The 54,853-nt window shown below is 71.6% G+C and carries 52 protein-coding genes (1 of these 52 cut by a window edge); 22 read left to right on the top strand and 30 right to left on the bottom strand.

Annotated features, from left to right (window positions below; translation table 11 throughout):
- The coding region (locus ACLV7J_RS08120; RefSeq protein WP_411868598.1) for a RelA/SpoT family protein at nt 1-2,243 on the bottom strand (2,243 nt) is incomplete at its 3' end.
- Nucleotides 2,244-2,341: 98 nt separating this feature from the next.
- On the opposite strand from ACLV7J_RS08120, the gene ACLV7J_RS08125 reads away from it, so the two are divergent.
- The gene (locus ACLV7J_RS08125; protein ID WP_411868599.1) at nt 2,342-3,985 is read left to right on the top strand and encodes an ABC transporter ATP-binding protein; all 1,644 of its coding nucleotides are present in this window, start codon (nt 2,342-2,344) and stop codon (nt 3,983-3,985) included.
- Nucleotides 3,986-3,992: 7 nt separating this feature from the next.
- The gene (locus ACLV7J_RS08130; RefSeq protein WP_411868600.1) at nt 3,993-5,321 is read left to right on the top strand and encodes a chloride channel protein; all 1,329 of its coding nucleotides are present in this window, start codon (nt 3,993-3,995) and stop codon (nt 5,319-5,321) included.
- Nucleotides 5,322-5,364: 43 nt separating this feature from the next.
- Here the strand turns inward: ACLV7J_RS08130 and ACLV7J_RS08135 are convergent, their stop codons facing one another.
- The 3 genes from ACLV7J_RS08135 to ACLV7J_RS08145 are packed head-to-tail and all read right to left on the bottom strand — an operon-like array spanning nt 5,365 to nt 7,828.
- Nucleotides 5,365-6,327, bottom strand: a complete 963-nt coding sequence (locus tag ACLV7J_RS08135; protein ID WP_411868601.1) for an RluA family pseudouridine synthase — start codon at nt 6,325-6,327, stop codon at nt 5,365-5,367.
- Nucleotides 6,324-7,451, bottom strand: a complete 1,128-nt coding sequence (gene ylqF, locus ACLV7J_RS08140; protein ID WP_411868602.1) for a ribosome biogenesis GTPase YlqF — start codon at nt 7,449-7,451, stop codon at nt 6,324-6,326. The genes ACLV7J_RS08135 and ylqF overlap by 4 nt, the downstream gene beginning before the upstream one ends.
- Nucleotides 7,451-7,828, bottom strand: coding sequence for a universal stress protein (locus ACLV7J_RS08145; protein ID WP_255127579.1), 378 nt, complete (start codon nt 7,826-7,828; stop codon nt 7,451-7,453). Before ACLV7J_RS08145 ends, ylqF begins: the two co-directional genes overlap by 1 nt.
- Before the next feature lie 152 nt (nt 7,829-7,980).
- Between ACLV7J_RS08145 and ACLV7J_RS08150 the strand changes: the two genes are divergently transcribed.
- Nucleotides 7,981-9,186, top strand: a complete 1,206-nt coding sequence (locus ACLV7J_RS08150; protein WP_411868603.1) for a phosphoglycerate kinase — start codon at nt 7,981-7,983, stop codon at nt 9,184-9,186.
- A 135-nt stretch (nt 9,187-9,321) separates the two neighbouring features.
- Here ACLV7J_RS08150 and ACLV7J_RS08155 read toward each other — a convergent pair whose 3' ends face one another.
- From ACLV7J_RS08155 to ACLV7J_RS08170, 4 genes are all read right to left on the bottom strand, one after another.
- A complete protein-coding gene (locus tag ACLV7J_RS08155) occupies nt 9,322-9,774 on the bottom strand; it encodes a hypothetical protein (protein ID WP_411868604.1) in 453 nt (150 codons plus the stop codon).
- Nucleotides 9,775-9,830: 56 nt separating this feature from the next.
- Complete coding sequence (locus ACLV7J_RS08160; RefSeq protein ID WP_411868605.1) at nt 9,831-10,481, bottom strand: hypothetical protein; 651 nt, start codon at nt 10,479-10,481, stop codon at nt 9,831-9,833.
- A gap of 117 nt (nt 10,482-10,598) precedes the next feature.
- Nucleotides 10,599-11,954, bottom strand: a complete 1,356-nt coding sequence (locus ACLV7J_RS08165; protein WP_411868606.1) for a sensor histidine kinase — start codon at nt 11,952-11,954, stop codon at nt 10,599-10,601.
- On the bottom strand, nt 11,932-12,660 hold the full coding sequence (locus ACLV7J_RS08170; RefSeq protein WP_411868607.1) for a response regulator: 729 nt from the start codon (nt 12,658-12,660) through the stop codon (nt 11,932-11,934). Before ACLV7J_RS08170 ends, ACLV7J_RS08165 begins: the two co-directional genes overlap by 23 nt.
- Before the next feature lie 139 nt (nt 12,661-12,799).
- On the opposite strand from ACLV7J_RS08170, the gene ACLV7J_RS08175 reads away from it, so the two are divergent.
- The gene (locus ACLV7J_RS08175) at nt 12,800-13,351 is read left to right on the top strand and encodes an EF-hand domain-containing protein (protein ID WP_411868608.1); all 552 of its coding nucleotides are present in this window, start codon (nt 12,800-12,802) and stop codon (nt 13,349-13,351) included.
- 112 nt (nt 13,352-13,463) lie between these two features.
- Complete coding sequence (locus tag ACLV7J_RS08180) at nt 13,464-14,465, top strand: NAD(P)-dependent oxidoreductase (RefSeq protein WP_411868609.1); 1,002 nt, start codon at nt 13,464-13,466, stop codon at nt 14,463-14,465.
- Here the strand turns inward: ACLV7J_RS08180 and ACLV7J_RS08185 are convergent.
- Nucleotides 14,455-15,201: a hypothetical protein gene (locus ACLV7J_RS08185; RefSeq protein WP_411868610.1), complete on the bottom strand. Its 747-nt coding sequence runs from the start codon at nt 15,199-15,201 to the stop codon at nt 14,455-14,457. The genes ACLV7J_RS08180 and ACLV7J_RS08185 overlap by 11 nt on opposite strands.
- A 71-nt stretch (nt 15,202-15,272) precedes the next feature.
- Between ACLV7J_RS08185 and ACLV7J_RS08190 the strand changes: the two genes are divergently transcribed.
- The gene (locus ACLV7J_RS08190) at nt 15,273-16,361 is read left to right on the top strand and encodes a UDP-N-acetylglucosamine--N-acetylmuramyl-(pentapeptide) pyrophosphoryl-undecaprenol N-acetylglucosamine transferase (protein WP_411868611.1); all 1,089 of its coding nucleotides are present in this window, start codon (nt 15,273-15,275) and stop codon (nt 16,359-16,361) included.
- Here the strand turns inward: ACLV7J_RS08190 and ACLV7J_RS08195 are convergent.
- Nucleotides 16,339-17,517, bottom strand: a complete 1,179-nt coding sequence (locus tag ACLV7J_RS08195; protein ID WP_411868612.1) for an aminotransferase class I/II-fold pyridoxal phosphate-dependent enzyme — start codon at nt 17,515-17,517, stop codon at nt 16,339-16,341. The genes ACLV7J_RS08190 and ACLV7J_RS08195 overlap by 23 nt on opposite strands.
- Nucleotides 17,518-17,574: 57 nt before the next feature.
- Between ACLV7J_RS08195 and ACLV7J_RS08200 the strand changes: the two genes are divergently transcribed.
- Genes ACLV7J_RS08200 through ACLV7J_RS08215 form a run of 4 tightly spaced genes read left to right on the top strand, consistent with a single transcriptional unit; the run spans nt 17,575 to nt 22,181 of the window.
- The gene (locus ACLV7J_RS08200) at nt 17,575-18,486 is read left to right on the top strand and encodes an AAA family ATPase (protein ID WP_411868613.1); all 912 of its coding nucleotides are present in this window, start codon (nt 17,575-17,577) and stop codon (nt 18,484-18,486) included.
- Nucleotides 18,473-19,522: a hypothetical protein gene (locus ACLV7J_RS08205; protein WP_411868614.1), complete on the top strand. Its 1,050-nt coding sequence runs from the start codon at nt 18,473-18,475 to the stop codon at nt 19,520-19,522. Before ACLV7J_RS08200 ends, ACLV7J_RS08205 begins: the two co-directional genes overlap by 14 nt.
- On the top strand, nt 19,522-21,375 hold the full coding sequence (locus ACLV7J_RS08210; protein ID WP_411868615.1) for a transglutaminaseTgpA domain-containing protein: 1,854 nt from the start codon (nt 19,522-19,524) through the stop codon (nt 21,373-21,375). Before ACLV7J_RS08205 ends, ACLV7J_RS08210 begins: the two co-directional genes overlap by 1 nt.
- An 8-nt stretch (nt 21,376-21,383) precedes the next feature.
- Nucleotides 21,384-22,181: a pentapeptide repeat-containing protein gene (locus ACLV7J_RS08215; RefSeq protein WP_411868616.1), complete on the top strand. Its 798-nt coding sequence runs from the start codon at nt 21,384-21,386 to the stop codon at nt 22,179-22,181.
- Nucleotides 22,182-22,249: 68 nt separating this feature from the next.
- Here the strand turns inward: ACLV7J_RS08215 and ACLV7J_RS08220 are convergent, their stop codons facing one another.
- The 6 genes from ACLV7J_RS08220 to ACLV7J_RS08245 form a co-directional block, all read right to left on the bottom strand.
- Nucleotides 22,250-24,763, bottom strand: coding sequence for a type II secretion system protein GspD (locus ACLV7J_RS08220; protein ID WP_411868617.1), 2,514 nt, complete (start codon nt 24,761-24,763; stop codon nt 22,250-22,252).
- A 299-nt stretch (nt 24,764-25,062) separates the two neighbouring features.
- Nucleotides 25,063-25,821 (bottom strand): hypothetical protein, encoded by a 759-nt coding sequence (locus tag ACLV7J_RS08225; protein WP_411868618.1) that lies wholly within the window; start codon nt 25,819-25,821, stop codon nt 25,063-25,065.
- Nucleotides 25,818-26,549 carry a PilN domain-containing protein gene (locus ACLV7J_RS08230; protein ID WP_411868619.1) on the bottom strand — a complete coding sequence of 244 codons (732 nt, stop codon included), beginning with the start codon at nt 26,547-26,549 and terminating at the stop codon, nt 25,818-25,820. The genes ACLV7J_RS08225 and ACLV7J_RS08230 overlap by 4 nt, the downstream gene beginning before the upstream one ends.
- Nucleotides 26,546-27,535 carry a hypothetical protein gene (locus tag ACLV7J_RS08235; RefSeq protein WP_411868620.1) on the bottom strand — a complete coding sequence of 330 codons (990 nt, stop codon included), beginning with the start codon at nt 27,533-27,535 and terminating at the stop codon, nt 26,546-26,548. Before ACLV7J_RS08235 ends, ACLV7J_RS08230 begins: the two co-directional genes overlap by 4 nt.
- A 45-nt stretch (nt 27,536-27,580) precedes the next feature.
- Nucleotides 27,581-28,738: a quinone-dependent dihydroorotate dehydrogenase gene (locus ACLV7J_RS08240; protein WP_411868621.1), complete on the bottom strand. Its 1,158-nt coding sequence runs from the start codon at nt 28,736-28,738 to the stop codon at nt 27,581-27,583.
- A complete protein-coding gene (locus tag ACLV7J_RS08245) occupies nt 28,731-29,603 on the bottom strand; it encodes a ribonuclease H (RefSeq protein ID WP_411868622.1) in 873 nt (290 codons plus the stop codon). Before ACLV7J_RS08245 ends, ACLV7J_RS08240 begins: the two co-directional genes overlap by 8 nt.
- Before the next feature lie 62 nt (nt 29,604-29,665).
- On the opposite strand from ACLV7J_RS08245, the gene ACLV7J_RS08250 reads away from it, so the two are divergent.
- On the top strand, nt 29,666-30,403 hold the full coding sequence (locus ACLV7J_RS08250) for a DUF3747 domain-containing protein (RefSeq protein WP_411868623.1): 738 nt from the start codon (nt 29,666-29,668) through the stop codon (nt 30,401-30,403).
- A 426-nt stretch (nt 30,404-30,829) separates the two neighbouring features.
- Here the strand turns inward: ACLV7J_RS08250 and rplL are convergent, their stop codons facing one another.
- The 8 genes from rplL to gloA all read right to left on the bottom strand — a co-directional run bounded on the left by rplL (nt 30,830) and on the right by gloA (nt 37,973).
- The gene (gene rplL / locus ACLV7J_RS08255) at nt 30,830-31,213 is read right to left on the bottom strand and encodes a 50S ribosomal protein L7/L12 (RefSeq protein WP_411868624.1); all 384 of its coding nucleotides are present in this window, start codon (nt 31,211-31,213) and stop codon (nt 30,830-30,832) included.
- 74 nt (nt 31,214-31,287) lie between these two features.
- Nucleotides 31,288-31,821, bottom strand: coding sequence for a 50S ribosomal protein L10 (gene rplJ, locus ACLV7J_RS08260; protein WP_411868625.1), 534 nt, complete (start codon nt 31,819-31,821; stop codon nt 31,288-31,290).
- A 316-nt stretch (nt 31,822-32,137) separates the two neighbouring features.
- A complete protein-coding gene (gene rplA / locus ACLV7J_RS08265; protein WP_411868626.1) occupies nt 32,138-32,845 on the bottom strand; it encodes a 50S ribosomal protein L1 in 708 nt (235 codons plus the stop codon).
- Between the two features lie 103 nt (nt 32,846-32,948).
- A complete protein-coding gene (rplK, locus tag ACLV7J_RS08270) occupies nt 32,949-33,374 on the bottom strand; it encodes a 50S ribosomal protein L11 (RefSeq protein WP_094588982.1) in 426 nt (141 codons plus the stop codon).
- Between the two features lie 135 nt (nt 33,375-33,509).
- On the bottom strand, nt 33,510-34,184 hold the full coding sequence (gene nusG, locus ACLV7J_RS08275) for a transcription termination/antitermination protein NusG (RefSeq protein WP_411868627.1): 675 nt from the start codon (nt 34,182-34,184) through the stop codon (nt 33,510-33,512).
- 61 nt (nt 34,185-34,245) lie between these two features.
- The gene (gene secE / locus ACLV7J_RS08280; protein ID WP_411868628.1) at nt 34,246-34,515 is read right to left on the bottom strand and encodes a preprotein translocase subunit SecE; all 270 of its coding nucleotides are present in this window, start codon (nt 34,513-34,515) and stop codon (nt 34,246-34,248) included.
- Between the two features lie 157 nt (nt 34,516-34,672).
- Nucleotides 34,673-37,582, bottom strand: coding sequence for an AAA family ATPase (locus tag ACLV7J_RS08285; protein WP_411868629.1), 2,910 nt, complete (start codon nt 37,580-37,582; stop codon nt 34,673-34,675).
- The gene (gene gloA / locus ACLV7J_RS08290; RefSeq protein ID WP_411868630.1) at nt 37,572-37,973 is read right to left on the bottom strand and encodes a lactoylglutathione lyase; all 402 of its coding nucleotides are present in this window, start codon (nt 37,971-37,973) and stop codon (nt 37,572-37,574) included. Before gloA ends, ACLV7J_RS08285 begins: the two co-directional genes overlap by 11 nt.
- A 167-nt stretch (nt 37,974-38,140) precedes the next feature.
- Here gloA and eno point away from each other — a divergent pair, with 167 nt between their 5' ends.
- The 3 genes from eno to ACLV7J_RS08305 all read left to right on the top strand — a co-directional run bounded on the left by eno (nt 38,141) and on the right by ACLV7J_RS08305 (nt 41,218).
- Complete coding sequence (eno, locus tag ACLV7J_RS08295) at nt 38,141-39,439, top strand: phosphopyruvate hydratase (protein ID WP_411868631.1); 1,299 nt, start codon at nt 38,141-38,143, stop codon at nt 39,437-39,439.
- A gap of 121 nt (nt 39,440-39,560) precedes the next feature.
- A complete protein-coding gene (locus ACLV7J_RS08300) occupies nt 39,561-41,057 on the top strand; it encodes a GGDEF domain-containing protein (protein WP_411868632.1) in 1,497 nt (498 codons plus the stop codon).
- Entirely contained in the window at nt 41,054-41,218 is a 165-nt protein-coding gene (locus ACLV7J_RS08305) for a hypothetical protein (RefSeq protein ID WP_411868633.1), read from the top strand. Before ACLV7J_RS08300 ends, ACLV7J_RS08305 begins: the two co-directional genes overlap by 4 nt.
- 235 nt (nt 41,219-41,453) lie before the next feature.
- Here the strand turns inward: ACLV7J_RS08305 and ACLV7J_RS08310 are convergent, their stop codons facing one another.
- Nucleotides 41,454-41,753, bottom strand: coding sequence for a PilZ domain-containing protein (locus tag ACLV7J_RS08310; RefSeq protein WP_411868634.1), 300 nt, complete (start codon nt 41,751-41,753; stop codon nt 41,454-41,456).
- 218 nt (nt 41,754-41,971) lie between these two features.
- Here ACLV7J_RS08310 and ACLV7J_RS08315 point away from each other — a divergent pair, with 218 nt between their 5' ends.
- Genes ACLV7J_RS08315 through ACLV7J_RS08325 form a run of 3 tightly spaced genes read left to right on the top strand, consistent with a single transcriptional unit; the run spans nt 41,972 to nt 43,994 of the window.
- Complete coding sequence (locus ACLV7J_RS08315; protein ID WP_411868635.1) at nt 41,972-42,298, top strand: STAS domain-containing protein; 327 nt, start codon at nt 41,972-41,974, stop codon at nt 42,296-42,298.
- An 8-nt stretch (nt 42,299-42,306) separates the two neighbouring features.
- Complete coding sequence (locus tag ACLV7J_RS08320) at nt 42,307-42,771, top strand: ATP-binding protein (RefSeq protein WP_411868636.1); 465 nt, start codon at nt 42,307-42,309, stop codon at nt 42,769-42,771.
- Nucleotides 42,768-43,994, top strand: a complete 1,227-nt coding sequence (locus tag ACLV7J_RS08325; RefSeq protein ID WP_411868637.1) for a PP2C family protein-serine/threonine phosphatase — start codon at nt 42,768-42,770, stop codon at nt 43,992-43,994. The genes ACLV7J_RS08320 and ACLV7J_RS08325 overlap by 4 nt, the downstream gene beginning before the upstream one ends.
- Nucleotides 43,995-44,026: 32 nt before the next feature.
- Here the strand turns inward: ACLV7J_RS08325 and ACLV7J_RS08330 are convergent, their stop codons facing one another.
- The 3 genes from ACLV7J_RS08330 to ACLV7J_RS08340 are packed head-to-tail and all read right to left on the bottom strand — an operon-like array spanning nt 44,027 to nt 46,660.
- A complete protein-coding gene (locus ACLV7J_RS08330) occupies nt 44,027-45,766 on the bottom strand; it encodes an ABC1 kinase family protein (RefSeq protein WP_411868638.1) in 1,740 nt (579 codons plus the stop codon).
- A complete protein-coding gene (locus ACLV7J_RS08335; protein WP_411868639.1) occupies nt 45,766-46,131 on the bottom strand; it encodes a hypothetical protein in 366 nt (121 codons plus the stop codon). Before ACLV7J_RS08335 ends, ACLV7J_RS08330 begins: the two co-directional genes overlap by 1 nt.
- Before the next feature lie 34 nt (nt 46,132-46,165).
- Nucleotides 46,166-46,660, bottom strand: coding sequence for a hypothetical protein (locus tag ACLV7J_RS08340; protein WP_411868640.1), 495 nt, complete (start codon nt 46,658-46,660; stop codon nt 46,166-46,168).
- Between the two features lie 104 nt (nt 46,661-46,764).
- Here ACLV7J_RS08340 and ACLV7J_RS08345 point away from each other — a divergent pair, with 104 nt between their 5' ends.
- Nucleotides 46,765-47,514, top strand: coding sequence for a hypothetical protein (locus ACLV7J_RS08345; protein WP_411868641.1), 750 nt, complete (start codon nt 46,765-46,767; stop codon nt 47,512-47,514).
- Between the two features lie 435 nt (nt 47,515-47,949).
- Entirely contained in the window at nt 47,950-48,177 is a 228-nt protein-coding gene (locus tag ACLV7J_RS08350) for a hypothetical protein (RefSeq protein ID WP_411868642.1), read from the top strand.
- 64 nt (nt 48,178-48,241) lie between these two features.
- On the opposite strand, the gene argJ is transcribed toward ACLV7J_RS08350, so the two are convergent.
- Both argJ and ACLV7J_RS08360 read right to left on the bottom strand, forming a co-directional pair.
- Nucleotides 48,242-49,486 (bottom strand): bifunctional glutamate N-acetyltransferase/amino-acid acetyltransferase ArgJ, encoded by a 1,245-nt coding sequence (gene argJ / locus ACLV7J_RS08355; RefSeq protein ID WP_411868643.1) that lies wholly within the window; start codon nt 49,484-49,486, stop codon nt 48,242-48,244.
- A 20-nt stretch (nt 49,487-49,506) separates the two neighbouring features.
- Nucleotides 49,507-52,344, bottom strand: coding sequence for a cyclic nucleotide-binding domain-containing protein (locus tag ACLV7J_RS08360; protein WP_411868644.1), 2,838 nt, complete (start codon nt 52,342-52,344; stop codon nt 49,507-49,509).
- A 218-nt stretch (nt 52,345-52,562) separates the two neighbouring features.
- On the opposite strand from ACLV7J_RS08360, the gene ACLV7J_RS08365 reads away from it, so the two are divergent.
- The 3 genes in view from ACLV7J_RS08365 to coaE are tightly spaced (at most 10 nt apart) and all read left to right on the top strand, a layout consistent with a single transcriptional unit that may run on beyond the window.
- The gene (locus tag ACLV7J_RS08365) at nt 52,563-53,720 is read left to right on the top strand and encodes an SPFH domain-containing protein (RefSeq protein WP_411868645.1); all 1,158 of its coding nucleotides are present in this window, start codon (nt 52,563-52,565) and stop codon (nt 53,718-53,720) included.
- Nucleotides 53,721-53,730: 10 nt separating this feature from the next.
- Complete coding sequence (locus ACLV7J_RS08370; RefSeq protein ID WP_411868646.1) at nt 53,731-54,402, top strand: zf-TFIIB domain-containing protein; 672 nt, start codon at nt 53,731-53,733, stop codon at nt 54,400-54,402.
- Nucleotides 54,399-54,853 carry the 5' portion of a dephospho-CoA kinase gene (coaE, locus tag ACLV7J_RS08375; protein ID WP_411868647.1) on the top strand. The gene runs 232 nt beyond the window's last position, so only the first 455 of its 687 coding nucleotides appear in the window; the start codon lies at nt 54,399-54,401; the stop codon falls past the right edge of the window. Before ACLV7J_RS08370 ends, coaE begins: the two co-directional genes overlap by 4 nt.

The following is a 54,853-nucleotide window of genomic DNA, read 5'->3' on the forward strand; positions in this document are numbered from 1 at the left end:
TTCCAGCGCACCGGCAGCCGCCGCTCCACCGGCACCTGGGCCACATTGGCGCAGTCCTGGCGGTGGATCGTGATGCCGTGGTTGCCCAGGGCCACGCTGCCCACGATCGCCTCGCCCGGCAGCGGACTGCAGCAGCCCCCCAGGCGGTATTCCAGCCCCTCCAGCCCCAGGATCGGGCTGGCGCTGCCGGCCTCCGCGTGGTGATGGGGCAGCGGCGGGGCGGCCTGGTCGGCCTGGGCCGTGACGCTGCGGGCCAGCTCCTCGTTGCTGAGCACCGGGGCCGCGGCCTGGGTGCTGAGCCGGATCTCCTCCCGCAGGCGGTTCACCGCCTGCTGCAGCGTCACGCCGCCGAAGCCGATGGCGGCCAGCAGATCCTCGGTGCCCACCAGGTTGCAGCGGCGCGCCACCTTGGCGATCGCCTCGCCGCGCAGCAGGGCATCGAAGCCATCGCGGCCCAGCTCCCGCTCCAGCATCTCGGTGCCGCGCAGGATGTTCTCCTCACGGTGGCTCTTCTTGTACCACTGGCGGATGCGATTGCGCGCCGTGGGGGTGGCCACGAAGTTGAGCCAGTCGAGGCTCGGATGGGCGTTCTTGGCCGTGACGATCTGCACGAAGTCGCCGTTCTGCAGCGGCGTCGGCAGGGGACAGAGGCGATCGTTGATGCGCACCCCCTGGCAGTGGTTGCCGATCTCCGAGTGGATGCGGTAGGCGAAGTCCACGGCCGTGGAGCCCTTGCGCAGCCCCACCACATCGCCGCTGGGGGTGAACACGAACACCTCCTCGTCGAAGAGGTCTTCCTTGATCGAGGCCAGGTAGTCGCTGCTGTCCTCCGAACCGCCGTCCTTCTGCCAGTCCACCAGCTGCCGCAGCCAGTTGAACCGCTCGGCGTCATTGCCGAGGGCGGCCGGGGAGCCGCCCTCCTTGTATTTCCAGTGGGCGGCGATGCCGTATTCCGCCACCTGATGCATCTCGGCGGTGCGGATCTGCACCTCGATCGGCCGGTGCCGGCCGATCACCGCCGTGTGCAGCGACTGGTAGCCGTTGGGTTTGGGCAGGCCGATGTAGTCCTTGAAGCGGCCCGGAATGGGGCGGAAGGTGTCATGCACCACCGCCAGGGCCCGGTAACAGCTCTCCAGATCGGGCGTGAGGATGCGCAGGGCCGCCACGTCGTAGATCTCGTGGAAGGCCTTCTGCTGCGACTGCATCTTGCTCCAGATGCCATAGAGGTGCTTCGGCCGGCCGCTCACATCGCAGGCGCCCAGCCCGGCCGCCACCAGCCGCTGCCGGAGCAGCTCCACGGTGACTGCCAGCCGCTCCTCGCGCTCGCTGCGCTTGGTGGCCACCTGCTGCTTGATCTCCCGGTAGGCCTCGGGCTCGAGGATCTTGAAGGCGAGGTCCTCAAGCTCCCACTTGAGACGGCCGATGCCCAGCCGGTTGGCCAGGGGCCCGTAGATCTCGCGGGTCTCGCGGGCGATGCGCTGCTGCTTCTCGGGCTTGAGGGCGCCTAGGGTGCGCATGTTGTGCAGCCGGTCCGCCAGCTTCACCAGCACCACGCGGATGTCGCTGGCCATGGCCAGGAACATGCGGCGCAGATTCTCGGCCTGGGCCTCGGTCTTGTTGGTGAAGTGGATGCCGCCGAGCTTGGTCACGCCCTCCACCAGGGCCCGCACCTCGGCGCCGAAGTGGGCCTCGATCTGCTCGGGGGTGACGTCGGTGTCCTCCACCACGTCGTGCAGGAAGCCGGCGGCGATCACGCTGGCGCTGGCGCCGATGTCGCGCAGCAGATCCGCCACCGCCACCGGATGAATGATGTAAGGCTCGCCGCTGGCCCGCACCTGGCCATCGTGGAGCTGGAAGGCGAAGTCGAAGGCGGCGGACAGCAGCGCCTCGGTGTCGGTGGGGCAGGTGTCGCCCTGGCCCGGCGGCACGTGCTCAATGCAGCCGCGCAGCCAGTCCGGCAGGGGGATGCCGTAGTCGTCGGGGCAGCGGATCGGGCGCCGATTGGGGCCGGGGATCGGGTCGGTGGCCCAGGGGTCCGGGGGGCCAGCGGCGAGGGCGGCAGGGTCGACGGCAGACGGCCCACCGGCCGGAGACGACGCGGCTCCCACCAGAGAGGGCTCGCCATCGCAGGCAACGGCATCGCACGGGGGAGAGTCGCGCCGGCCCGCCTCGCCTGGGGAGCCGTCGGGTTGGGCGCCGTCGCGCTGGTCAACTTCCGCCGTAGCGGGCGCCGCGTGGAGCATGGGAGCCTGCGGATTCGTCCATGGTATTCAGAGACCGCAACACGCGGGCGGCAGGCCCCACCGGCCGCCAAGCTGGGCGCCAGCACCTGCCTGCGCCGATGGTCGCCGCCTCCCCCTCCGGCCCCGGCCACTCCCGCCACCAGGGGCCGGTGCTGGACCTGCAGCAGCTGCTGGTGCGGTACCCCGGTGCCGCCGCCCCCACCCTCGACGGCCTCGATCTGAGCCTGGCGGCCGGCGACAGCCTGGCCCTGGTGGGCCCCTCGGGCTGCGGCAAGAGCACGGTGGCGCGGGCGGTGCTGCAGCTGCTGCCCGCAGGCAGCCGCTGCGAGGGCGGCCTGCTGCTGGCGGGCCAGGATCCGCGAAGGCTGCGGCGCGGGCCGCTGCGGCGGCTGCGGGGTGAGGCGGCCGGCCTGGTGTTCCAGGACCCGATGACCCGGCTCAACCCGCTGCTGACCATCGGCGAGCACCTGGCCGACACCCTGGCGGCCCACCGCCCGGCCTGGACGCGCCGTGAGGTGCGCCGCCGGGCCGAGGACCTGCTGGAGCGGGTGGGCATCAGTCCGGAGCGCTACGGCAGCTACCCCCACGAGTTCAGTGGCGGCATGCGCCAGCGGCTGGCGATCGCCCTGGCCATGGCCCTGCAGCCGCCGCTGGTGATCGCCGATGAACCCACCACCAGCCTGGATGTGTCAGTGGCGGGCCAGGTGATGGCCGAACTCAGCCAGCTCTGCCGCGAGGCCGGCAGCGCCCTGCTGCTGATCAGCCACGACCTGGCCCTGGCCGGCCGCTGGTGCCAGCGGATCGCGGTGCTCGACCAGGGCCGGCTGGTGGAGCAGGGCCCCGCCCGGCAGCTGCTGACGGCACCGAGCTCCCCCCTGGCCCAGCGGCTGGTGGCGGCGGCCCGCGCCCGCGAGGGTGGGTCCACACCGGCGGCGCCGGCCCAGGCGCCGGTGCTGCTGGAACTGGAACAGCTGCGCTGCTGGCACGGCCTGCCCTCGCTGCCCTGGAACCCCCGCTGGCTCAAGGCCGTGGACGGGGTGAGCCTGACCCTGCGGCAGGGGGAGACCATCGGCGTGGTGGGGGCCTCGGGCTGCGGCAAGAGCACCCTCTGCCGGGCCCTGATGGGCCTGGCACCGGTGCGGGGTGGCGCCGTGAAACTGCAGGGCCAGGACCTGCGCCAGCTGCGGGGCCGGCCGCTGCGCCGCGCCCGCCGCCGCATCCAGATGGTGTTCCAGGACCCGCTGGCCTGCCTCAACCCGGCGATGGCCGTGGGCGAGGCCATCGCCGATCCGCTGCTGATCCACAGCCTCGCCACCAAACCCCAGGCGCGGCAGCGGGCCCGGGAGCTGCTGGCGGCCGTGGGGCTGAACCCGCCGGAGAGCTTCGAGAACCGCCTGCCCCGCCAGCTCTCGGGCGGCCAGCAGCAGCGGGTGGCGATCGCCCGGGCCCTGGTGCTGGAGCCCCAGGTGCTGCTCTGCGACGAGAGCGTGAGCATGCTCGACGCGGAGGTGCAGACCGAGGTGCTGGCCCTGCTTCGGGAGCTGCAGCAGCGCCTGGGGCTGGGGATGATCTTCGTGACCCACGACCTCTCGGTGGCCAGCGGCTTCTGCCAGCGGGTGATCGTGCTGGAGGGGGGCCGCATCGTGGAGGAGGGTCCGGGCGAGCGGCTGCTGCGCGCCCCCCAGGCCGCCATCACCCGCACCCTGGTGGACGCCTGCCCGCGCCTGCCGGAGCTGGTGTGAGATGGCGATGATCTCGCCCGCAACCCTGCCCGCCAAGCTGCGCCGCCTGCTGCAGCTGACGCTGCTGGTGAACCTGATCGGCATCGCCGTGGCCCTGGCGATCTGGCTCTACGGCCACGAGATCGGCCTGGTGAACAGCGTGCGACTGCAGCTGGCCTCCGTGATGCCCCGGGCCCTGGTGCTGCCGGTGCTGGGGCTACTGGGGGGCGCCGTGGCCGGCGGACTGATCACCCTGCTGGAGCCCGCCGCCAAGGGCTCGGGGATCGTGCAAGTGATGCTGTTCCTGCGGGGCTGGCCGATCCCGATGGGCTGGCGGGTGGCGATCGTGAAGCTGCTGGCCAGCGGCATCGCCATCGGCAGCGGCATCCCGGTGGGACCGGAGGGCCCCTCGATCCAGATCGGCGCCTCCGTGGCCCGGGAGAGTGCGCGGGCCATCGGCGCCGAGCACCATCACCAGCGGGTGGCGGTGGCGATCGGCAGCGGCGCCGGCCTGGGGGCCGTGTTCCACGCCCCCCTGGGGGGCCTGGCCTACACCCTTGAGGAGCTGCTCAAGCACGCCGACGGCCGCACCAACGCCCTGGCGGTGGCGGGCACCTTCGCCACGATCGCCTGGACCCGGCTGCTGGCGAACCTGCCGACCCTGCACCCGATCCTCCACAACCTGGCGCCGATCGTCCAATACCCCAGCAGCGTCAACGAGTTCCGGCTGGCGGACCTGCCGCTGCTGGTGCTGCTGGGGGCCCTGGCGGGCGTGCTGGCGATGCTCTACCAGCGCTGGATCCAGGCCCTGCGCCGCCGTTTCATCCGCTGGCATCTGCCCAGCTGGCAGCTGCTGCCGCTGGTGGGGCTGGCGGTAGGGGCGGGCTGGTCACTGCTGCCCAGCGCCTTCGACAACCCCGATGGCCTCTACTTCGACGCCCTGCTGGGCATCGACACGGCCCCCCGGGCCCTGCTGGCCCTGGCGGTGCAGGCGGCGGCCACGGCCGTGGCGGTGGCGGCCGAGGCCCCCGGGGGCTTCCTGGCGCCGGCCCTGGTGGTGGGAGCCTCCCTGGGCACGCTGCTGCAGCAGGTGTCCCTCGCCCTCGTCCACGACGCGCCCGCCAGCCTGCTGTTCGCCGGCGCCGCCGCCTTCCTCGGAGCCCTCACCCGCACGCCGCTCACGGCGATCCTGCTCACCTTCGAGCTCAGCAAGAACTACGCCCTGCTGCTGCCGATCGGCTTCTGCGCCCTCACCGCCATCGCCGTGGCCGATCTGTTCGAGCGCGAGACGATCTTCGAGCTGCTGCGCAAGGAGGCGGAGCTGGAGCTGCTGGCGGCCCGGCGGCCGGAGGCCTGAACCAGGCCCGAGATCGGGCCGCTGTGCGGCGCCGGGTCGGGCGTCAGAGCCGGCGCCGCAGGGCCGCCAGCAGCTTCTCGAACACCTCCGGCAGCGGCGCCTCACACACCAGCCGCTCACCCGTGATCGGGTGGTCCAGCCCCAGCTGGACGGCATGCAGGGCCTGGCCCGGCAGCTCGATCGGCAGCTTGCGGCAGCGCGAATACACCGGGTCACCCACGATCGGATGGCCGATGTGGGCGCAGTGGACCCGGATCTGGTGGGTGCGGCCGGTGTCGAGCTTGAAGCGCAGCAGGGCGTAATCCCCCAGGCGCTCCACCAGGGTCCAGTGGGTGCAGGCGTGGCGGCCCGTGCCGTCGTGCACCACCGCGTATTTCTTGCGATCCACCGGGTGGCGGCCGATCGCGCCCACGATCGTGCCGTGGTCCGCCGCCGGCTGGCCGTGCACCACCGCCAGATACTCGCGCGAGGCGATCCGCTTCTGGATCTGCACCTGCAGCTTCACCAGGGCCTCCTGGCTCTTGGCCACCACGATGCAGCCGGTGGTGTCCTTGTCGAGGCGGTGCACGATGCCGGGGCGCATCTCGCCGCCGATGCCGGGCAGGTCGGGGCAGTGGTGCAGCAGGCCGTTCACCAGGGTGCCGTCGCGGTTGCCGGGGGCCGGGTGCACGGTGAGCCCAGCGGGCTTGTTGAGCACGATCAGATGTCCATCCTCGAAGAGCACATCCAGGGGCATCGCCTGGGGCACCAGATACGGCAGGGGCTCCGGGGGCGGCATCCAGAGCTGCACCTCATCGCCGTGGCGCAGGGGCGTCTTGGCCCGGCCCGTGGTGCCGTTGACGCGCACGTAGCCGGAGTCGATGAACTTCTGGATGCGGGCGCGGCTCTGCTCGGGCCGCTGGGCCACCAGCCAGCGGTCGAGCCGCATCGGCAGGGGCTTGGGGTAGGTGAGCGTGAGCAGCTCGCCCTCCCCCTGGCCGAAGCGGTCGTCGCCGTCCGCGCTCATGGATGGGGCTGAACCTGGGACTGGGGCTGAACCTGGCCGTTCACCGGCAACTCCAGGGCGATGGGGCCGAGCACCCCGCGGCGGAAGTCGTCCAGCAGCCGCTGGGCCATGCGGGCGGTGTCGCCGCTGGTGTGGCGGGCGGCGGCAGCCTCCAGCCAGGCGGCGGCATTGGGGAGGACAGCTCGCCGGAGAGCCTCCGGCTGAGGGGGCTCGGACGGGGGAGGCTCAGGTTGCGGGGGCTCGGATGGGGGAGCCGAGGACTGGCCCCCAGCGGGCTGCAGCGCCCCCTCGCCCCCACCTCCGGGAACCTGTACAGCCTGTACAGAATCGACGGAGAGCTCCGGTGAGGGCTGCCCAGCCCCCAGCGGCTCCACCACCACGCCGTAGCGCCGCTCCAGCAGCCCCGCCGGCACGCCGGCCGCCGCCACCGGCTCCAGGCCCGCCAGCAGCTGCACGAAGGCCATCGCCACAGCCTCGCCGTCGTAGGCGGCCTGGCCGATGTCGTCGCAGAGGGCGAGCCGCAGGGCCGCCAGCTGGTCATCGAGGCGCGGCGGCAGCACCCCGGGGGCATCGAGCAGGTCCAGGTCCTGGCCGAGGCGCACCCAGCGCAGGCTGCGGGTGACGCCGGCGCGGCGGGCGCTCTCCACCACCTTCTGGCGCACCAGCCGGTTGATCAGGGCCGACTTGCCCACATTCGGGAAGCCCAGCATCAGGGCGCGCACGGGGCGGGGCTTCATGCCGCGGCCGCTGCGGCGGGCGTTGAGGGCCTCACCGGCGCGGATCGCCGCCTGCTGCAGCTGTTTCACGCCCGTGCCGGCCCGGGCATCGCACCACCAGGGGGTCTGGCCGCGGGCGCGGAACCAGGCGTCCCACTGGGCGCGGGCGGCGGGGCTGACCATGTCGCGGCGGTTGAGCACCAGCAGGTGCGGCTTGCTGCCGATCCAGCGCTGCAGGCGCGGATGGCCCGTGGCGAGGGGGATCCGCGCATCCCGCACCTCGATCACCAGATCCACCTTGGCCAGGTTGTCGGTGAGGGACCTCTCCGCCTTGGCGATGTGGCCCGGATACCACTGGATCGACGGGGCCGCAGCGCTGAGCAGACCGGCGGCGAGATCAGCCGCCATCAGGGCACCACCAGCACCGGACAGGGCGCCAGCTGGATCACGCGCGAGGCGGTGCTGGGGGCCTCGTCGGCCTCGAGGCTGAGGCCGCGGGTGCCCATCACGATCACATCGGCGTTGATCTCATCGGCCACATCGCAGATCACGAAGGCCGGCTTGCCCTGGCGCTCCAGCACCTCACAGCTCACGCCCTGCTCGGAGAAGCGGCTGCGGGCCTGCTCCAGCAGCTCGGCCACCGCCAGGGGGTCGTCCTGGTCGGGCTCCACCACCGAGAGCACCACCAGCCGGCTGCCGTGCTGCTGGGCCAGCTTGAGGGCCGTGGTGGCGGTCTCGGCCGCCTGGCGGCTGCGGTCGATCGGGAAGAGAATCGTCTCGAACATGGCCATCGGGCCGGTCATGTCCCTGTCTAGACGGACACCGGGCGGGGTGGCAGGGGCTGGGCCCAGGAGCGGAGCAGGGAGCGGAGCCGCGCCCGCCTGGCCCGGAGGGCCGCAGGGTAATGTCGCCCCAATTTCCCTGCCGGTTCGACCCCATGGCGAAGCGCTCCCTGGCCAGCCTCTCCGCTGACGACCTGCGCGGCAAGCGCGTGCTGGTCCGGGTCGACTTCAACGTTCCCCTCGATGACGCCGGTGCCATCACCGACGACACCCGCATCCGCGCCGCCCTGCCCACCATCAACGACCTGGTCGGCAAGGGCGCCAAGGTGATCCTGGCGGCCCACTTCGGCCGTCCCAAGGGCCAGGTGAATGAGGGCATGCGCCTCACCCCCGTGGCGGCCCGCCTGGCGGAGCTGCTGGGCAAGCCCGTGGTGAAGACCGACAGCTGCATCGGCGCTGACGCCGAGGCCAAGGTGGGCGCCATGGCCGAGGGCGACGTGGTGCTGCTTGAAAACGTGCGCTTCTTCGCCGAGGAGGAGAAGAACGAGGGCGAGTTCGCCAAGCAGCTGGCCGCTCTGGCCGATGTGTACGTGAACGACGCCTTCGGCGCCGCCCACCGCGCCCACGCCTCCACCGAGGGCGTGACCCAGTACCTGAGCCCCTCGGTGGCCGGCTACCTGATGGAGAAGGAACTGCAGTATCTGCAGGGTGCCATCGATGAGCCCAAGCGTCCCCTGGCCGCGATCGTGGGCGGCTCCAAGGTGAGCTCCAAGATCGGCGTGCTCGAAGCCCTGATCGACAAGTGCGACAAGGTGCTGATCGGCGGCGGCATGATCTTCACCTTCTACAAGGCCCGCGGCCTGGCGGTGGGCAAGAGCCTGGTGGAAGAGGACAAGCTGGAGCTGGCCAAGGAGCTCGAGGCCAAGGCCGCGGCCAAGGGCGTTCAGCTGCTGCTGCCCACCGATGTGGTGCTGGCCGACAACTTCGCCCCCGACGCCAACAGCCAGACCGTGTCCATCAACGCCATCCCCGATGGCTGGATGGGCCTGGACATCGGCCCCGACTCGATCAAGGCCTTCCAGGAGGCCCTGGCCGACTGCAAGACCGTGATCTGGAACGGCCCCATGGGCGTGTTCGAGTTCGACAAGTTCGCCGCCGGCACCAACGGCATCGCCCACACCCTGGCCGACCTGAGCGCCACGGGCTGCTGCACGATCATCGGCGGCGGTGACTCCGTGGCCGCCGTGGAGAAGGTGGGCGTGGCCGACAAGATGTCCCACATCTCCACCGGCGGCGGCGCCAGCCTGGAGCTGCTGGAAGGCAAGGTGCTGCCCGGCGTGGCCGCCCTCGACGAAGCCTGAAGACCGGAACCGTGGGTTGGGGGCTGGGGGCTGTGAAACGGCCCCCAACGGCCCCACGTTCCACGGGACCGTTGCCGTTGCCAGGGCCCCCGAGGGGGCTTTTTTTGATGGCCCCTGCTTGGGAGCGGAAGCGTCCTACGGGGTCGCAGAACGGCCCGTGGGGGCCTCGGGTCGGTTGCTGGAGGCCTCAGGCAGGGGAACCCCCAGCCGCTTGAACAGGGTGAGGGTCTCCTCCCGCTCCCGGACCATCAGCGCGCGGTAGGCCGCCCGTTCCTGCTGGCTGCAGGCTCCGAGCGCCTTGAGGTCGGTCGCCGCCTCGATGCAGCGCAGGCCATCCCGCAGGATCGTCTGGCGGGAGGTGTGGTTCCGGCGCTCCTGGGCCTTGCGGGCCGTGAAGAACTCCTTCTCCTGGGCTGGGGTGAGCTGGATCCGCAGGGGCTTGGCGCCCTGCGCCGGTGCAGCGGCCGGTGACGCGGGCTGGGCCGTGGGGGCCGTCTGGGCACGCAGGGGCGCGGAGGAGAGCAGCACGGCCCCGAGCAGGGCCGGAGCCAGGCCAGGGTGCAGGCCCCTGAAGGCATGGGGCGTCATGGGGGATCGGGGGAGGGAGGATGAATCGTCAGTCTGGGCTCGGTGCACGGCCAGGCTCAGTACCAGGCCAGGGGGTGATAGGGCTGGCTGGGCGGCAGCCACGACTGGGGTGCGCCGTTGGAGGGTGTTGGCACCGGCCGAGGGGCCCAGCTGCCCTGACCGCCACTGGCACCCTTCCAGCGGCGCTCGGGCAGGGCCGGCAGCCCGAAGCGCTGGCGCAGCTGGCCGAGGTCGCTGCGCTGCTGGCGCTGCTGCTGCATGCGCTGCTGACGCTCCTGTTGCAGGCAGGTCTGCACCGCCTGGGTCCCGCGGGCCTGCTCCAGGCAGCGCTCGGTGCCGTTCAGCATGTTGATCTGCTGGTCGGCCTGGCGGCGCTCCAGGCTGCGGCGGGCATTGAAGAACTCCCGCCGCTGGCTCGGGCTGAAGCGGGCGATGGCCTCGGCTTCCTGCTGCTTGAGCTGGGCCCAGCGCCCATCCGGCCGTTGGCCATCAACCCAGCCGCGGCGATCGCCGGGAGCCGGGGGCGTGGCCTGCTGGGCAAGCCAGCTGTCGCGGTCGGTCTGACTGGGGCCAGAGGCGCCATCGGGCGGGTAGGGATGGGCCAGGGCGGCACCGCTGGCCCCCGCCACCGCCAGCAGCAGGCCGAGGGCCGCAGCGCGGCGCGGGCGGAGCGACGGACCGGTGGGGACGGGGGAAGGACGGGTCATGGGGACTCGGATCGCAACAGCTCCAGCCTCTGCCGGAGTGGCGGTGCAGGTGTGTCCGCCGGCGCCCGAACCTGTGACCAGATCCAACCGAGCGGCGCCCTGCCGCCTCGCCACGGCTCAGGCCCTGGCCCCACCCCCGGAACTGACGGGGCCCGGGGCGATCGAGCGGCCGTGCAGGACCACCGCAAAGCCCGGCGCCCCATCCGGCAGTGGACCGCGCCTCCAGCTGAGACCGCCGCCATGCCCCGCGGCCACCCGCGCCGCGATCGCCAGGCCCAGGCCGCAGTGGCCCAGCCCGCCGCGGGCCTCATCCAGGCGCTGGAAGGGCACCAGGGCCTGGGGCCACTGCTCCGGGGCGATGCCGGCGCCCCGGTCCCAGAGCTCGATCCGGAACCCCTGCGCGCCGGGCTGATCCGCCGGCGGCTCGTCGCGCAGCACCAGCCGCAGCGGCGGCCGGCCGTGGCTGAGGGCGTTGTCGATCAGGTTGCCCACCGCCCGCGCCAGGGCCGTGGGCTGCACCACCCGCTCGAGGGGCTCCAGGTCCAGGCTGAGGGTGGCTGGGTCCAACCCCGCGCTCGACTCCGCCAGCAGCTGGTCCAGGGGCAGCGCCACGGGCCGCTCACCATCGGCCCCGCCCGCGAACAGCAGGAACTGGCCGGTGATCCGCTCGAGGGCATCGAGATCGGCCTCGCTGCGCTGCCGGTCGGCGGGCTCGGGCTGGGGCACCGCCAGCCGCAGCCGCAGCCGGGTCAGGGGGCTCTTGAGGTCGTGGGCGATGCCGGCCAGCATCGTGGCCCGCTCCCGCTCATTGGCCTCCAGCCGCTGCACCATCGCGTTGAAGCGGGCCGTGAGCCGGCGCACCGCGCCGGTTCCCCGGGCCGCCAGCACCTCCGGCCGGCGCTGCAGCCCCACCCGGCCTAGGGCCTGCTCCAGCTGCTGCAGCGGCCGCTGCACCTCCAGCCAGAGGAACAGCAGGGTGGACGCGGTGCCACCCGCCACCAGCGCCAGCGCCAGCAGCAGCGGATCCGGCGGCCAGCGGCTGGGGGAGGGAATCGCGGTGAACAGCCACACCGGCTCCAGGGGCGAGAACAGCTCCACCCAGGCCCCCCGCGGCTCACCCGCCGCGGGCAGCAGCTGGGGGCAGTGGGTCAGCTGGCGGCAGAGCTCCTGCTGCAGCCGGCGGGTCTGCAGGGCCAGACGGGGATCGCCGCCGCTGGCGGGCCGGCCGCCCACCCGCAGCGGCAGGCCGCTCAGCCGCGACACCGCCGAGGGGGGCAGCCGCTCCAGGGCCAGTTCCGCCAGGCGCAGGTTGAAGCTCACCTCGCCGCCCATCTGGGTGATCTGGGCCCGCTCCAGCCGCTGGGCCAGCAGACCCTGCAGCAGCACCAGCGTCAGGGCCGAACCCGCGCTGCCCAGCAGCAGGTAGCGGACCAGCCGCAGCAGGGCCGCCCTAGCGGCTGCGGGGCTGGCCATCGGGCACAAACACGTAGCCGTAGCCCCACACCGTCTGCAGGTAGCGAGGGCGGGCGGGATCGGGCTCCACCAGCCGCCGCACCCGCGACACCTGCACGTCCATGCTGCGGCTGTCGGTCTCGGAATCGGGCCCGCGGGCCAGCTCGATCAGCCGCTCCCGCGACAGGGGCCGGTGCGGGTGCTGCACGAAGGCGGCCAGCAGGCTGAACTCACCGCTGGTGATCGCCACCGGCTCGCCGCTCCGCAGCAGGCTGCGGGCCGCCAGGTCGAGCTGGTTCTCGCCAAAGCACACCTGCTGGCCCTCCGCCAGGGGGGTGCCGGCGGGCAGGGCCACGCGGCGGCGCAGGACGGCATCGATGCGGGCGCTGAGTTCGCGGGGCAGGAAGGGCTTGGCCAGGTAGTCATCCGCCCCCTGCTCCAGGCCAATGATCCGATCCACCGCATCGCCCTTGGCGGTGAGCATCACCACCGGCAGGTCATCGCCCTGGTCGCGCAGACGCCGCAGCAGGCTGAGGCCGTCATCGCCCGGCAGCATCAGGTCGAGCACCACCAGGTCGGGCCGCTGGCCCTCCAGCCGCGCCATCAGCTGGGCGCCGTCGCTGAGGCAACGCACGTCGTAGCCCTGATCGGTGAGGTAGGTGCCCACCAGCCGCCGCAGCTCGGGGTCGTCGTCCACCACCCAGATCCGTTGTGCTGTCTTGCCCATGGCGGCGATCGACCCCAGGCCCTGTGCTGGCCCGACTGTATGGAGCCCCTCCGCCCAGCGGGGCCGCGGAAGGATCTGGTCACAACTCCGGTCTGGCGCGGTCGCAACCGCCCGCAGCACGCTCCATAGCCTGAGGGCCATGCTCGGCTCCGCGCTCCCCACCGATCCGCCGTCCGGTCGACACCGTGGCCCACGGCCCCGCCGCGGGCGGCGCTGGGGTCTCGGCCTGCTGCGGGCCGCCGGCCTGGTGCTGCTGCTGGCCGCCACCATCCCAGCGCCGCCGGCGGCGCGGGCCCAGAGCGCCGAGGAGCTGCGCCAGTACCAGGGCCGCCTGCAGAAGCTCTACCGCCGGCTCGATCGCAACGGCGACGGGCGCCTGGATCGGGGCGAGGTGGAGGGCCATCCCTACCTGGAGCGCCACTTCGAGCGGCTGGGGGGGGAGAAGCGCGGCTATCTCGATCCCGGCCAGCTGCTTCCCCGCAGCACCGAGGCGATGGGCCAGCGGCTGCGGGAGTTCTTCAGCCGGGCCGACCGCAACGGCAACGGCCGCATCGACCGGGCCGAGGCCGAGGCCTACGCCTGGATGCAGCGCCGCTTCGCCGAGATGGATGCGAACGGCGACGGCGACGTGAGCTGGGAGGAGCTGGGCCGGCAGCGCCGGCGCTGGCTCAGCCAGCCGAACGACCGCTGAGGCAGGCGGCCGGAGCCGGCACGGCTGCGGGCTCCTGAAGGAACCCACAGACCTCAGCGACCACGAGGATCGGGATCCCCCGTGCCGCCGCTGCCCACCAGCCGCCGACCCGATGCCGCCGCCAACCCCCGGCCGCCCTCCCCGGGCCGCCACCCCATCCCTTCCGCCCGTGGCCTGGATCGGCCTGGGCGCCCTCGGTAGTCCCATGGCCGACAACCTGCTGACGGCCGGCTTCCCGCTCACCGTGCACAACCGCCGCCGCGGGCGGGAGGAGCCCCTCGCCGCCCGCGGGGCCCGGCGGGCCGCCAGCCCGGCCGAGGCAGCGGCCGGAGCCGAGCTGATCGCCGTCTGCGTCAGCGACGACGCAGCGGTGGAGGCGGTGCTGTTCGGTGGGTCGGCAGCGGCGGCGGCGACGGCGGCATCCGCGGCGGGATCAGCGCCGCACGGCCCGACCGGCGCGGGCGTGGTGGCCGGAGCCCGGCCCGGCAGCCTGGTGATCGACTGCTCCACGATCGCCCCCGCCACCAGCCGCCGGCTGGCCCAGCGGCTGGCCGAGCACGGCCTCGGCTACCTGGATGCCCCCGTGACCGGCGGCACCGAGGGGGCCCGCGCCGGCACGCTCTCGGTGCTGGTGGGCGGCAGCGCCAGCGACCTGGAGCGGGCCCGGCCCCTGCTGGCCTGCGTGGGCGGCCGTCTCAGCCACGTCGGGCCGGTGGGGGCCGGCCAGGCGGCGAAGGCCGTGAACCAGGTGCTGGTGGCGGGCAGCTACGCGGCGGTGGCCGAGGGCCTGGCCCTGGCCCGGCGGCTGGAGCTGCCCCTCGAACCGCTGGTGGAGGCCCTCAAGGGCGGCGCCGCCGGCTCCTGGGCCCTGGAGCACCGCAGCGGCGCCATGATCCGCGGTGCCTTCCCCCTGGGCTTCCGCCTCGCCCTGCACCGCAAGGACCTGGCCATCGCCCTGGCGGAGGCCGCGGCGGCGGGCCTGGAGCTGCCGGTGAGCGAGCGGGTGGCGGCCCTGGAAGACGACCTGCTGGCGGCGGGCTGGGGAGACGAGGACGTGGCGGCGCTGGCGCGCTGGTTCGAGGGCCAGTCGGGGCCCGAGGGCCTCAGGGGGTGAGGCCCGCCCGGTCGGCCACGACCCGCACCTGCTTGGTGGCGCTCACGATCCCCTGGGGATGAACCAGCAGCACGCCCCAGGTCTGCACGCCGGGCTGGTAGGGGGCCTGAACACTCTTGAACAGGCCACCGCCGGCCAGGGCCTCAAGCTGGAGGGCAGGGGACTGGATCGCAGCCAGCTCGCTGGGGGCGACGGCCTGAATCGCCCCGGCGGCCACGGAGCCATCGAGGGGGTCATCGAAGATCACGTCGAGGTCGTAGCGCTGGCCGGTGAGCACGGCATCGGGGATCAGCACGCTCACCTTGAGGTCGCTGTCGCCGCTGCGCAGCAGCGAGCTCTCGCTGATCACCTCCTGGCCGTTGAAGCGCTCGCCGCTGCTGCTCAGGGCCAGCCGCTGCTGCGCCTCGAAGCGGAAGCGGTAGGGGCCATCGGCGCGGCTGCCGGTCACCCGCACGTCCGCCGTGGGCCGGCCGTCCCGTAGGGGGGCGCCTGGGCTGACGCTCCAGCGGGCATCGGGGAAGCGGCTGCGCAGGGCCTCGCGGCGACGCTGCACCTCGGCCGGCTCCAGGCCCTTGCCGGGTTCCAGCAGGGCGCTGAGGGCCTGGGGGGCCGGGTCGTTGAGGGCGGCCTCCAGGCCGGCCAGGCTGGGGGCCGCCTGCAGCGGCGCCAGGGGGGCAAGGGGTGCCAGGGCCGCCACCGCCAGCAGGGCGGGCAGGAAGGGGCGGAGCAGCACCATGAACCACAGCGGGACCAGGCTTTTAAGTTAGGCGCGCCACGGACAGGCGCCAGGCGCGTCAGAGCACCCCCATGAGCCGGCTCCTGATCGCCGCCAGCGGCACCGGCGGGCACCTGTTCCCAGCCCTGGCGGTGGCCCAGGCCCTGCCGCCTGCGTGGACGATCCAGTGGCTGGGGGTGCCGGACCGGCTGGAGCGGGAGCTGGTGCCCGCCGCCTACCCGCTGCACACGATCCGGGCGGGGGGGCTGCAGGGCCGGGGCCTGCAGAAGCTCTGGCAGCTGCTGAAGCTGCTGGGCTCCACCGGCCAGGTGCGACGCCTGATCCGGCGCGAGCGCATCGCCGTGGTGTTCAGCACCGGCGGCTACATCGCCGCGCCGGCGATCCTGGCGGCCCGCTGGTGCGGCGTGCCGGTGGTGCTGCACGAGTCCAACGGCGTGCCGGGCCGGGTGACCCGCCTGCTGGGGCGCCTCTGCAGCCGCGTGGCGGTGGGCCTGCCCCAGGCCGCCGAGCGCTTGCCCCACTGCCGTCCGCTGCTCACCGGCACGCCCGTGCGCCAGGAGTTCCTGCGGCCGGCGGCCCTGCCGGAGTGGGTGCCAACGGGCCCGGGCCCGCTGCTGCTGGTGATGGGCGGCAGCCAGGGGGCGGTGGGCCTCAACCGCATGGTGCGGCCGCTGCTACCGCGGCTGCTGGCGGCCGGCTGCCGGGTGGTGCACCTGAGCGGCAGCAGCGATCCCGAGACGGGCCTGCTGCGCCACCCGGCCTACGTGGAGCGCCCCTTCAGCGACGCCATGGCAGGCCTGCTGCAGCACGCCGATCTGGTGATCAGCCGGGCCGGCGCCGGCAGCCTCAGCGAACTGGCGGTGAGCGGTGCCCCGGCGATCCTGGTGCCCTTCCCCCAGGCCGCCGACCGCCACCAGGACGCCAATGCCGGGGCCGCCGCGGCCGTGGGTGCCGCCGTGATCGTGTGGCAGCACCCGCCGGAGCAGCCGGATCTGGAGCGGGCCGTGTGGCGGCTGCTGGGGCCGCGGCTTCGGGGCGCCGAGCCGGCCGTGGATCCGCTGCTGAAACTCCAGGCCGGCATGGGGCGGCTGGCGGTGCGCGACGCCGACCAGCGGCTCGCCCTGCTGCTGCAGGAGCTCAGCGGTCCAGCTCCCGCCTGAGGGCCCGCAGCAGGCGCCGGTTGCCACGGCGATCCTGCAGGCCGATGCGCAGCCAGCTGGCATCGAGGCCCTCGAAGGAGCGGCAGTCGCGCAGCAGGATGCGGTGCTGGCGCTCCAGGGCCAGCCGCAGCGGTTCCAGGTCCACGGGCCGGCCCTGGCATTCACCCCGCACCAGCAGGAAGTTGGCGGCGGAGGGCAGCGGCACCAGCCCCTCCAGCGCGCCGATCCGCTCCGCCAGCCAGGCCCCCTCCCGCGCCACCCAGCCCTGCACCCGCCCGCACCAGCGGGCGTAGCCGCGCCGGTCGGCCAGCAGGGCCTCGCCGGCGGCGGCGGCCAGGCTGTTCACGGGCCAGGGATCGCGCCAGCCGCTCCAGCGGGCCAGGCGCTCGGGCGCCGCCAGGGCGTAGCCGAGCCGCAGGCCGGCGATGGCGAACAGCTTGGTGAGGCTGCGGATCACCACCAGGTTGGAATGGCGCTCCAGCAGCGGCCGCAGCGACTGGGCCTCGCCACCCGGCACCAGGGACAGGAAGGCCTCGTCGCAGATCACTAGGGCATGGCGGGCCAGCAGCGGTTCGAGGCTGGCGCGGCTCCAGAGCTGGCCGGTGGGGTTGTGGGGGTTGGTGATCCAGAGGACGGAGGCCTCTGGCCGATCGGCGACGGCGGAAGGGCGCTCCGCCGCCCCGGGGGCCAGGCCGGGCGCCAGCTCAGCGTCCAAGGGCCACGGCAGCGGTCCCGCCCCCTGCCAGGCCAGCGGCAGGGCCAGGCTGCGGGCCTGACCGCCCCAGCAGGCCAGGGCGCGCCGGTAGTCGGCGAAGCCGGGGGCGGGCAGCAGGCTCACGCCCGCGGCGGCGGCATCGCGGGCCGCCCAGGTGAACAGCTCGGCGGCGCCGTTGCCGGGCAGCACCCAGGCCGGATCGAGGCCGTGCAGGGCCGCGATCGCCGCCCGCAGGCCGGCGTAGCCGCGGTCGGGGTAGGGGCGCAGGGCGGCGGGGGCCAGGGCGAGGCCCAGGGCCCGGCGCAGGCGCCACGGGGGCGCGAACGGCACCAGCGAGGCGCTGGCATCCAGCAGCTCGCCCGGGCGGCAACCCAGCCGGCGGGCCGCGGCCTCCAGGTTGCCGCCGTGGATCTCGGGGCTGGCGGGACCGGAGGCGCTCACGGGGCAGGCGCAGACTCTGCCTAGCCTGACGGCCCACCGCCAGCCCCGCGCCCGCCCATGGGATCCCGCCCCCTCGCAACGGTGCTCGCGGCGATCGACGGGGTGCTGCTGGGCAAGCCCAGCCAGGTGCAGCTGGCCGTCACCTGCCTGGTGGCCGGCGGCCATCTGCTGATCGAAGACCTGCCCGGCATGGGCAAGACCACCCTGGCCGAGGCCCTGGCCCGCAGCTTCGGGCTCGCCTTCCAGCGGGTGCACTTCACCAGCGACCTGCTGCCGGCGGACCTCACCGGGCTGCGGATCTTCGACCAGACCCAGGGCGCCTTCCGCTTCGAGCCGGGCCCGCTGTTCACCCAGGTGCTGCTGGCGGACGAGATCAACCGGGCCAGCCCCCGCACCCAGAGCGCCCTGCTGGAGGCGATGGCGGCCGGGCGCGTCAGCGTGGACGGCGTGACCCACCCGCTGCCGCAGCCCTTCTGCGTGATCGCCACCCAGAACGGCCTCGACCAGGGCGGCACCTCCCCCCTGCCGGAATCCCAGCTGGACCGCTTCCTGATGCGCCTCAGCCTGGGCTTCCCCAGCCGCGAGGCGGAGGCGTCGCTGCTGGCGGGCCGCGGCCAGGGCCTGGAGCAGCTGGGGGCCCTGCTCCAGCCCGCCGCGCTGCTGGACCTGCAGCAGCAGGCCAGCCGGCAGCACTGCGAGCCGGCCCTGATCGACTACGTGCTGGATCTGCTCGCCGCCAGCCGCGGGGCCGGCGCGGCTGGCGCCCCCCTCTCGCCGCGGGCGGGGCTGGCGCTGCTGCAGGCGGCCCGGGCCTGGTCGCTGATCGAGGGGCGCCCCTACGTGACGCCGGCCGACGTGATCGCCGTGTTCCCGGCGGTGGCCGAGCACCGTCTTGATGGCGGCCATCCCCTGGCCGAGGCCGGCGGCCACAGCCGCCGGCTGCTGGAGAGCGTGGATGCAATCCGCTGAGCCCGGCCCAGGGCGCCGCGCTGCGCGAACGAATGCCTCCGCCGCCGCAGGCGCGCCGGGGCTGCCCCGCGATCCCTTCCCCGACCGCGTGATCCGCCCACGCCGCAGCGCCGAACTGCAACTGGGCCTGCGCAACCTCTACATCCTGCCCACGGGCTTCGGCTGGCTCTGGCTGCTGTGCTGCGGCGTGCTCTACCTGCTGGCCATCAACGGCGGCAGCAACGGTGCCCTGCTCCTCGCCTACGGCGGCGTGGGCCTGTTCCTGCTGGCCCCCTACCTCACCCAGTTCAACCTGCAGGGGCTGGAGCTGCGCTGTGGCACGCCGGAACCGGGCTTCGCCGGCGAGCGGCTCCCCTATCCGCTGCTGGCCAGCAGCCACCAGGAGCGCCTGCAGCTGCGGGCCCGCTTCCGAGGTGAGGCCAGCCCGTGGAGCGGCAGCCTGCAGGCCGGCCGCCAGGCCCTGGCCGTGCCCTGGCAGCCGACCGGCCGCGGCCTGCAGCGCCCCGGTCGGCTGCGGCTGGAGGCCACGGCGCCGCTGGGGCTGTTCGTCTGCTGGACGCTCTGGGAACCCGAGACACCCCAGCTGATCTATCCGGCGCGGCGGCCGGGACCGGTGGCCACCCTGGCGGCGGCCGAGGGCGACCTCGAGGGCAGCGGCGGCGGCCTGGAGGAGCTCCAGGGCAGCGAGGAGTGGCGCGAACTGGGCCCCCACCGCCCCGAGGAGGGCCCCACCCGGCTGGCCTGGAAGCAGCTGGCCCGCAGCGGCACCCGGCTCAGCAAGCGTTTCAGCGACCCGAAACCCGGCGCCCTGCTGCTCGCCCCCGATCCAGCCGTGCCCTGGGAGCAGGCCCTGGAGCACCTCAGCGACCGGCTCTGCCGGCTGGCGGCGGCGGGCGAGGCATTCGGCGTGGTGCTGGAGCGGCGCGGCGGCGAGCCGCTGGTCATCCCACCGGCCTCCGGGGCGGCGCAGCTGCAGCACTGCCTGGAGGTCCTGGCCCTGGCCCCAGGGCCGGACGGGAGCGGGAGCCCCCGCTGATGGCCAGCCCCCTCGCCCGCAGGAGCCTGCTGCTCCACGGTCTGGCCCTGGGCCTGCTGGCCCTGCAGCTGGCCCTCACCGACCGCAGCCAGATCCTGTTCTGGGGGGCGGTGGCCCTGGTGGGGCTGGCGGGCCTGAAGCTGCGGGAGAGCCGCCGCCCGCCGGACCTGCGCCGGGCAGCCCTGGCGGAACTGATCGCCGTGGGGGTGCTGGCGGTGATGAATCCGGAGCTGGGGCCGAGCCTGCTGCAGGCCGTCACTGCCCTGGTGGTGCTGGGGGCCCTGCTCAGCCAGGAGGCGGGCGGGCGCACGTCGCTGCGCCAGCTCCTGAGCCGCAGCCTGCTGCTGGCAGTGGCGGCCCTGCCGCTGCTGGTGCTGCTGTTCCTGCTGCTGCCGCGCCTCGGCCCGCTCTGGAGCCTGCCCGGCGCCACGGCCGGCCGCACCGGCCTCAGCGACCAGCTGGACCCCGGCTCGATCGCCAGCCTGGTGCAGGACCCCTCGCCGGCGCTGCGGGTCAGCCCCCTCAGCGGCTCGATCCCCCCACCGGCGCAGCGCTACTGGCGGGTGCTGGTGCTGGATCGCTTCGACGGGCGCCGCTGGAGCAGCCTGGCGACGCCGGACCTGCGCCAGCCGGCCCCGCCCCCACCGGCCCAGGGCGCCCCCTGGCAGCTGTGGGTGGTGGAACCCTCGCCCGTGCCCCAGCTGCCCTGGAGCGGTGCGGGCCTCCCGCTGACACCCGGGATCCGCACCGGCGAAGCGGGGGAGCTGATCGGGCCGGGCCCCGGCGGGGAGCGGCGGCGCTACACGCTGGGGCGCGCCACCGGCCCCAGCGCCTGGCGCACGCGGCCGCCCCTGCCCCAGGAGCTGCGGCTGCCCCGCGGCAGCAACCCGCGGCTGGAGCAGCTGGCGGAACAGTGGGGCCGCACGCTCCCGCCAGCGGGACGCCTGGAGGCCGCCGCCCGCTTCTTCCAGGGCGGCTCCTTCCGCTACACGCTCCAGCCCGGGCGGCTGCCGCAGCAGGCCCCGCTCGATGCCTTCCTGTTCGAGAGCCGGGCCGGCTTCTGCGAGCACTACGCCGGCAGCTTCACGGCCCTGATGCGGGCGGCGGGCCTGCCGGCGCGGGTGGTGCTGGGCTACCAGGGCGGGGAGTGGGTCGGCGATGCGGGCGGCACCAGCGGCTACCTGGACGTGCGCCAGCGGGACGCCCACGCCTGGAGCGAAGTGTGGCTGGAGGGTCAGGGCTGGGTGGCGGTGGATCCCACCAGCTGGGTGGCGCCGAATCGCATCGCGGCGGGGGTCCAGGGCGGCCTGGCCGGGCAGCTGGACGACCTGCGCCGGCTGGGTCAGACCCTCCCCTGGTTGCGCCAGCTGGAGCAGGGCTGGACCCGCCTGGACCTGGCCTGGACCCGCTGGGTGCTGCAGTTCGACGGGCGCTCCCAGAACGGCCTGATGGACCGCTGGCTCGGCCGCTGGCGGCAGTGGCAGGGGGCGGTGCTGCTGGGGGGGCTGGCGGTGGCGCTGGTGCCGGCGGTGCTGCTGCTGAGCCGGCGGGATCAGGGCGACCGCCGCGATGGCCTGCGGCGGCAGCTGGAACGCAGCCTGGCCCGGCTGGGACGGCTGGGACTGGCGCCGGAGCCGGGCGAGAGCCTCGAGGCCTTCTTCAGGCGCTGCAGCCTCCAGGTTCCCGAACTCGCTGAAGCCCTCACGGCGCTGGCACAGCGCTATCAGGAGCTGCGGTTCGCGCCAACGTCCCGACCACCCACGCCACCTCGCTCCCTGGGTGCAGCGGATCGCAATCTGGTCCGGGCCCTGCGACAGCTCAGCCCAGGAGCGATAAAACAATCCAATCCGTAGCAGCACCCATGACCGTGCGCAGAAGCCTCTGGCCGCTCAGCCTGGCGGCCGCCATCGGAGCCCTGCCGGCGGCCGGCTTGGCAGCTGAACCCAACGCCCTGATCCAGCTGCTGGACACCAAGCGGTGCCAGGGCTGCAAGCTGCAGGATTCCGATCTGGTGCGGGCCGACCTCAGGGACGCGGATCTGCGCAAGGCGCAGCTGCAACGGGCCAATCTGAGCGGGGCCCGCCTGGAAGGGGCCAATCTCCAGGGGGCCGATCTCAGCTACACCAGCCTGCAGGGAGCCTCCCTGCGGGGCGCCAATCTGCAGGGCGCCGTGCTGGCCGGCACCGATCTGCGCAACACCGACCTCAGCGGTGCGCAGCTGGATGAGAACAGCCTGGCCCAGAGCCACTGGCAAGGGGCCACCGGAATTGACGCCTCCAAGCAGTCATACCCCGATCTCCACAATGCGGGCGTTACGGCCGCCTCCCAGGGGCGCTACGCGGAAGCGGAGACCTTCTTCGGCGAAGCGATCCGCAAGATCCCGGAAGCCGCCATCAGCTGGACAGCCCGGGGTATCTCGCGAGCCGAGCAGGGCAAAACCCAGCTCGCCGCGCAGGACTTCACCTATGCAGCCGCTCTGTACGAACAGTCTGGGGATGAGGCCAAGGCCAAACAGCTCCAGAATGCTGCAAAAACAGTCGCCACCAATCCCGATGGTTCCAAAGGTGGCAATGGGTTCGGCACACAACTGGCCCAGGGGGCGATGTCAGCGTTCCAGGCCCTGGCGCCCATTGCCCTCAAGCTCCTGGGAGGCCTTTGAAGCCCTCCTGAGGCCCTGAGACCTGAGCGCCCCTTCCGATAGGGAAGGGGCGCTCAGGTCTCAGGGCCTCAGTACAGGCCAGCGCCCTGACTAGGCGACGAGACAAACTGACGGGCCTCACGGGTGCTGGGCTGGTAGCCATAGCCATAGGTGCCACCATTGGAATCATCAATGATGCGGGGCGTGACCATGATCACCAGCTCCCGCTTGTTCCGGGTTCCGCTCGAACTGCGGAAGAACTGCCCGATCAGGGGAAGATCACCAAGTATGGGCCACTTGCTAATGAGCTGTTGGTCAGCGTCAGAAATCACACCGGTGAGGATCAAGGTCTGCCCGTCTCTGACCCGCGCGCTACCCGTATCCAACCGGCGAACCGAGAGAATATCGTAAAAACCGCAGCCAGGCAGGAACTCCTTATCCACGGCGGCAGTGATCTGCGGCGACAGGGTGAAGGTGACGAAACCATTATCATCGATTTTCGCAACTCTCGCCCCGAAAGTGAGGCCAGCGATGCTGAACTCGGGCTCGCAGGTGTTGCCAGTATTATTAGCACCTTGAACAACATTATAACTGGTCGTCACTTGCTGACCCACGGTCACGAACGATTCGTTGGCGCGCGGCCGGCCGATTGTTGCTCCACCGAAACCGGAGGAACTGCCAGAAGAGGAGCCCCCGGATGAGAGCTGGGCCGACGCCTCCACGCCGCCTTTGATCTCGTCCTGATTTTCACTCAGAATCAGCGTGGGGCTAGCCAAAACCTTGGTCGAACTGGACGTGATAACAGCCTGGACAAAGTCGAAGAAGTTGTCCTTCGGATAGAGCATCCCGGCGTTCTCTCTTCTGAAGCCATCACGGGCTGTACCAGTCGAATTGGATGAGCTTGACCCACCCGTACGACTACCCGAGTTGTTGCTGTTGCCAGTGGTACCACTAGATGAACTACCGGTGGCTGATGACGAAGACGCCAAATTGACACTGCGCCCAAGGGTAGAACTGAGAATCCGAGAGATCTGATCAGTTGCAGCAAAGTTCGTACCCGAAGCCGATGTGCTAATTGGCACCACGGCAAACCCCTCACGGCCCAGCAAGGGGCTGAACGCACGCTCCAGGGTCAGGCCAGTCTGAGCAAGCGTTGAGTTCAGCGTACGGATCTGAGTATCCGTAAGCTGATTGGAGGAAATATCCGTATTGATCACTGACCTGCTTGAGGAGGATGTCTGACCCTGGCTAGCCGATTGACTGGCACTCGAGGAGAAGCCCGAGCCAGAACTCGAGCCAGAAGCAGAGTTAGTGGTCGAGCTTGAAGTCACGTTCTCCGGGGATCCAAACCTGACGTCGTCAGCGCTCGGCGGCAAATTCCTCCCAAAGGCAGCCAGCAACTGGCCATTGTCATTGACAATAAAGTTATTGCCGTAGCGGAAGGCAAAGCTGTTATTGACAACAGCATCGTTATCCAGGCTCACATCCAGGATCTTCACAGACAAGGCAACCTGCCTCTGCCGCAGATCAAGTTGGCGCAGATAGTTTTCCGCGACAGCCACGAGCGGAGCTTCACCGACCAGCGTGATCGTCTGCAGTCGGGAGTCCGTCGTGCCACTAAGGCCTTTCAAAGGACCACTCCCCGATCCATAGGTTTCCGTTGTGGTGATGCTCTGGGTTTGCGTCTGCGCAGATTGAGCCGCACCCGCCACTTGGTTGGCCTGCGCTTGGCCCTGGGTTACCGAGTTCGTGATAACGGAAACTTTGGTGATCGAAGCCCCAAGGCTGGCCAGATAATCCGCCGCCGAGGCCGCCGAGGCCTGATTGAGGCGATAGATCTTGGAGAGCTGAGGCCCGAACGTCTTACCAAGCACCCCAGGCCCGGCAAAGATCATGTTGCCCTCGATCTTGCCCTGAAGACCGGAAGCCAGCAGAACGGAGTTGAAGGCCCTAGCATAGCTCTCACCCCGGAACGTGATCGAAACCGGCTTACTCCCCGCCGATGGAGTTGTCGCCGCCCCTTGCCCCTCGGCCTCCACGTAGACAAAGCCATAGCCGCCCATCTGAGCCAGGGCCATCAGCACATCCTTCGCCGGCGCATTGCGCATCGTCATCGACACGGCCGGGCCGCTGACATTGATGAAGCTGCGGTTGCGCAGCACCATGCTGCCCACCGCCATATCCCCAAGCGGTGGTGCCACGGCCCGGGGCTGCAGCGGCGGCGCATAGGTGGGCTGGGGCACCCGCCCCGGCGTCCGCACGTCAAACCGTGCGGACTGGGGCAGCACCTGGGAGGCCGTGGGGAAGGTGATCACCAGGTTGCTCCCATCCGCACTCACCACCGGTCGGGCCAGGGGAGCCCCGGCCAAGGGGGTGACCTCGATCTGAAAGCTGCTACCGGATCCCTGCAGGGCCACCGACTGCAGACCCGCCTCCGGCAGGGCCAGCCGCTGGGGCCCGAACCGCAGTCCGGAGGGCTGGGCCGTCAGCAGCTGACCCCGCCAGCCGTTGCCTTGGGCGGCCTGCTGCAGCACCGGAGCGGGGCCGGTGCCTTCGATCACCACCTCAACGGCATCGGGCAGACGGCGCAGCCGCAGGGCCATCGGGCCCGTGCTGGCGGGCACCGCCGTGCTCGGCTGGACGGGGATCGACTGGACGCCCGTGGGCGAAGCCGGGGGAGCTGCCGAGGATCCGGGCATCGGCACCGCAGTCCGAGGGGCGGCAGCGCCTGGAGGGATGCTGGCCAAGACCTGAAGCGCCGGAACAGCGGCGGCCACCAGGCCACCGATCATGCGCTGACGACCTCGAGCTCCCACCACGCAACAGACCGATTGGATGTGGGCGGATGGTATCGCTGCAGTCCAGCGGAAACCAGGCCAGCGGACCCGCTTTGCCAGCTGTTTCAGGGCTGGGCCGCTGGGGCGGCGGGAGCCGGAGGCACGGCTGCCGCTAAGGAGGCGGCGGCGTCCTTGGAACAGAGGGTCAGATTCAGCTTCAGGTCCGTGCTGCTTGGTGGCAGCGGCGCCCCAGGCTTGGCCGGCGCTGTCGCCGTCCGCTTCAGGCTGAGGTCTCGCTGCACCACCAGCAACCGGAGCCGCTCCATGCGGCGCAGGAAATCGAGCAGCCGCGGCGTGGGCCCCTTGGCGCTGATCAACCGGGACGTCGGCTTGAGTTTGAGCGACCTGGGGCAGAGCGGATCCTCAGGGGCAGCCGCCGCCGGCGCCCCCTTGGCGGCTCCAGCGGGCGGGGGCGCAGCCGGTGCCGCGGCAGCAGGAGCCACCGCCTCAACCGGCTCATAGCTGCCCAGCTGCACCCCGCTGCGGATCGCCTCTTCCCCCAGCTGGGCCATGAAGGTAGAGATGTCGCCGCTGCCGGCGATCACGCCCAGGATGCGGGCCTGGGTCAGCTGCGCCTTGGCCTGCGCCTGCTCCGTCTGCTCCAGCTGGCGCCGCAACAGGGGCAGCGTCGCGGCCTGGGCCTTGAGGGATTCCCACTGCTGATTCGACTGCTGCAGCTTCTGCCATGCCGGCCAGGCCACCAGCCCCAGCACACCCAGGGCCACCACGCCGCCCAGCACGATCGGGGCACCGATCAGCACCCGCTCGCGGGTGAAGACACCCTGGATCCCAGCCGTTCCGTCGCCGGCTTGCAGGTTCGTCATCGCAGCAGTCCCTCCTTCTGCAGAGTCTCCAGGCGTCGGGCCATCCCATCGGCCCCCAGGCGCTTCAGTTCCCGCAGCTGGGCCGCCGCCGGCAGGCTGCTGAAGCGGGATGTCAGATCAAAGGTCACCGGGGGGATCGGCGGCGGGGCCTTCGGATCGGTCACCGCTGGCGCGGCCTCACGGGTGGCCTTCACAAGCTTGACGCCATCGGGTTTGAACAGGGGCGAATAGGCCAGCAGCAACTCCATGGCGTTAATGCGACGGAAGGACTCGGGCTCGGCGGCATTGCCCTTCAGGGTCAGGGTCTGATCCGAGGTCGAGCCCGCCACCGTGGCCTCACTGAGCTGCACCCCCTCGGGGGTGATTTCCGAGAGCTGGGTGACGAGAGCAGAGCCCGACGACACGGCCACCAGCCCCTTGGCCAGGCCCTCGTTGCTGGTGCTGATCTGCTTGAGCTGGGCCTGGGCGCCCTGAACCCGCTGCTCCAGTTCCTTCACTTGAGCGGGCACCGAGCCGAGCTCGCGGATCTTGCCCTCCACATACGCCTGGCGGGCCTGCAGCACCAGCCACACCCCCGCGGCGGAGGCCGCCACCGCGAGACCGATCACGCCACCCGCCAGCACGAGCTGGCGGGCATCCACCAGGCCCGGGGCCTCGGCGGGCAGCCCCAGTTCCAGACGCCGCTGGCGCAGCAGGTCGAGCTGATCCAGCTTGAAGGTGCTACTCATCGCGCCGCCTCCGCCAGGGCCAGACCGGTGATCCGCAGCAGCTCCACGCCGGCCGGTGCGACGGGATCATCCGGCTCGAGATCCGGCGGCAGACGCAGCCAGCCCTCTGCCACCGGGTCCAGAAGTTCCACCGACCAGGGCAGCAGGCCGCCCAGCTGCTCAGCCACGGCACCCGTGGCCTTGGCCCCATGCAGGAGCAGACGCACGCTGGTGGCGGAGGAATCCTGCTGGAGATTGAAGTCGATGCAGCGGCGCACCTGCTCGGCCAGATCAGCCAGACCATCATCGGCCGGATAGGCCTGCTCGTAGAGCGGGAGACCGCGGCGCACCAGCAGCAGCCGACTGGCCTCGGCCTGCAGGCTGAGCACCGCCAGCATCTGGCTGGCCGGCGCCTGCCGCAGCAGCGGCTCCAGGGCCCGCAGCCCACAGACCTGGGCCGCCTCCACCCCATCCAACGCCACCCCGGCGATGGCGAGCGTCTCGATCCAGGCCTCCAGCAGCGACTGGCGCACCGCCACCACCAGGGAGGTGGGGGTTCCGCCAGTGAGGTTGATGTCGAGCGGGATCTCACGGGTGTAGGCCGCCTTGATCGGGAAGCTGAAGCCCGAATCGGCCCCCCGGCGGATCAGCACCTCCTCAGGATCCGCCGGCCACGCCCCGCCAGGCCACTGCACCAGCTTCCACTGGCTCGCGACCGCCGGCAGGCAGGCCCGGACGTGGGCCCCGTTGAGGCCGCGCTCGATCAGCAGGTCGCCGATGAAATCCCCCACCGCCTCCTGGCGCAGCGGCTCGCCCCGATCACACAGGCCGGCCGGCAGCGGCACCCGCTCCAGCACCTCCGCCTGGAAGCTGCCGCCGCTGCGCTGGCCGGCCAGCAGGGTGATCGAGCGGTCCTCCAGCTCCAGAAAGGCCCTCGAGGGGAACAGCCACGACCTCAAGGGGGCCAGCCGATCCTGCAACTGCTCCTGGACTCCGGAGAGGACCAAGACCTCACCCCACACAAGTGGACGCAGGGTATCGGTCCCAGCCGCTCAGCGCCAAGGCGCGCCGCTGCCCACCGCCTCGCCGATGCTGCGGAAGCCGTGCTGATCGAGCTGGCCCAGCAGGCCCTCCAGGATCGCCGGCACCAGCTCAGGGCCCTGATAGATCCAGCCGGTGTAGAGCTGCACCAGCGAGGCGCCAGCCACGATCCGCTCCCAGGCCGTCTCGGGCGAATCGATGCCGCCCACGCCGATCAGGGGCAGGGAAGGGCCGGCGGTGGCCCGCAGGCGGCGGATCACCTCCAGGGCCCTGGCCCGCAGCGGCGCCCCACTCAGCCCACCGGCCTCCTCCGCCAGGGTGCGCCCGGTCTGGGCGAGGCGCCGGCCCTCCAGGCCCAGGCGGTTGAGACTGGTGTTCACGGCGATCACGCCGGCCAGCCCCTCCTCGTAGGCGAGGCGGGCGATGGTGTCGATGGCGTCGTCCTCCAGATCCGGTGCGATCTTCACCAGCAGCGGCGGGCAGGCCGGCAGGCGGCGCAGCCGCTCCACCAGGCGCCGCAGCTGGGTCTCGTCCTGCAGCTCCCGCAGCCCCGGCGTGTTCGGCGAACTCACGTTGATCACGGCGTAGTCCGCCAGGGGCGCCAGCAGCTCCAGGGAGGAGGCGTAGTCGTCGGCGGCGAGCTCCAGCGGCGTGACCTTCGACTTGCCCAGGTTGAGGCCCAGCACCGCCGGCCGCTGGCCCGCCGGCGGCAGCCCCTGGCGCTCCAGGGTGCGGCGGGCCGCCACGGCGCCGCCGTTGTTGAAGCCCATGCGGTTGAGGGCCGCCCGCTCGGCCGCCAGGCGGAACAGGCGGGGGCGGGGGTTGCCGGGCTGGGCGTGCCAGGTGACCGTGCCCAGCTCGGCGAAGCCGAAGCCGAACAGGTGCCAGATGCCGGCAGCCACGGCGTTCTTGTCGAAACCCGCCGCCAGCCCCACTGGGTTGGGGAAGCGGCAGCCGAACAGGGTCTGCTCCAGGCGCAGATCGCGCCGCTGCAGCTCGGCGCCGAGGCCCGCCAGGCTGCCGGCCACCAGCGGCCAGCCGCGCCGCAGCGAGGCCTGGCCCAGCAGCGTCAGGGTCAGCTGGCTGAGCTGCTCGGCATCGGCGCCCTCGTCCTGCGCCAGCAGGGGGCCCACGAAGCGGCGGTAGAGGCTGCCGGTGCCCTCAGCCATGGGCCTGGTCCTCGCGGGTCGCGTGCCCCGATCCTGCCGCCTCGCGCTCCAGGCGCCAGCGGCCCTCGCCGGCGGGCAGCACCCGCCAGTCGCGCCAGGGCCAGGGACCCTGGCGCGACTCCAGGGTGCGCAGCGGCATCTCCACCAGCTGGGCCAGTTCCACCAGGCTGAGCCCGTAGCCGCCAGCCGCCAGCCGGTCCGCCAGCTCCAGGCGGGTCAGCAGCTGCTGCAGGGCCGGCGGGGCGGACTCCGCCTCTTCCGGTAAGGCTGCGGCAGGGCTGGTCTTGGCCTTGGGGCTGGCCTCAGCCGTGGCGGCGCCGGCCAGGCTGGTCCGCGTGCGCCGGGCGGCGGGGCGCTGCCCCCCGGGCACCCCCTCCGCCAGGGCCGGCCGACCGCCCTTGGAGAAGGCCACCGCGATGGCATCGCAGCGGTCGTTGTCGGGGTCGCCGCTGTGGCCCTTCACGTAGCGGAAGGGCAGCGCCGGCAGGCGGGCCGCATCCAGCGCCTCCCAGAGGTCGCGGTTGAGCACGGGGCCGCCGGAGGCCGTGCGCCAGCCCTTGCGCTTCCAGCCCGGCATCCACTTGCTGAAGCCGTCGATCAGATACTTGCTGTCGGTGCGGATCGCCAGGTCGGGGTGCAGCGGCAGCTCCCTGAGCTTGTGCAGCAGCGTCAGGGCGGCGGTGAGCTCCATGCGGTTGTTGGTGGTGGCCGGGTCGGCACCGCCGAACTCCTGCACCGTGCCGTCCTCGAAGCGCAGCAGGCAGCCCCAGCCGCCGGGGCCGGGATTGCCACTGCAGGCGCCGTCACAGGCGGCCGCCAGCACCCGCGGGGCCTGGACCGGCGCGGCGGACTGGTCAGTGGCCACTGGGCTGCCCATCCGAAATCCGGTACAAACCGTTGACAATGAGACGCCCAGGAGCCTGACCCATGCAGCGAACCTACCTCCCGTGGCTCGGGCTCTCGGCCCTGGCCGCCGGCGCCACCCTGACGCTCCAGGATCGGGGCGTGGCCGCCGTCCTGTTCGACAGCCGCCCGCTCGACAACTCCCGCTTCGCGGTGCTGGCCAGGCCCGTGGGCCGCAGCGACTGGAACCTGCTGGTGCTGGAGCAGATCACCGCCACGCCGCGCTGCTGGGAACCCCGGGCCGACGGCCTGATCGATCCGGCCCTGAACCGCTTCGACTACACGGGCATCTGCAGCCGCTACCTGGACAGCAACGGCTATTCCGTACGGGTCGGCCAGCAGGATCTGGGCAGCGGCTACCGGCTACGGCTCAGCCAGCGGGGCACCACCCTGCAGCTGCTGGCCATGACGCCGGAGAACCCCACCGAGCTGCTGGTGGGCCGGGGAACCGTGAACCAGCGCGACCGTGACGGCTTCGTGGGCCTGACGCTGGAGCCCGGCTGGGAGCTGCAGCGGCGCGTCTACGGCAGCCGGACCCTGAACCACGTCTACTTCGCCAACGCCACGCCCCTGGCCCAGCTGATCGCCGCCAGCGGCGGCCGTGAGGGCCAACGCGGCGATGGCCGCTTCGAGACCAGCCACCGGGCGAGCCTCGGGCCCGCCACGGCCCCTGGCCTGCCGGGCGAGGCCGGCAGCGGCTTCACGGAGACGGCCCTGGCCAGCGGTCCCGTGCCGCTGCAGGTAATTCCCTTCCGGGAGTGAGGGGCCGGGGCGGCGCCGGCCACCCCAGCAGGCCAGCCACCCAGGACAGTTCAGGCAGCGGCCCTCCTCCCCCTTCCCCCTCCCTGCAGCCCGGGTTATGGTCTCAGCGTGTGAGGAGTGCGGAACCCACTTCCGGGGTCGAAACGAGGACAGACTCCCAGAAGCGTTCCGGCTCAGAGCCCTGCCTTCGGCGGGGCTTTTTTTTGTGCAACCTTGCCAGCGGAACCCTGCCAGCGGAGCGGCGGTGAGGGAGGTGGGGGATCCATGGCCCCACCAGCCGGCCCAGCGGACTGGGGCGCCGCGGCCCTGGTCCCCGGTCCCCCGGCAGCAAAAAGCCGGCCCCAGGGGGCCGGCTGCGGTGGGACCAAGGTCCGGAAGGAGCGGGAGCGCCACCAGGCCCTGGGGGCCGGCGGCGCTCCGCGGCGATCACTTGATGGTGACCTTGCCGCCGGCCTCTTCCACGGACTTCTTGATGGCTTCGGCGTCGGCCTTGGAGATGCCTTCCTTGATGGGGGTGGGGGCACCTTCCACCAGGGCCTTGGCTTCGCCCAGACCCAGGCCGGTGGCCTCGCGGACGGCCTTCAGCACCTTGATCTTGGCGGCGGCATCGAAACCATCGAGGATGGCGTCGAATTCGGTCTTCTCCTCAGCGGCCTCGGCGGCAGCGGCGGGAGCAGCGGCCATCACGACGCCAGCGGAGGCGGCGGCGGACACACCGAAGGCCTCTTCGATCTGCTTGACGAGCTCGGAAGCTTCCAGCAGGGAGAGGGTCTTCAGCTGCTCGAGGATCTGGTCAGTGGTAGCGGACATGGTTGGGAATCAGCAACAGATCTGTATGGACAGTGATCGGTTGAGCTCGGGCGGCTCGACGGATGGGGCAGGCCTCAGTTGGCGCTGCCTTCGCCATCGGCGTGCTGCTTGAGCGCCCGGGCAAGACCGGAGGGAATCTCGTTGATGCCCACGGCAACCTTGGTGGCCACGGCGTTGATCGCACCGGCGATCTGAGCCAGCAGCACCTCCTTGGAGGGCAGGTCCCCGATGGCCTTGATGTCGGCCTGGGAGAGGAGTTGGCCTTCGAAAAGACCTCCCTTCACCTCAGACTTCTTCGTGTCCTTCTGGAAGGACTGGACGGCCTTCACGGCAGCGCCGACATCGCCCTTGACCAGGACGAAGGCGTTGGTGCCAGTGAGCAGGGAATCGAGATTCGACCAGGCGTCGTTGCCATCAATGGCACGGCGCATCAAGGTGTTTTTGGTCACCTTGCACACGCCGTTGCTGGCCTGCAGACGGGTCCGCAGATCAGACATCTCCTTGATGGACAGGCCCTTGAAATCAAGGACCAGCGCCAGTTCGGCCTCACCGAGGAGCCCCTTGAGCTCTTCGACGATCTGTTGCTTGCTCTCCAGCGTGCGGCCCATAGGAAGTGGAACGGATCGGGGGAACAAGCGGGGTACGCAGCCCCAGTGCGCTGGGCACTCGAGGGCTGCGGCCTGTTCCGCACCATCCGGGGGAGATCCCCTTCTGGGCCAAAACCTGTCGCGTGCACCTCGGCAGGTTTTACGACCCGGCGATCCGGTGGAACCGGCTGCCAGAGCTGACCTGCTGTCTTGGGTAGGGCGCGTGCCCTTCTGGCTTTCGCCAGCTGGCCAACCTACACCACGGCCTGCAGAGGCCACGAAAAAGCCCCCGCCGGAGCGGGGGCCAGGAGGTCACGGCACGAAGGGCCGGCGGAGCTCAGGACTCCTGCTTGATGTCCTGCAGGGCAGCCACATCCACTTCCACCGAGGGGCCCATGGTGGAGGTGATGTAGAGGCTCTTCCAGTAGCGACCCTTGGCACCGCTGGGCTTGTTGCGGTCGATGGTCTCCTGCAGGGCCTTGAGGTTGTCGAGCAGCTTGGCGGCATCGAAGCTGGCCTTGCCGAAGCGCACGTGCACGATGCCGGTGCGGTCGGCACGGAACTCGAGTTTGCCGGCCTTGAACTCGTTGATGGCGCCGGCCAGGTCGGTGGTCACGGTGCCGGCCTTGGGGTTCGGCATCAGGCCGCGGGGGCCGAGCACCCGGCCCAGCTTGGCCACCTTGGGCATCATGTCCGGCGTGGCGATCAGCAGGTCGAACTCCATCTCGCCCTTGGCGATGGTCTCCACCAGCTCGTCGTCGCCGGCCAGGTCGGCGCCGGCGGCCTTGGCCTCGGCCACCTTCTCACCGCGGGCGATCACGGCGATGCGGATGGACTGACCGGTGCCGTGGGGCAGGGCCACGGTGGTGCGCAGCTGCTGGTCGGTGTACTTGGGATCGATGCCGAGGCGCGCGTGGGCCTCGAGGGTCTCATCGAACTTGGCGGTGGCGTTGGCCTTCACCAGTTCCACCGCTTCCAGCGGGGCGTAGGTGCGGTCTTCGACCGTCTTGGTGAGGGCGTTGAAGCGCTTGGAAACTTTGGGCATGACAGGAGTGGGGTGCGGGCGACCGGTGTCGGTCTCCCCCAGTGGGGTGGACGGGGATGGAGCTCAGCGGCAGACCCGGCGGATGGCCGGGAGCCGGTGGGGCTCAGTCGGTGATGGCGACGCCCATGTTGCGGGCGGTGCCTTCGATGATGCGCTGGGCCGCCTCAAGGTTGGAGGTGTTGAGGTCGGGCAGCTTGGTCTTGGCGATCTCCTCGAGCTGGGCGCGGCTGATGGCGCCGACGCCGCCCTTGGAGGAGGTGGCGGCACCCTTCTCAATGCCGGCTGCCTTGGAGATCAGCACGGAGGCGGGCGGGGTCTTGGTGATGAAGGTGAAGCTGCGGTCTTCGAAGACCGAGATCTCCACCGGGATCACGTACCCGGCCTTCTCCTGCGTGCGGGCGTTGTACTCCTTGCAGAACGCCATGATGTTGACGCCGTGCTGACCGAGGGCGGGGCCCACCGGCGGCGCGGGGTTGGCTTTGCCGGCCTGGAGGGCCAGCTTGATCACGGCTACGACTTTTTTGGCCATCGGCTGGGCTGCGGAACGGGTTGCCCCGAATGGGGGCTCTGCGGATCGCCGAACCTAGGGCAACGGCGGTGCGGCGTTCCCCCGCGGGCGGGGGATCACCTGGGGCCGCCCTCCGCAGGGAGGCGGCCGCGGGGATCAGCTCTGCTTGCTGATCTGGGAGAACTCGAGTTCCACCGGGGTCTCCCGGCCGAAGATCGAGAGCAGGGCCTTGAGCTTGCTGCGCTCGCCCGACACCTCGATCACCTCGCCCTGGAAGTCCTTGAACGGACCGGCGGTGACCAGGATCTGATCGCCCTCGGCCAGATCCACCTTGACCACGGGCTTCTTCTCGGCGGCGCGCTTGAAGATGCGGTCGACTTCCTGGCGGCTGAGGGGGCGGGGCTTGATGTGGCCGCGGGCCTTGCCGGTGGCGCGACGATCCTCGGCGCCCACGAAGTTGATGACGTTGGGGGTGCTGCGCACGGCCATCATCGTGTCCTCGTCGAGGACCATCCGCACCAGCACGTAGCCGGGGAACACCTTCTCCTCGGTGCCCTGGCGGCTGCCGTCCTTCTTGATCTTGACGGCGGGGGTCTGGGGGATCTCGATCTCAAGGATGCGGTTGTCCACGCCCAGGGTCACGGCCCGCTGCTCGAGGGTGGCCTTCACCTTCTTCTCGCAGCTGGAGGCCACCTGCACGGCGTACCAGCGGGCCACCTGGGCCCGGGGGGCGGCCTCACCGGCCTCGGGGGCCGCGGCGCCGGCCAGATCCAGCACGGTCCCGGCGTCGGCGGAGGCGAGATCGGTGGTGGTCAGGTCGACGTCGGACACAGGCGGGGGCGGTGGGAAAGGGGACGAAGGGGAAGGGAACGGCGGGGCGGACGGACCCGGCTCAGCGGAAGACCTGGCTGTTGGCCCAGCTGTAGAAGCGATCCACGGCGGCGATGGCGAAGGCCGAGAGGGTCACCATCAGGATCACCGCCAGGGATTCGCTGAACAGCTGCTGGCGGCTGGGCCAGACCACCTTGCGCAGCTCCTCGAGGCTGGTGGCCACGAAGCCCGCCTTCGGCGTCTCGCTGGGGCTCACCGGATCGCTGCCGGGCTCGGTGCTGCCGGGGGCCGTGGTGCCGGGCGCCGTATCAGCCGTATCAGTGGATGTCACCGTCGGGTCCGGGGGGCTCTGGGGATGTCGGTCGGCTGGGGGAGCGGGGGTCCCCAGGCGATCGCGCAGCGATGGGGCGGCGCGGACCGGCAAACAGTCACCCTACCGGACGTCGTTCCGGGGCTGATGCGACCGGGGAATCGGGCAGCCCAGCCGCTCAGGGAATCGGGGTGAAGGCCAGCCGGTCGGCGCCGGAGCCCGCTCGGCCCTCGCCGGCGACGCTGACCCGCACGCCGCGGGCGCCGCTGAAGTGCTCCTCCAGCAGCTCGGTGGCCAGCGGGTTCTCGATCGCCCGGCGCAGCAGGCGCCGCAGTGGCCGGGCGCCGTACTCCGGCTCGTAGCCCTGGCGGGCCAGCAGCGGCAGCACCGGCGGATCCACCTCCAGCTCCAGGCCCTGCTCCCGCAGCAGCAGCGCCAGCTCGGCCAGCTGCAGCCGCACGATCCGCTCCAGATCCGCCGGCTGCAGGGGCCGGAAGCGGATCACCTCATCGATGCGGTTGAGGAACTCGGGCCGGAAGTGGCTGGCCAGGGCCCGCTCGATCGCCGCGGCCAGGGTCGTCTCGCGGGCCTCGGCCCCGGCGTCCTCCGCCCCGGCACCCGCCTGCTCCCGGGCGCTGTCGAGGATGGCGCGGCTGGCCAGGTTGCTGGTCATCACCACCACGGTGTGGCGGAAGTCGACCGTGCGGCCCTGGGAATCGGTGAGCCGACCGTCGTCGAGCACCTGCAGCAGCACGTTGAACACATCCGGGTGGGCCTTCTCCACCTCATCGAGCAGCAGCACGGCATAGGGCCGGCGCCGCACCGCCTCGGTGAGCTGGCCGCCCTCCTCGTAGCCGACGTAGCCGGGGGGCGCCCCCAGCAGCCGCGCCACGGCGTTGCGCTCCATGAACTCGCTCATGTCGAGCCGCACCAGGGCCTCCTCCTCGTCGAACAGGGAGGCGGCCAGGGCCTTGGCCAGCTCGGTCTTGCCCACGCCCGTGGGGCCGAGGAACAGGAACGAGCCCACGGGGCGGCGCGGATCCTTCATGCCGGCCCGGGCCCGGCGGATCGCCGCGGCCACCGCCGCCACCGCCTCGGGCTGGCCGATCACCCGCTCACCGAGGCGGGCCTCCAGCTCCAGCAGCTTCTGGCGCTCGCCGGCCAGCAGCCGCTGCACGGGGATGCCGGTCCAGCGGGCCACCACATCGGCGATGTCGCCGGCCTCCACCTGCTCGCGCAGCAGCGACTGGCCACTGGCCTGGTCGGCCTGCAGCAGGGCCTCCAGCTCACTGCGGCGCTGCTGCACCCCATGCAGCTGGTCGTACTGCAGCCGGGCGGCCTCCTCCAGATCGCCGTCGCGCTCGGCCTCGGCGATGGCCTGGCGCAGGGCTTCGTCATCGGCCAGCAGCTGGCGCAGCTCGGCCAGCTGGTCGCGCTCGCCCTGCCAGCGCTGCTGCAGCTCCTGCAACCGCTCGGCGGCGAGGCGGCGCTGCTCCTGCAGCTGGGCCCGCTCAGCCATGGGGGCCGTCTCGGCCGCCAGCAGGGCCAGCTCCACCCGGCGCAGCTCGCCCTCGGCCTCCTCCACCAGCCGCGGCTTGGAGGTGACCTCCATCTTCAGCTGGGCGGCGGCCTCATCGATCAGGTCGATGGCCGAATCGGGCAGGCAGCGGTCGGCGATGTAGCGATCGGCCAGGCGGCTGGCGGCCACCACGGCTCCATCGGCGATGGCCACGCCGTGGTGCAGCTCGTAGCGCTCCTTGAGGCCCCGCAGGATCAGGGTGCTCTCCTCGATGCTCGGCTCCTTGATCAGCACCTGCTGGAAGCGGCGGTTGAGGGCCGGATCCTTCTCCACGCTGCGGCTGAACTCCTCGGGAGTGGTGGCGCCGATGCAGCGCAGTTCACCCCGGGCCAGGGCCGGCTTGAGGATGCTGCCGGCATCGCTGCCGGAGCGCTCGCTGCTCACCACCGCGTGCAGCTCGTCGATGAACAGGATCACGCCGGGCTCCCCCGGCGTGGCGTCGGCATCGGCCACCTCCTGGAGCACGCTGCGCAGGCGCTCCTCGAACTGGCCGCGGAACTTGGCGCCGGCGATCAGGGCACCCATGTCCAGGGCGATCAGGCGCTGACCCCGCAGCGAATCGGGCACCTCGCCGGCCACGATCCGCTGGGCCAGCAGCTCGGCGATGGCGGTCTTGCCGACGCCGGGCTCGCCGATCAGCACCGGGTTGTTCTTGCCCCGGCGCGAGAGCACCTGGATCAGGCGGCGGATCTCGGTGTCGCGGCCGATCACCGGATCGAGCTGGCCGGCGCGGGCGGCGGCGGTGAGGTCTCGGCCGAACTGCTCCAGGGCGCCGGGCTCCCGCTCCAGGGTGAGGCCGCCGTCACCGGCGTCTCCGCTGGCCTCACCGGCAACCGCCTCTCCCAACGGAGGAGACGGCGGCACCGCAGACCTGGGGGATCGGCCGACGGGGGGACTGCCCCCCGGGACCATGGACTCGACGGCCGGGGGCCGCTCGGGCCGGCGCGGCACGGCCGGCAGCGAGGGGGCCGCAGCACCGGCGACCGACCGACCGCCGGAGCCGGCGGCCCCGGGCCGCAGCTGGCGCAGCAGGGTCTCCTCGCTCAGCCCCGCCTCCGCCAGCAGGACCGCGCCGATGCGGGGCTCATCCAGCAGGGCCAGCAGCAGGTGGGGCACATCGAGCAGGCGCGAGCCCCAGGCGGCGCGGCGCCGGTCGGCGTCCTCCAGCAGATCTTCGAGCGCATCGCCGATGAACAGCTCGCGGCCGCTGCCCGAGGGCTGGTCGGCGCAGAAGTCCTCGAGGCGATCCAGCAGCCGGCCGGTGTCAATCGGCAGGGGATCGATCCAGGCGGCGTAGGCCGGTTCCGCGAACAGCACCTGCAGCAGGTGCTCCACGTCCATCTGGCCATGGCGCCAGCGCCGAGCCGCGTCCTGGCTGGCCAGCAGCAGCTCCCAGGCCACGTCGCTAAAGCGCTCGGGCGCGCTGGTGAGGGAGCCCCGCTCCGGGCCGGCGCCGGAGGTCGGGACTGCGCCCGGGGGGACGGCGGCGCCGCCGAAATCAGGCCCCATGGGCCCTCGAGGCGAGTTCGATCAGTTCCACCTTGTAGCCATCGGGATCCTCTGCGAAGGCGATCACCGTGGTGCCGTGCTGCTTCGGACCCGGCTCGCGCACCACCCGGCCGCCCTTGGCGCGGATGGCCTCACAGGTGGCCACGATGTCGTCGACGCCGAGGGCGATGTGGCCGTAGCCGCTGCCGATCTCGTAGTGGCTGGTGTCCCAGTTGTGGGTGAGCTCCAGCACCGTGTGATCGCTCTCCTCGCCATAGCCCACGAAGGCCAGGGTGTAGCGGCCGCCGGGGTAGTCCTTGCGGCGCAGCAGCCGCATGCCCAGCACCTCCGTGTAGAAGGCCAGCGAGCGCTCCAGGTCCCCGACCCGCAGCATGGTGTGGAGCAGACGCATGGAGGAGGTCAGCCGGGCGGCGCAGCCTTCCATTGTGGCCAGTGACGCCAGCGTGCGAACCACCACGGGCCGCAGGCATCAGGCCTGAAGGGGAATTCGGTGCCAACGATCACCAAGGGCCGGGCGGGGGCGACCCATAGGATCTGGCGCACAGACACCAGGCTGCTGTGATCGACACCCTCGACCTCGTCATCGACACCATCGTGGCCCGGGAAGTGCTCGACTCCCGCGGCACCCCCACGGTGGAGGCCGAAGTGGTGCTCGAAGGTGGTGCCAGCGGCCGGGCGATCGTGCCCAGCGGCGCCAGCACCGGCGCCCACGAGGCCTGTGAACTGCGCGACGGCGACCCGAAGCGCTACGCCGGCAAGGGCGTACTCCAGGCCGTGAGCAACATCGAAGAGAAGATCGTCCCCGCCCTGTGCGGCCTCAGCGCCCTCGACCAGGGCACGGTGGACGCGACGATGATCGAGCTGGACGGCAGCGACAACAAGAGTGCCCTGGGGGCCAACGCGATCCTGGCCGTGAGCATGGCCACGGCCAGGGCCGCCGCCGCCGGCGTGGGCCTGCCCCTCTACCGCTACCTCGGGGGGCCGATGGCCAACCTGCTGCCGGTGCCGCTGATGAACGTGATCAACGGCGGCGCCCACGCGGCCAACAGCCTGGACTTCCAGGAATTCATGCTCGTGCCCCACGGCGCCCCCAGCTTCCGGGAGGCCCTGCGTATGGGCACTGAGGTGTTCCACGTGCTCAAGGGTCTGCTGCAGGAACGCGGCATGAGCACCGCCGTCGGTGACGAGGGCGGCTTCGCCCCCGACCTGGGCAATGACGCCGCCGGCGACATCCTGGTGCAGGCCATTGAGAAGGCCGGCTACCGCCCCGGCGACCAGATCTCCCTGGCCCTCGATGTGGCCAGCACCGAGTTCTACAAGGATGGCCGCTATGCCTTTGGCGGCGGCAGCTATTCCAGTGCCGAGATGGTGGAGGAGCTGGCCAAGCTGGTGAGCCGCTACCCGATCGTGTCGATCGAGGATGGTGTGGCCGAAGACGACTGGGACGGCTGGTCCCTGCTAACCGACAAGCTCGGCAAGACGGTGCAGCTCGTGGGCGACGACCTGTTCGTGACCAACACCAGCCGCCTGCAGCGCGGCATCGACCTGGGGGTGGCCAACTCGATCCTGATCAAGGTGAACCAGATCGGCTCCCTCACCGAAACCCTGCAGGCGATCGACCTGGCGGGTCGCGCCGGCTACACCAGCGTGATCAGCCACCGCAGCGGCGAAACCGAGGACACCACCATCGCCGACCTGGCCGTGGCCACCCGGGCCGGCCAGATCAAGACCGGTTCCCTGAGCCGCTCCGAGCGCGTCGCCAAATACAACCAGCTGCTGCGCATCGAGGACGAACTGGGCAGCCAGGCCATCTACGCCGGCGCCGCCGATCGGGGCCCCAGGGGCAAGGCCGCCTGAGGCCTGACTTGGACTGCCAACGTCTGCAACAACCGCTGGCCGTCCTCACCAGGCCTGGTTCCGGTGGGAGGGCCGATGGGTCACCTGGAGTTCCTGCCGCCTGGGAAGCTCCCGATCTGCGATGACCCGGCTCCCCGATCCGGATCTCTCCCTTGAGGGGAAAATGAGACAGGCCAGTGGGTGCTCCCGCCTCTGCCTGATCCTGGCGACCCTCGGCCTTTCGATGACCACGGCCGCCAGCCTCTACACCTACCGGCTCCTGCACGAACCGCTCGAGGCCGTGGGGGCCTCGGTGGTGAGCCATCTGGCCTCGGCCAAATGCACGGCCATCGGACGGACGCTCGCGGCCCTGGCCTTGGCCCACAGAGATGTCCTCATCGGTGAACCGGAAGGGGAACGCACGGACCCCGACTCCAACGCCAGCATCGGGGTGGTGACACCAGGCAGCTGGGCCCTCGAGGATTTCCACTCCACCAGTCTCACGGCGCAACAGACCCTCGCGATCCTCAAGGGCCTGCCGTTGCAGAACCACGACGACGGGGAGAAGCGCGCTGTGCAGACCCAGCTCAGCCAGGCCACGCGCGAACTCAGCGCCGATCTGCACCAGCATCGCTGCAACCAGCTCGGCTACGGACTGAATCCCTTAGCGGTGCGGGTTTACCCCATCCCAGGGCGCTCCAGCAACTGGCTGGCCTTTCTCTATGGCCCCCTGACGATCCGGGGGGAGGCGAAGACCGCCTTCGCCCTGGTGGACCTGAGCAGCAGCACCCAGGAGATCAGCGGTCACGATCAGACCCTGCAGGACCTGTTCCCGTCCGGGGGCGGCCAGATCACCACGGCCGTGAAGCTGAGCTCCGCCAGCGTGCTGACCAACCAGATCAGCCTGCATCAGCACCGGCCGGACCTGGACGAGGAGGACCACAAGCTGATCGCTCTGCGGACCGTGCCCTTCGCCAATCAGCTGGTGAGCACCGAGTTCAGCGTCAACCACGCCGCGCTCGATCGGATCTCACGCCGTACTGCGGCCCTGGTCTTCGCGATGGGTCTGCTGGCCACCACCGCTGTGGTGCTGATCAGCCGCAGCTCGGAAGTGCGCCTGCGCCGTCTAAATCAGGCCCTGCTGGGGGAAAGCCGCACCGACAGCCTCACCCGCATCGCCAATCGCCGGGCCTGGGACGAGGCCCTGGCCCTTGAGCAGAGCCGCCGCCAGCGCCACAGCCGCCCGTACGGCCTTGTGGTGGTGGACCTGAATGGTTTCAAGCAGATCAACGACCAGCAGGGACACCTGATCGGCGACCAAGTGCTGCAGAGTGCCGCCTCCCAGCTGGCCTCCCAGCTGCGCAGCAGCGATCTGCTGGCCCGGGTGGGCGGCGATGAATTCGCCCTGCTGGTGTTCAACCCCACCGCGCAGGGCCTGGAGGAACTGGTGGAACGGCTGCAACGCTCCCTCAGGCAGGCCGGGATCGAAGCCTCGATCGGCGCCAGCCTCAGCGAGGCGGACGCCAGCCTGGATCAGGCCTGGGCCCAGGCCGACCAAGCGATGTACCGCGTCAAGAGCGGCACACCAGGCTCCAGTCCGCGCCGCTCTCCCGATCCCTCCACCACCCAGCTCCCATGACTAAGTGGCTTGCCGCGATCCAGCAGACCATGAGCCGCTTTAAGCGGTCCATGGGGCTGCCCGACTCCATCGGGATTCTCGGCCTGATCCGAATGTGTCCGATCCTGGCCTTTGTCAGCCTGCTGCTTCTGGTGGCGGCTGGGGTGATGGTGCTGGGCTGACCCCGGCACCGGGCAGGCGATCCAGCCGGCCATCACGGCTCAGGCGGGTCTGGCGCTGGCCGCCGGCAAGGCAGCGGCCAACGTCAAAGGGGCCCAGCAGCACCGATTAACCGGAGCTCTGCTGGCTCAGGGCCAGGCGCCAGATGCAGCTGCTGGCCTGTGTCGAGCGGCCCAGGAGGATCCCGTCCTGGGCACCGCTCCATGGCGCCCCTGAATCCAGGCACCGTTGCCCTGCTCAGCGCGTCACAAACGACTCAAGGATGGTGTCGGGGGGAAGCGGCACGGCGGCGAAGGCCACACCCACGAAGTAGGAGAGGCCGAGGCTTTCCACCCAGACCACGCGGAAGGCGAGGTCGTTGGAGTTTCCGTCTCCGTCGCTGAAGACCCCCAGCCCCTCAGCCACCAGGTCATCGCCACCGCCCCGGGGCAGCAGCAGACACGCTCCCCCCAGGCTCAGGTTCCAGACACTGCTGTACAGGCGGGCTCCTGAAGCGGACGGCAGCATGGCCGCCACCGCACCGTTGGTGAGGGGCATCAGGACCCGCTCGTAAGCCCTGCGCTCATTCACAACTGCGGGCTCATCGGGCGCATCCATCGGAACGGCCAACCATTGACACAGCCAGACTAGGCGACAAAACCAACACGCGCATGCAACCCCAATTGAAGAATCAGGCGCGCTCCGGATAGCGGAGATAGGATTCAGACAGCCGCCATGCCACCGCCATGGAAACATCTGGCCTTGACCATGAAGACATGCCCCAGGGGGTCCGCCATATCTCCCTGATTGGTCGTCTCGACATGGCCGGAATCGAGGCCGTGGAGGAGCCATTCCTGGCCCTCACAAAAGAGGCAAACTTGCGCATCCTGGTCGACCTTCGCAGGGCCTCCTTCCTGGCCTCCGTCGGCATCCGATCCGTGATCAATCTCGCCAGACGCCTCAATCAGAATGGCGGCAAGATGGCGCTTCTGCTGGGGGACAATCAACAGGTGAGAGACACCCTGGAGATCACGGGCATCACCGCCGCCATCCCCAGCTTCTCCACCCTGGATGAGGCCCTCACCAAGCTCACCACAGCCTGAGCCGGGCTGTGACCAGACGGTGTGAGGCCAGCCACCACCTCCCCGAGACGCTGAGTCCCCAGGCCCTGTGGGACTGTGCCTCCTGGCTTCATGCCGTCGGCCGCGAGGCAGGCCTGCCGGAGCACAGCCTTCAGAGACTGGACACCTGCCTGCAGGAGGCCCTCGCCAATCTGCTCAACCACGGCGTTCTGCCCTCCGGGAGCCACCACGCGGAGATGACCACCACCGTGACCATCCATGGGGAGCCGGATGGCAGTGGCAGCGCCATCCTTGAACTCGTCGACACGTTCCTGCCGTTCGAGCCGACGCCACGCCGCATCCCAGCACAACGCACCCCTCCGCAGGCGGCCCGTCTTCAGCCGGGCGGGCAGGGCATCAACCTCATCCTGCACAACGCCGACCACGTCACCTACACGCAGGCCGATGGTCACAACAGGCTCAGCATGCGCGTTCAATGGACAAGCCCGCCATGACCGAAGCCAACGCGTTCCAGAACCAGATCAGAACGTTTGGATGGATCCCCATTTTCCGCGATGCCCCGGAGCAGGCCCTGCAGGACGCCCTGGGCGATTGCCCCATTCGCCGGCTGAGCCCGGGGGACATACTGCTCACCCCTGGCGAACGGAACGAGCAGCTGTTCATCGTGCTGCGAGGTGAAGCCCATGTGATTCTTTCGGATGCACCTCGAGCAAGTCCCGACGTCATCACCATCCCGCCGGGCGAGTGCCTGGGGGAACTCTCCGTGATCGATGCCGACCCAGCCTCCGCCCTGGTGCAGGCCGCCAGCGAGCTCGAATGCCTCTGCATCACCCGCGACTTCTTCTGGCGGGAGTTGACGCGACTGCCGGGCGTTGCCCGCAACCTGATGTGCCTGCTCACCGAGCGGATCCGGGCCGGCAACGTGCGGGCCCTGGAAGCCCAGCGCAGGCGCCTGGAACTGGAGCAACTCCGCAAGGATCTGGCCATCGCCAAGCGACTGCAGTGCTCCCTGCTGCCGTTGCAGAGGCCGCTGCTGCCCGGCAGCCATCCCTACGAGGCCCACGCCCTTCTGGAGACCGCCACATCGGTGGGAGGCGACTTCTTCGATGTCCTCTCGCTGGAGAACCAGAAGCTGTTGTTCTGCATTGGCGATGTCACCGGTCATGGGATCGCCGCCGCTCTGCTGATGACCCGAATCCTGGGGATTCTGAGAACCCTGGCCATCCAGAGTGATGATCCCGGCATCCTGCTGGCCCAGCTCAACAACCTGCTCTGCCAGGACCAGGAGAACGACTTCTACGCAACCCTGCTCTGCGGCGTTCTGGACCCCATCCATGGCCAGCTCACGCTGGCCAATGGTGGCCATTGCCATCCCCTGCTGTTCACAGACGGCAGGGTGCAGGTGCTGACGCCACCCCAGGGCCTGCTGCTCGGGGCCTTCCCCAACGTTGTCTACCCGACAGCCCAGCATGCCCTGAAGCCCGGTGACGTCCTTCTGGCCTACACCGACGGGCTCTCCGAGGCCGAGAGCAGCTCCGGCGAGCCGCTGGGACTGGAGCGCCTAAAGACCCACTGGCAGGACCTGCTCGCCGATGGGGGCACCCAGTCTCCCGGCCTGATGGATCACCTGAACAGCCTGCTGGCCCACGCCAAGCACTTCGCCAGTCAGTCCGCCCTGGAGGACGACTGCGCCATGGTCGTGATCAGGCGGCGCTGACGGGGCGGGGCCGGCGGTCTGAGCGTCGACCCTCAGTTGCCGCCGCCTTCGGCCCCCGGCAGCTTCTCCAGGCGGCCATCGCGCTGCAGGCGGGCCTGCAGCCGCAGCCAGCCCAGCCCGACCGGCACGCCAGCCGCCAGGGGAATGGCGCTGAGCACCGGGTTGCTGCTGGCGGCCAGCAGCGCCGCTGACACCGCCAGGGCCCCGAGCAGCACCGACTGACCGGAACTCTGCTGGCTCAGGGCCAGGCGCCGCAGCAGCCGATCGGTTTCGCCGGCGCGGATCTGGACCTGCAGATCGCCCTGCTCGATCCGGGCCAGGCTCTCCTCCAGCCGCCGCGGAATGCCCAGGGCACGGCTGCCCACCTCGGCGGCCTGGCGGCCGAGCTGGTTGATGAGGTCGCTGGTGCCGCCGCTGGAGGTCATGAGGGGCAGCAGGTAGGGGCGGGCAATGGCGACCAGGCTAAAGCCGGGATCGAGGCTGCGGCCGACCCCCTCGAAGGTGGAGAGGGCCCGCATCACGAAGATCAGCTCGCTGGGCAGGCGGAACGGCTGGCCGTAGACGAGGTCGTAGAGGTCGCCGGAGAGCTTCTCGATCACGTTGGCCGAGAAGGGCGGAGTGAGGGCGTCGGTGAGCATCACCCGCACCAGCCGCCGCACCGGCCCCACGTCGATGCCGGTGGCGATCACCCCGGCGGCCTGGAGTTCCGCCACCAGGGCGCTGGCATCGCGGGCAGCGGCGGCCGTCACCATCCGGCCCAGACGGCTGCGCAGCCGCTGGGAGATCTGCCCCATCATCCCGAAGTCGTAGTAGATGAGGGCGCCATCGGCCGCCACCGCCAGGTTGCCGGGATGGGGATCGGCGTGGAAGAAGCCGAAGCGCACCAGCTGCTGCAGATAGCTGGCGGCGCCCTTCTCCGCCACCGCCGCCGGGTCGATGCCGGCGGCCACCAGGGCCGGGCGGTCGGTGATCTTGATGCCGGGCAGGTAGTCGAGGCAGAGCACGCGCCGGCTGCTGAGCTCCCACACCACCGCCGGGATGCGGATGCCGGCATCGTCGAGGAACTGCTGGCGGAAGCGGGCGGCGTGCTCGGCCTCCAGGCGGAAATCCAGCTCGCGCAGCAGCACCCGGCGGCACTCCTGGGCGATGCCCACCCAGTCGCGGCCGACACCCCAGCGGGGATGGCGCTGCAGCACCGCGGCCACCTGCTGCATCACCTCCAGATCGAGCCGGAAGATCCGCTCCAGGCCCGGCCGCTGGATCTTGAACACCACCTGGCGGCCGCTGCGCAGGGAGGCGCGATGGACCTGGGCCAGGCTGGCGGCGCCGAGGGGCTGCTCCTCGATGTCGATGATCTCGGCCACGCGCTCGCCCAGCTCCTGCTCCAGCAGCTGCTGGGCCACCGCGAAGGAGAAGGCCGGCACCCGGTCCTGCAGGTGGGCCAGCTCCTCCACCCAGCCGGCCGGCAGCACGTCGGGGCGGGCCGAGAGCAGCTGGCCGAGCTTGATGAAGGCCGAGCCGAGGCCCAGCAGCTCGGCGGTGAGCCAGCGAGCCCGGCGCCGCTGACGCCGTTCCCGCCGCTCAGGGGTGACGCCACCGGGGTAGGTCCAGTCGGCACTGTCCCACCACAGGCCGAGCAGCAGCTGGAGCACCGAGCGCCAGATGCGCAGGGAGCGCCCCACGCCCCGCAGCCCCAGGAGCAGCTCCTGCAGCCAGCCTCCGGCCGGGCTGCCCTGCGGACCCTGAGGCAGGCCGTTGCGCCGGTGCGCCATCAGGCCCGGTCCTCAAGGCGGCGGGAGAGCTGGGCCACCCGGGCCCGCAGCTGGTCGATCTGGTCCTGGGGGCTGACGCCGGCAGCGGCGCCGTGGGGATCGGCAGCGTGGGCGCCAACCGGGCCCTCCTGGCCCGCAGCCGACCAGCTGGCCGCGGACTCAGCGGTGGCGTCGGTGTCGGGCTGCTCCAGCCGCTCGGCCTCCTGCTCCACCTCCTCCACGAACAGCTGCCATTCCTGCAGGAGGCGTTCGGGGGCATCCTGGGCGATCACCGCCAGGCCGGCGGCGGCATCGGCGAGGCCGGAGCCCAGCCGGGCGGCCAGACGGTTGACGGCGGCCTGGATCAGCGTCTGGGGCGCGCTCATGGCAGGCCGGAGGGTGCCCCCAGACTGTGGCAGATCAGGGCCGGCCGGCGGGAGCTGGCTCCGCTTCCGGGGCGGGCGGTTGAGCAGGCGGCTGAGCGGGTGATTCGGCGGGGGTGGGCAGGACCACCGGCTCCGGGGCCCGCTCCACCGCCGCCGGCGCGGGGGACGGCTCGGACGCGGAGCTGGGCTCCGGTGCGGTGGGCTCCAGCGGGTCGGGATCCTTGGGCGCCTCGGCCTCGGCGGGACCCTGCTGCCGCTCCAGCTGATCGAGGTCGAGGATGCCGCGGATCTGCTGGGCCTCGGCCCCGAAGCGCAGCCGCAGGCTCTCGAGGCTGGTGCCGGGGACGGGCTGCACGTCGAAGTTCTGGCCGAAGCGCACCAGATCGGTGACGTTCAGATCCACCAGCCGCTGGGTGAGGCCATAGCCCAGGCCGAAACAGAGCCCCGCCACCAGCGACCCCAGCCAGAGCCGCGGCCTGGGCTGGGAGGCGGGACCGGGGGCCGTGCCGGCTGGGGCGGCCTGAACCATGGCGAGAGACACGCAGCTGCCGACGCCATCCTGACGGGTCCGCGGCGATCGGCGGCCCCAGCACCCACGACTAGCGTGGGCCTGCTGCCGGCTGCGACGCCCCCATGGCGCCACTGACGCTTGAGGGGATCGCCGATCGGCTGCTGCCGAAACTGGTGGGCGCGCTCCTGGCGGCTCCGAGCCCTGAGCAGACGCGGACCATCGCCGAGGACGTGCGCCGGCAGATCCCCGCCTCACGGGATCGCGAGGTCTGGCAGGGGCGCTACCGCACCGAGGCCGCGACCGCCCACTTCGCCAGCGATCCAGCCGGGGGCCCCGACGGCCTCGGCACCACCCCCCGCGATCTCGCCGACCTGCACCAGTTCCTGCTGCGCGGCATCGTCGGCGCCGGGGTGATGGCGGCGCGAACGCCCGAGCTGGCGATCGATCTGCCCCTGATCCTGCTGCTGGCCTCCGGTTACGGCTTCGCGGCACCGGGGCCAGCCAGCCAGGATCACCACTTCCGCCGGATCCAGGTCCTGGACGGCACGGGGCACCGCCAGCTCCGCGGCCTGGCGAGGCCTGAGGTGGAGGCGGAGGCAAGCGAGGACTGGGAGGCGGCCCAGCTACCGGCGCGGCTGGGCACACCCGCGGGCCAGGTCAGCCTGGCCCGCGGACTGAAGGTCCGGCTCCTGAAGGGGCTCAGGGAGCAGGGCAAGGGCGAGGGTCCCCTGATCCACGCGGCGGCCGGGGCCAACCTGATCATCCGCCAGGTCATCGCCCTTCTGATCAAGGCCGCGGGCGATTACTACAGCCAGTCGCAGCTGCTGGTGAACCGACAGCTGCTGGAGGCACTGGAGCGGCAGGACGCCTGACGCCTGACGCCTGACGCCTGACGCCCGCGGGGTGGCCGCCCCGCCTGGGCAGCCAGAGCGCCGTAACGCGATGTGACGGCGCCTCCATGAAGCTCGGTGTCGCTTCATTCCAGACCCCACGGCCGTCCTGGTCGGTCCTTAAGGATTCCCTTACGATTCAGCCAGACGGGCGAGCGAAGCCATGCCCCAGTTGACATCCCTGCTGGCCCTCACCGGCCTGGCCGGCCTGGCCCTCGTGGAACTGCTGCTGCGCGGCTTCAGCTGAGGCCATCCGCCCGGCGGGCATCCGCGTTCAGACCGGGGCCGGTGCTGCCCGCGCCCACAGACCCGCCCCTACCGCCGGAGTCGAACGTTGCCGCCCGTGACGCCACCCTTGCCTTCGCCCAAGGGCGCGGTAGCCGCCGTAACGTCGACTTGCGTTGATCGGCAGCCCTTGTGAAAGTCACGCACCATCACGACGAGCATCTGCTCTGCCTGAGCTCCGACGAAGTGGCCCTGCTGGTGGACCTCTGCCACGCGGCCACCTTCTCCGACATGCTGCCCTCCCAGGCCGACCAGCAGCAGCGCCTGCAGCAGTTCATGGCCCAGGTGCAGACCTCGCTGCTCGGAACGGCCCAGGCGGTGTGGGTCACCAAGCATCCCCAGGCACCCTCGAACGCCTGAACCGCCGGTTTAAGGCGAGGCTCGGTTTCAGCCGCAAAAAAAGACAGGCCCCACCGGGACCCGATCAGGTCGTGTAATCGGCGTTGATGCGCACGTATTGATCGGAGAGGTCGCAGCCCCAGGCCGTGCCGCGGCCGGGGCCGGCGCCCACCACCAGACGGATCAGCACCGTGTCGCCGCCGTCTCCAGCGCCGCCGAGATAGGCGCCGGCGGCCCGCGCCCGCAGGTAAGCGGAGGCGGCGGGGCGGTCGAAGGCCAGGGGCTGGCCGGCGGCCATCAGCTGATGCTCCCCCAGCCACAGGGCCACCGCCTCGGGATCGAAGGCCACGCCGGCGCGGCCGGCGGCGGCCACGATCCGGCCCCAGTTGGGGTCGCGGCCGTGCACGGCGCACTTCACCAGCGACGAGCCGCAGACGGTGCGGGCGATGGCGCGGGCGCCGGCGTCATGGGCGACCCCCTCCACCTGCACCTCGATCAGACAGGTGGCCCCCTCACCGTCGCGGGCGATGGCGCGGGCCAGGTGTTGCGACACCGCCGTCAGGCCGGCCTCCAACGCCTCAAAGTGCTCGGGGCCCAGGGGCTCGCCGGCTGCAAAGGCCAGGAACGTGTCGTTGGTGCTGGTGTCGCCGTCCACCGTGATCGCGTTGAAGGAGCGATCCACCGCGCGCTTCACCATCCCCTGCCAGACCTCGGCCGGCACGCCGGCATCGCAGCTGAGATAGCCGAGCATCGTGGCCATGTCGGGGTGGATCATCCCCGAGCCCTTGGCCATGCCGCCGATGCGCACGCGGCGGCCGCCCAAGCTCGCCTCAAGGGCGATCTGCTTGTCGATCAGATCCGTCGTGAGGATGGCAGTGGCGGCGTCGGCGCCACCCTCCGGGCGGAGGGCCGCCACCAGGGGATCGAGGCCCTCCACCAGGGTGTCCATCGGGATCGGCACGCCGATCACGCCGGTGGAGCAGATCAGCACCTGCTCGGGCTCCAGGCCCAGGCGAGCGGCCAGTTCAGCCGTGGCGGTGAGGCTGTCGGCCCGGCCCCGCTCTCCCGTGCAGGCGTTGGCCTGGCCGGAGTTGGTGAGCACGGCCCGGGCCTGGCCGCCGGAGGCCTGCAGCCGCTCGGCGCAGAGATCCACGCAGGCCGCCCGCACCAGGGAGGTGGTGAAGGTGCCAGCGCACACCGCCCCCTCAGGGGCCAGCAGCAGCGAGAGATCCGGCTTGCCGGAGGCCTTGAGGCCGGCCGTGACCCCGGCCGCCAGGAAACCCTCGGGGGCGGTGACGCCACCGGGAACGGGGTGCCAGGGCTGGGTCACGGGCCTTGAGAGAACTCTGCTTATCCTGCCGCCGCGCCGCTGGCGGCTCCACTGGCCGCACCGTTGGCGGCTCCACCGGGCGCGCCCCCATCGGCCAGGGCGAGGGGGCGGCGCGCCGCCAGGGCATAGAGGTTCTCGATCTTGATGGCCAGCTGGCGCAGCAGCCCGCGGCTGAATTCCGGCGACTGCTGCAGCAACTGCTCGAACTGGGTGGAGCGGAACACCATCGCCCGCACCGGCTCCTCGGCCACGCGCACCGTGGAGCGACGCCGGTGGTCGGCGAAGTAGGCCACCTCGCCGATGGGCTCACCGGGCCGCAGCAGCGCCACCCTCTGCAGGCTCGGGTCGTCGCCGGCGGCGGCGCCAGCGGGCCGCAGCACCTCGCAGCTCCCCTCCAGCAGGATCGTCACGGTGTCGGCCTGGTCGCCCAGCTCGAACAGCACCGCCCCGGGGGCCAGGGTGCGCAGATCCCCCAGCCGCAGCATGCTCAGCAGCGCCGCCGGCGAGAGATCGGCCACCAGCGGCACCCGCAGCAGCTGCACCACCGCCCGCAGCTCCGGCACCGGCTCGTAGCGGCGCAGCCGATCGAGGGTGGCATTGGAGGGTCCGAGCCGCGGCGCGTGGCGCAGGTCCTGGCCGCGCTCCGGCGCCAGGCGATCCAGCAGCCACAGCACCCACAGGGCCGTGTCGGGGTCGGGGTCCTGCCAGAGGCCCTCGAGCACCACCAGGGCATCCGGCAGGCTGGCGATCCGTTCGGCCGCCAGGTCGCGCCGGGGGGCGGGCAGGGGCAGATCCCGCAGCCGCACCTGGGCCAGCAGCGACTCGGGCAGCAGCGGCAGCAGGGCCGCCGTCTGCAGCAGCAACGACGCCTGGGGCTCCGGGGCACCGGCGGCGTCGGCCGTCGCCGGGGAAGGCTCCTCCAGGGCGCGCAGGGCCGGAGCCAGGGTCACCAGCAGGCTGGTGAGCTGGCGATCGATGGTGGGCAGCAGCGGGCGGATCATCGGCTCCTCGGCCGCCGCCTGCTCCAGGCTGCGGCGGGCCGCGATCTGGGCCGCCAGCGTCTGGATCCACTGCTGCAGGCGGCGGCGCGACTGCTCGGAGCTGGGCCCGAAGCGGGCCTGCAGCTCCTGCCAGCAGGCGTCATCGAGGTGGTTGGTGCGGCGGATCCGTTCCAGCTGGTCGCGCCAGGCGGGCCGGGCCGCCAGCTCCGCCAGGTCGGCGGCGCGGGTGAGCAGCAGCAGTTCGTCGATCGCCTCGGCCGCCGCGGCCTGGCGCAGGGAGCGGATCTGCCGCTGCTGGGGATCGAGCTGCAGGATGCGCGGATCCTCGATCGCCAGTTCCCGCAGGGCGGCGTGGTGGTCCTCCTCCACCAGCCCCAGCGACTGGCGCAGCTCCTCCAGCTGCACCAGCGAGGCGGCGCGCTCCAGCCGGCCGCTGCTGAACAGGTCGGCCAGCACCTCCCGGTAGAGGCGGCGGTTGGTGTCGCTCATGTGGGCGGGCAGCACCTTGGCCAGGGTGAACACCTCCTCCGAGCTCAGTTCGCCGATGGCGCGGCCATCGAGATAGCGGGCCAGATCGGGCACCAGGCGCTCCAGCTGTTTGCGCAGGCTGGTGCTGGTGCTCTCGCGGGTGTAGGTGGCCCGCTCCCGCCGCCAGCCGCGGTGCAGCCACATGCCGCTCACCACCAGCACCAGCGAGCGGATGAGCTGTCCCCCCAGGGGCCCGGCCACGCCGAGGGTGGGATCGGCGAAGAAGAAGAACGCGTTCACGCCCGCGAACGAGGCCAGCAGCCGGCTGCGCTGGGTGGCCAGCTCCTGGGCCCGCTCCGGGGGCAGGGTGGGCAGCTGCCGCAGCAGCCAGCCCCGCAGCGCCTCGAACAGCCGCACCGACAGCCAGCCCGCCAGCAGCAGCAGGGCGGGGATCGTCAGCAGCCTGGGCAGATGCAGGGTCCAGCGGCCGTCGCCGAGGGGGGCCAGCAGGCGATGGATCGGCTCGGTGTCGTAGGCCCAGAGGCCGCTGCGCAGGGCATCCACCCCCTCACGGGAGCTGGTCTCCACCAGCAGGAAGAAGGCGATCACCAGACCGGGATAGGAGGTCCAGGCCCAGGCCAGACCGCGCTTGCCGGAGAGGCTCTGCCAGTAGGTCCGCTCCGAGTCGATGTCGATGCAGGGGGCCTGGCAGGCCACGCAGGCGCTCTGCACCTTGCCGCTGGCATCCACCGTGCGGCACATCGACTGGGTGATGCGGCTGCCGGTCTGCAGGTGGGCCGGACTGCCCAGCAGGCTGCGGGGACCGGTGAGCACGGTCTGCACGGGGGCCATCGGGCAGATGTACTGGCACCAGGCCTTGCCGCCGTAGGCCCAGCCCACCGCCAGGGCCGCCACCAGCGTGAGCACCAGGAACACCGCCAGGGCCACGGTGTGGCTGTTGAGCAGCAGCAGCCGCAGGCTCAGCCCGGCGACGAACAGGCCCCACTGCAGCTGCACATGGTGGCGTCCGAGCCAGGAGGTGGGCTCCACCCGCACCACCTCGCGGCGCCCGTTGCGGCCCGTCACGGTGCGCTGCAGCCCCAGGGCCCGGAAGGTCTGGGAGACGAAGGCCAGGGGGCAGATGCGTCGCCAGAGCTCATGGCTCACGACCACGAGGAGCAGGATCCCACTGGGCACCACCACCCCCCAGAAGATCTGGTTGCCCTGGTGGCTGTGGCAGCTCTGGATCGGGCCGCAGGTGTTGACGTCGACGGGCCAGGGGTCGAGGCCCGGCACCACCAGGGTGGCGATCAGCAGCAGCCAGCCCGCGAGCAGCAGGGAGCGCACGGTGTGGGCCGCCCGCTCGGACCAGGTACTCAGCAGCTGCACGGAGCCAGGGGGGACCGGGGGGTCGGTGAAGAGCTCGGCGAAACGTAACGGCGGCGCCGACCCACAGCCAGACACCGCACCAATCGATACCCAACACAAGCAACACCGGGCCAGACGCGCCGTAGCGCCCGGCACGCTCCAGCCCACCCCGCGACACACCGCCCCTGACAGGACTCCCGGCCGTCCCTAGCGTCGGGCCCATCAGCCCGCGCGCATCGATGACGCTCTGGGAGGCCGTGCGGGGCGAGTTCCTCGACGTGATCGAGTGGGCCGGCGAACCGGCCCCCGAGACCCTGGTGTGGCGCTTTCCCCGCCGCGACGACGCCATCAAGCTCGGCTCCCAGCTGACGGTGCGCGAGGGCCAGTGGGCCGTGTTCGTGAACGAGGGCCGCATCGCCGACAGCTTCGGGCCCGGGCGCTACACCCTCGAGACCCGCAACCTGCCGCTGCTGACCACGCTGCTGTCGCTGCCGACGGCCTTCGAGACCCCGTTCAAGGCGGAGGTCTACTTCGTGGCCACCCGCCAGTTCACCGACCTGAAGTGGGGCACCCGCCACCCGGTGATCCTGCGGGACCCGGAGCTGGGGCCGGTGCGGCTGCGGGGCTACGGCAGCTATGCCCTGCGCATCGGCGATCCGCCGCGGCTGATCCGCGAGGTGAGCGGCAGCAGCGGCCACTTCACGGTGGATGGCATCAGCGAGCAGCTGCGCAATCTGGTGGTGACCCGCCTGGCGGACCTGCTGGGCGAAAGCCACCATCCGGTGCTGGATCTGGCCGGCCGCTACGACGAGCTGGCGGCGGAGCTGCGGCGCCGGCTGGAACCGGAGTTCGAGGGCTACGGCATCAGCCTCACCACCCTGCTGATCGAGAACCTCACCCTGCCGCCGGAGGTGGAGGCCGCCCTGGATCGGCGCAGCGGCATCGCCCTCACCGGCGACCTGCAGGCCTTCACCACCTACCAGGCGGGCATCGCCCTGGAGAAGGCGGCCGCCAACCCGGGCGGTCCGGCCGGCGCGGCCAGCGGCCTGGCGGTGGGCCTCGGCCTGGGGCAGCAGCTGGCCGTTCCAGGGGGCGCCCCAGGGGGTGCCGCTGCGGCGGCGGCCGCTGGCAGCGGGGGTCCGCCGGTGCCGGCGCCAACCGAAACGGCGAGCCCGGCGGGGACGGCCTACCACGTGCTCCTGGAGGGCGAGGCCCACGGGCCCCTGTCCCTGGCGGAGCTGGCCGGCCTGCGCCAGCAGGGCCGCCTGCGGGCCGATGGACTGGTCTGGCATGCCGGCCTGGCGGGCTGGACGCCGGCCTCCCAGCTGGGCGAGCTGGCCGTGCTGTTCCTGACGCCGCCACCACCCCCGCCGCCGGCCGCTCCGCCGGCGCCATGACCCTGATGCCATGAACTGTCCCGGCTGCTCCGCCCCCCTGCCGGCCGGCGAGCTGGTCTGCCGTTACTGCGGCGGCCGCCTCGATGTGGACCTGCAGGGCTGGGCCCAGGCCGAGGTGACCGGTCGCTGGGCCGATCGCCTCTGCCCGGACTGCCGCCGCCCCCTCGATGCCGTACAGCTCGAGTCCGGCGCTGCCCAGGTGAGCCTGGGCCGCTGCCCGGACTGCCTGGGCCTGTTCCTCGGCACCGGTGGCATCGAGACCCTGCTGAGCAGCGGCGTGGGGCCGGTGTGGGAGGTGAACCGGCCGCTGCTCGATGCCCTCGGCGAGGCACCCCGCACGGCGGCCAGCCCGCCACCGGTGCGCTACAGGCCCTGTCCCTGCTGCGGCGAGCTGATGAACCGCTCCCTCTACGGCAAGCGCAGCGGCGTGATCGTGGACCGCTGCACGGCCCATGGGCTCTGGCTGGACGCCGGCGAGCTGCGGCAGCTGCTGGAGTGGAGCCGCGCCGGCGGGCAGCTGCACACCCAGGAGAGGCTGGAGCAGGACGAGCGCGAGCAGGAGCGCCGGGAGCGGCGCGAGGCGCTGGAACGCGAGGAGAGCCGCCGGCAGCTGCAGGACGATGGGTCGCGCCAACCGCTGCTGGATCTGATCGTGAACGGCCTTGACCTGCGCCTGTGGTGACGGACCAACCCGCTGGGCCAGCGCAACCGGAACCCTCCCCCCGCCCCCGCTGGTGCGGGGGCCAACGCCGCATCGGCCTCACCGGCGGCATCGCCAGCGGCAAGAGCACCGTGGGCCGGCTGCTGGCGGACCGCCACGGCCTGCCGGTGCTGGATGCGGACCTGTACGCCCGCGAGGCGTTGGCGCCCGGGAGCGCCGCCAGCCGGGCTGTGCTGGAGCGCTACGGGCCGACGGTGCGGGCAGGGGGCGAAGCCGAGGCCGTGCTCGATCGTGCCGCCCTGGGCCGCATCGTGTTCGCCGATGCCGCCGAGCGCCGCTGGCTGGAGGAGCTGGTGCACCCCCTGGTGCGCCAGCGCTTCGCCGAGGAGCTGGAGCAGCTGGCGGCCGCGCCCGTGGTGGTGCTGATGGTGCCGCTGCTGTTCGAGGCGGGCCTGGAGAACCTCTGCAGCGA

The sequence above is a fragment of the Vulcanococcus limneticus LL genome (assembly GCF_943369875.1).
In the GTDB taxonomy this organism is placed as follows: Bacteria; Cyanobacteriota; Cyanobacteriia; order PCC-6307; family Cyanobiaceae; genus Vulcanococcus; species Vulcanococcus limneticus_A.

Bases quoted from the DNA above. Each gene is read 5' to 3' on its own strand.
- ACLV7J_RS08240 (WP_411868621.1), bottom strand. From the start codon at position 28,738: ATGGCTGAGGGCACCGGCAGCCTCTACCGCCGCTTCGTGGGCCCCCTG.
- ACLV7J_RS08365 (WP_411868645.1), top strand. From the start codon at position 52,563: ATGACGCTCTGGGAGGCCGTGCGGGGCGAGTTCCTCGACGTGATCGAG.
- ACLV7J_RS08165 (WP_411868606.1), bottom strand. From the start codon at position 11,954: ATGGCCAGCCCCGCAGCCGCTAGGGCGGCCCTGCTGCGGCTGGTCCGC.
- ACLV7J_RS08345 (WP_411868641.1), top strand. From the start codon at position 46,765: ATGGCGCCACTGACGCTTGAGGGGATCGCCGATCGGCTGCTGCCGAAA.
- ACLV7J_RS08230 (WP_411868619.1), bottom strand. From the start codon at position 26,549: ATGAGTAGCACCTTCAAGCTGGATCAGCTCGACCTGCTGCGCCAGCGG.
- rplJ (WP_411868625.1), bottom strand. From the start codon at position 31,821: ATGGGCCGCACGCTGGAGAGCAAGCAACAGATCGTCGAAGAGCTCAAG.
- ACLV7J_RS08200 (WP_411868613.1), top strand. From the start codon at position 17,575: ATGGGATCCCGCCCCCTCGCAACGGTGCTCGCGGCGATCGACGGGGTG.
- ACLV7J_RS08370 (WP_411868646.1), top strand. From the start codon at position 53,731: ATGAACTGTCCCGGCTGCTCCGCCCCCCTGCCGGCCGGCGAGCTGGTC.
- ylqF (WP_411868602.1), bottom strand. From the start codon at position 7,451: ATGGCGGCTGATCTCGCCGCCGGTCTGCTCAGCGCTGCGGCCCCGTCG.
- ACLV7J_RS08190 (WP_411868611.1), top strand. From the start codon at position 15,273: ATGAGCCGGCTCCTGATCGCCGCCAGCGGCACCGGCGGGCACCTGTTC.
- ACLV7J_RS08205 (WP_411868614.1), top strand. From the start codon at position 18,473: ATGCAATCCGCTGAGCCCGGCCCAGGGCGCCGCGCTGCGCGAACGAAT.
- ACLV7J_RS08340 (WP_411868640.1), bottom strand. From the start codon at position 46,660: ATGGTTCAGGCCGCCCCAGCCGGCACGGCCCCCGGTCCCGCCTCCCAG.
- ACLV7J_RS08305 (WP_411868633.1), top strand. From the start codon at position 41,054: ATGACTAAGTGGCTTGCCGCGATCCAGCAGACCATGAGCCGCTTTAAG.
- ACLV7J_RS08330 (WP_411868638.1), bottom strand. From the start codon at position 45,766: ATGGCGCACCGGCGCAACGGCCTGCCTCAGGGTCCGCAGGGCAGCCCG.
- ACLV7J_RS08315 (WP_411868635.1), top strand. From the start codon at position 41,972: ATGCCCCAGGGGGTCCGCCATATCTCCCTGATTGGTCGTCTCGACATG.
- ACLV7J_RS08335 (WP_411868639.1), bottom strand. From the start codon at position 46,131: ATGAGCGCGCCCCAGACGCTGATCCAGGCCGCCGTCAACCGTCTGGCC.
- ACLV7J_RS08145 (WP_255127579.1), bottom strand. From the start codon at position 7,828: ATGTTCGAGACGATTCTCTTCCCGATCGACCGCAGCCGCCAGGCGGCC.
- ACLV7J_RS08155 (WP_411868604.1), bottom strand. From the start codon at position 9,774: ATGACGCCCCATGCCTTCAGGGGCCTGCACCCTGGCCTGGCTCCGGCC.
- ACLV7J_RS08325 (WP_411868637.1), top strand. From the start codon at position 42,768: ATGACCGAAGCCAACGCGTTCCAGAACCAGATCAGAACGTTTGGATGG.
- rplL (WP_411868624.1), bottom strand. From the start codon at position 31,213: ATGTCCGCTACCACTGACCAGATCCTCGAGCAGCTGAAGACCCTCTCC.
- ACLV7J_RS08125 (WP_411868599.1), top strand. From the start codon at position 2,342: ATGGTCGCCGCCTCCCCCTCCGGCCCCGGCCACTCCCGCCACCAGGGG.
- ACLV7J_RS08300 (WP_411868632.1), top strand. From the start codon at position 39,561: ATGACCCGGCTCCCCGATCCGGATCTCTCCCTTGAGGGGAAAATGAGA.
- ACLV7J_RS08210 (WP_411868615.1), top strand. From the start codon at position 19,522: ATGGCCAGCCCCCTCGCCCGCAGGAGCCTGCTGCTCCACGGTCTGGCC.
- ACLV7J_RS08185 (WP_411868610.1), bottom strand. From the start codon at position 15,201: ATGGTGCTGCTCCGCCCCTTCCTGCCCGCCCTGCTGGCGGTGGCGGCC.
- ACLV7J_RS08220 (WP_411868617.1), bottom strand. From the start codon at position 24,763: ATGGCCCTGCGGCTGCGCCGTCTGCCCGATGCCGTTGAGGTGGTGATC.
- ACLV7J_RS08250 (WP_411868623.1), top strand. From the start codon at position 29,666: ATGCAGCGAACCTACCTCCCGTGGCTCGGGCTCTCGGCCCTGGCCGCC.
- ACLV7J_RS08225 (WP_411868618.1), bottom strand. From the start codon at position 25,821: ATGACGAACCTGCAAGCCGGCGACGGAACGGCTGGGATCCAGGGTGTC.
- gloA (WP_411868630.1), bottom strand. From the start codon at position 37,973: ATGCGTCTGCTCCACACCATGCTGCGGGTCGGGGACCTGGAGCGCTCG.
- ACLV7J_RS08160 (WP_411868605.1), bottom strand. From the start codon at position 10,481: ATGACCCGTCCTTCCCCCGTCCCCACCGGTCCGTCGCTCCGCCCGCGC.
- ACLV7J_RS08130 (WP_411868600.1), top strand. From the start codon at position 3,993: ATGATCTCGCCCGCAACCCTGCCCGCCAAGCTGCGCCGCCTGCTGCAG.
- ACLV7J_RS08180 (WP_411868609.1), top strand. From the start codon at position 13,464: ATGCCGCCGCCAACCCCCGGCCGCCCTCCCCGGGCCGCCACCCCATCC.
- ACLV7J_RS08215 (WP_411868616.1), top strand. From the start codon at position 21,384: ATGACCGTGCGCAGAAGCCTCTGGCCGCTCAGCCTGGCGGCCGCCATC.
- ACLV7J_RS08285 (WP_411868629.1), bottom strand. From the start codon at position 37,582: ATGGGGCCTGATTTCGGCGGCGCCGCCGTCCCCCCGGGCGCAGTCCCG.
- ACLV7J_RS08150 (WP_411868603.1), top strand. From the start codon at position 7,981: ATGGCGAAGCGCTCCCTGGCCAGCCTCTCCGCTGACGACCTGCGCGGC.
- rplA (WP_411868626.1), bottom strand. From the start codon at position 32,845: ATGCCCAAAGTTTCCAAGCGCTTCAACGCCCTCACCAAGACGGTCGAA.
- rplK (WP_094588982.1), bottom strand. From the start codon at position 33,374: ATGGCCAAAAAAGTCGTAGCCGTGATCAAGCTGGCCCTCCAGGCCGGC.
- ACLV7J_RS08310 (WP_411868634.1), bottom strand. From the start codon at position 41,753: ATGCCCCTCACCAACGGTGCGGTGGCGGCCATGCTGCCGTCCGCTTCA.
- ACLV7J_RS08135 (WP_411868601.1), bottom strand. From the start codon at position 6,327: ATGAGCGCGGACGGCGACGACCGCTTCGGCCAGGGGGAGGGCGAGCTG.
- ACLV7J_RS08175 (WP_411868608.1), top strand. From the start codon at position 12,800: ATGCTCGGCTCCGCGCTCCCCACCGATCCGCCGTCCGGTCGACACCGT.
- ACLV7J_RS08170 (WP_411868607.1), bottom strand. From the start codon at position 12,660: ATGGGCAAGACAGCACAACGGATCTGGGTGGTGGACGACGACCCCGAG.